Source organism: Stenotrophomonas maltophilia, from assembly GCF_006970445.1.
Taxonomy (GTDB): Bacteria; Pseudomonadota; Gammaproteobacteria; order Xanthomonadales; family Xanthomonadaceae; genus Stenotrophomonas; species Stenotrophomonas maltophilia_AU.
Window position 1 is genome coordinate 829,440 of record NZ_CP033877.1, and the last position, 57,671, is coordinate 887,110.

The window sequence follows — 57,671 nt, forward strand, 5'->3', positions numbered from 1 at the left end:
CGAACCGCCCCGGCTGTAGTACAGCACCAGAATCTCGCCCATCGTGCCCGCTTCTCCTCGTCGTGTGGCCACCAGTATGGCTATCCTGCGAGCATTCCGCATCGGGTACCCTTTCGCCGATGGAACCTTTGGATACGCTCAACCTGTGGATGGAGCGCGCGCGGGATCGCGCACGGGCCATCAGTTTCGGCCGCTTCCTGTGGCATCGCTTCCTCGACGACCGCCTGTTCCAGGCAGCGGCGGCGCTGGCGTACACCACGGTGTTCGCGCTGGTGCCGCTGGCCATCGTGGTATTCGGTGTGCTGTCGGCCTTCCCTGTCTTCGACCGCTGGAGCGATCAGCTCAGCGACTACGTGTTTTCCAACTTCGTGCCCTCTGCGGCGCGCGCGGCCGAGGGCTACCTGCGGCAGTTCTCGGCCAGTGCCGGCCAGCTGACGGCGGCCGGCTTCATCGCACTGGTGGCCTCACTGCTGATCACGCTCAACAGCGTGGAAGAGACCTTCAACCAGATCTGGCGGGTCGGCTCGACCCGGCCCAAGCTGACCCGCTTCCTGGTCTACTGGACCGTACTGACCCTGGGCGCCATGCTGGCCGCCGCATCGCTGGCGGTATCGGCGAGGGTGTTCGCGATGCCGTTGTTCGGTACCCAGGAGGGCCGTTGGCTGGCCGAGTTTGCGCTGCGCCTGGCGCCGATCCTGATCGAGTTCGTCTGCATCACGCTGATGTTCCGGGTGGTGCCGCACCACACCGTGAAATGGCGGCACGCCGTGCCCGGCGCGATCCTGGCGGCGGTCATCCTTGAACTGGTGAAGTGGGGCATCGGCGCCTACCTGGGCAGCTTCCAGTCCTACCAGAAGCTGTATGGCACGGTGGCTTTCGTGCCGATCCTGCTGCTGTGGATCTACCTGTGCTGGGTGGCCGTGCTGCTCGGCGCGTCGCTGGCCTCATCGATGGCGGCCTTCCGCTACCAGCCGGTTGAACTGCGCCTGCCGCAGGGTTACGAGTTCTACGGCCTGCTGCGCCTGCTCGGTCGCTTCCACCATGCCCGTGCCAAGGGTAAGGGCCTGGCCGACGATGAAATCCTGCGGCTGGAACCGCTGCTGACCGACTCCCTGCTGCAGGATCTGGCCTGCAACCTGCAGGAGATCGGCCTGCTGCGCCGCGATGAACGTGGCGAGTGGCTGCTGTCGCGAGACCTGGACCAGGTCAGCCTGGCCGATCTGTACGAATGCACCCAGCTGCGCATCCCGGTTGCCGAGCAGCACCTGCCGTACCGCGATGACAGCCTGGGCCGTGCCGCATTGGCGGCGCTGGACGATCTGCGACTGCCCCTGCGTGAACGCCTGAAGCGCAAGGTCAGTGATATCTATACCGAATCTGGAGACACGCCATGACCCGCAAGACCCCGTTGCCGCTGCTGCTTCCATTGACCCTGCTGCTGGCCCTGGCCGCCTGCAAACCGGCACAGGAACCGACTCCGGCCAGCAGCCAGCCGCCGGCGCAGGCACCGACGCCGAGTGCACCGGCACCGGTCGAGGAGACCCCGGCCGAGCGCACCACCGCCGAGTTCCCGACGCTGAAGATGAAGGCGGTGGATGGCAGCGACTACGACCTGGCCGCGCATCGTGGCAAGTGGGTGGTGGTGAACTTCTGGGCTACCTGGTGCGCACCGTGCCGCAAGGAGATGCCTGAGCTGTCGGCGCTGCATGCGATGCGCAGCAACATTGAGGTGGTCGGCCTGGCCTATGAGGACATCGAAGTGCCGGAGATGCAGTCGTTCCTGACCAAGCATCCGGTGACCTATCCGATCGTGATCGTGGACCCGTTCGATCCACCGGCGGACTTCGCCACACCGCGTGGCCTGCCGCTGACGCACCTGCTGGATCCGCAGGGCAAGCTGGCCCACACCTTCCTCGGCCCGGTGACCGCCGCCGACATCGAAAAGCAGATCGCGGCTGCCAAGTAGTGGGTTGGTCGGCAGGGCCTGCGGCCCTGCACCCGTGGAGGCCAGAGCAACGGCAACGGCAACAGCCGAAGCAAAGGCGGGTCTCCTGAGGGATGGCGGGCTGGGTCCGGTTGCGGGGGGCGCTGCAAGTACGTCCATGTAAGCTCGGTCGCCGCATCCATGCGGCTCACGCCCCCGCAACCGGACCCACCCCGCCTTCGACAGATTTCCGCGATCTGTCGGGACGGCATGGGGTCAGATCCGTTTTCCGAAGGAAAACGGATCTGACCCCAAATGAATCTCGATATCTGACAGATGTGTCGACCAAGGTCGACACCCACCAACAGCCGCAGGAATCTGCCAGAGGTGGGGCGGTGTGGGTGGGCAGGACCGTTGGCGCCATGGATGGCGCCATCGAGCCCCCATGGACGGGTCTACGGCGTGTCCTGCCCACCCACACCGCCCCGCCATCCCGCGGATAGCCCGCTGTTGCCGTTGCTGTTGCCGTTGCCGTTGCGTTGAGCAGGTGCAGGGTGCAACCCTGCCGACCCACCCTAATCCTCGACCGGGAACGCCTCGATCGGCTTCAGCACATCGTAGTGCTCGCGATGCAGCTTGCCCTTCAGCTTCGGCAGCTCCGGCAGTGGCGCATCCACCCGCGTGTCCGGCAACCGGTCCAGCAGGTTGCGCACCAGCGTCAGCCGGCCCAGCCGCTGGTCGTTGAAATCCACCAGCGTCCACGGTGCGGCCTCGCGATGCGTCGCGCGCAGCATCGCCTCGCGGGCCTCGGTGTAGGCGCTGTACTTGCTGCGCGATTTCAGGTCGACCGGGGAGAGCTTCCAGCCTTTCAGTGGATCGAGGTGGCGTTCGGCGAAGCGCTTTTCCTGCTGCTCCTGGTCCACGCACAACCAGTACTTGAACAGCAGGATGCCGTCATCCACCAGCAGCTGTTCGAACACCGGCGCCTGGCGCAGGAACTGCTGGTACTCGGTCTCGCTGCAATAGCCCATCACTCGTTCGACACCGGCGCGGTTGTACCAGCTGCGGTCCATCAGCACGATTTCGCCAGCGGCCGGAAGATGCGAGGCGTAGCGCTGGAAATACCACTGCGTGGCTTCACGGTCAGTTGGCTTGGGCAGTGCCACCACCCGGCACTGGCGCGGGTTGAGGTGCTGGCTGATGGCCTGGATCGCGCCGCCCTTGCCGGCGGTATCCCGACCCTCGAACAGCACCAGCAGGCGCTGCCCGCTGTGCTGTACCCAGCGCGCCATCGCGGTCAGTTCCAGCTGCAGCGGCAGCAGCAGTTCGTCGTAGTCCTTGCGCTTGAGCTTTGCCATCGTCACACCACGCGGGGAGGAAGCCCGAGCGTAACGCAGGGGTCGCTCAGGTGTTGTCGACACCCTGCCAGCCGTGTTCACCGGCAAGCCGCTGCAGCAGCGCCGACAGGTCGCGGGCGAAACCCGCCATGTCGAACAGGCCACTGCGGTCGCGCGCCTGCGCCAGCTCGGCGCGCAGCGCGGCCAGTGCCGCAGGGTCATTGCCCAGCGCACTGGCGATGGCGATGAACGCTGCATCGTCGGCGGCATTCATCCGCGCCAGCCCCAGATGGTGATTGAGGCTGCCGGCCACGCGCGCAGCAAAGGTGTCGCCGGGGCAGGTCAGCACCGGGCAGCCGGCCCACAGCGCATCGGAGGCGGTGGTGTGCGCGTTGTACGGATGCGTGTCGAGGAACAGGTCGGCCCGCTGATACCGGGCCAGGTACTGCGGATGCGGCAGCTTGGCCATGAACACCAGCCGCGCCGGGTCCAGGCCGGCGGCCTGCGCGGCAGTGCGCAGGCGGGCATCGGCCTGGCCGGGGCCGGACAGCAGCCACAGCACGCTGCCGGGCACGGCCTGCAGCACTGCGAAGGCGCGGCCCATGCTGCGCGGGTTGAGCTTGTAGCTGTTGTTGAAGCAGCAGAACACCACGCCGTGCTCGGGCAGGCCGCACTCGGCGCGGGACGGTGCCGGCTCCAGTACGCGGGTGTTGTCCGAGGGCTGGAAGGCACGTGGCAGGCGCAGGACGCGTTCGCTGAAGTGCGATTCCAGCGGTGCCGGCAGCACGAATCCGTCGGCGACCACCGCATCCAGCCAGCGCGCGCCTGATGTGCCGGGGTAGGCCAGCCAGTTCAGCTGCAGCGGGGCCGGGCGCATCGCCAGCACTTCGGGCGTGCCGCCGCCGCCCCAGCCGCGCAGGTCGAACAGCAGGTCGATGCCCTGTGCGCGGATGCGGGCCGCGATGTCGGCATGCCGCAGTGCGGCCACGTCATGCAGGCGGGTCGCGGCCTGCAGGCGTTCGCGGATGCGGCTGCCATCGGCGCGGTTCAGCGCAAACAGGTGCAGCTGCAGCGCAGGGTCATGACGCAGGTGTTCGAACAGGGCCACGGTCAGCAACCCGGTGGGATGGGCACCGAAGCCATTGGACAGGAAGCCGACGCGCAACGGGCCGTGTGCGCGAACCTTCACTGCAGGAAGGGGGCGCACTGCCGACGCCACGACTGCGGCACGCGCGCGCGCGCAGGCCAACTGCTCGGCAGCGCTGGCGTCTTCGCTGAGGAAGGCGAACGGCTCCACCGCGCCCTGGCCAGAAGCGAGCGCGGCACGTACCTGCGTGGCCAGCGCGTCCACGTCCTGCCAGTCGCACAGGCGGCGCTGCCAGGCCAGGCGCTGGGCGGCGATGTAGGGTTCGTCCGGCATCAGCGTATGTGCGCGGCGATAGGCCGCTGCTGCGCCTTCGGCATCATCGGCATCTTCCAGCGCGTGGCCCAGCCACAGCGCGATGCCCGGGTGCTGCGGGGCCAGTGCCGAGGCCTGGCCGAGCAGCTTCGCTGCGTCGGCATGCGCGCCGGCCATCCAGGCCACGCGACCCAGCCGTGCCAGCGCCTCGGGGTGGTTCGGGCGCAACTGCAGCGCACGTCGTGCGGCCTGCTCGCCGGCGGCGATGTCGCCTGCTTCCAGTTCCAGGTCGGCCAGCATCACCCAGGCGACGAAGTCGCCGGGCTGGCGTGCGATCGCCTGCTGCAGGTGCTGCCGCTGCTGCCAGGCCGACATTGTGCTCAGCCCGCCGACAGCTGGGCCAGGGCGTCGACCTGGTGTTCGTGGCTGAGCCGCTGCAGCAGCGGGTCGAGGTCACCGGCCAGGATGTTGGGCAGGTCGTACAGGGTCAGGCCTTCCACGCGGTGGTCGGTGATCCGGCCCTGCGGGAAGTTGTAGGTGCGGATGCGCTGGCTGCGGTCGCCGCTGCCGACCTGCAGGCGGCGCGATTCAGCCTGGGCGGCATCCTGGCGCTGGCGTTCGGCGTCCAGCAGCTGCGCCTTCAGCCGCTTCATCGCCTTGTCGCGGTTGGCGTGCTGGCTGCGCTCGGTCTGGCACTCCACCACCACGCCGGTCGGCACGTGGGTGATGCGGATCGCCGACTCGGTCTTGTTGACGTGCTGGCCTCCGGCACCGGACGAGCGGAACGTATCCACCCTCAGGTCGGCCGGGTTGATGACGATGTCATCGACTTCGTCGGCCTCGGGAATGATTGCCACGGTGGCCGCCGAGGTGTGGATGCGGCCCTGCGATTCGGTGGCGGGCACACGCTGCACGCGATGCGTGCCCGATTCGAACTTCAGGCGCGAGAACGCACCACGGCCGACCACGCGCGCCACCACTTCCTTGTAGCCGCCATGCTCACCTGGGTTGTCCGATTCGATCTCGACCTTCCAGCCCTGGCGCTCGGCATAGCGGGCGTACATGCGGAACAGATCGCCGGCGAAGATCGCGGCTTCGTCGCCACCGGTGCCGGCGCGTACTTCCAGGAACAGGTTGCCTTCGTCGCGCGGATCGCGCGGTACCAGCAGCAGGGCCAGTTCTTCTTCCAGTTCCTGCAGGCGCGCCTGCGCCGCGGCGATTTCCTCGTCGGCCAGTTCGCGCAGGTCGGGGTCGGCGCGCATGCCTTCGGCGGCGGCCAGGTCGGCCTTGGCACGGGCTTCATCGGCGAGTGCGGCAGCGACCGGTTCAAGTTGGGCGAATTCGCGCGAAAGGTCGCGGAAACGGGTGTTGTCGGCGACCACATCGGGTTCGGCGAGCAGGCGTTCCAGTTCTTCGCGGCGCTCGGCCAGCGCTTCCAGCTTACGGCGCAGGGTCGGCGTCATCGGGTCTCACGGGTGGGTGGCGGTAACCCGGCGTGGCCGGGAACAGGCGCTCGGCGGCGCGGGTCAGATCGGCATCGCCACTCAGCGCGGCAGCGCGCAGGGCGGCGGTCGGCGGATGCAGCAGGCGGTTGGTCAGGCCGTGGGCCAGCAGTTCCAGCACTTCGTCGGCGGGCTTGCCGTTGGCCAGCTGCTGTCGTGCGCGCTCCAGCAACTCGGCGCGGGTGGCCTCGCCGAACGCACGCAGCTGCCGCAACGGTGCCTGATGGGCACTGGCCTGCTGGGTCTCGACGAAGCGCGATACCTGCAGGTCGATGATCGCCTCGGCCTCGGCGGCGGCCTCGCGGCGGCCACGGCGGTTGTCCTCCACCGCGCGTTCAAGGTCATCGACGGTGTAGAGGAAGGCATCGTTGAGCGTGCCGACCTCGGCTTCGATGTCGCGCGGTACGGCCAGGTCAAACAGCAGCATCGGCTTGTGCCGGCGCGCGCGCAGGGCCTTGGCCACCATCTCGCGGTGGATCACCGGCTCGCGCGCGGCGGTGGCCGAGAACACCACGTCGGCCTCGCCGAGGTGGCGGTCCAGTTCGGTCAGCGGCAGTGCCACGCCACCATGACGGCTCGCCAGTTCCTGTGCGTGGGCGAGAGTGCGATTGGCGATCAGCAGCCGCCGCACCTTGCCTTCGCTCAGGTGGCGCGCAGCCAGCTCGATGGTCTCGCCGGCGCCGACCAGCAGCACGGTGGAGTCGTCCAGGCGCGCGAACGCGTTCTGCGCCAGGCGCACCGCCGCCGAGGCCACCGACACCGGGTTGGCGCCGACCTGGGTATCGGTACGCGCACGCTTGGCTACCGAGAAGGTCTGCTGGAAGAGGCGGTCCAGGCGCTGGCCGAGCAGGCCGTGGTCGCGTGCGGTCGACCAGGCGTCCTTCACCTGGCCGAGGATCTGCGGTTCGCCCAGCACCATCGAGTCCAGCCCGGTGGCGACCCGGAACAGGTGGCGCACGGCCTCGGCATCGGCATGCTGGTACAGATAGCCCTGCAGGTCGCCGGCCTGGCCGTGCAGCCACTGGTCCAGCGCCTGTGCCGACTCGGCCACGGCGTACAACTCGGTGCGGTTGCAGGTGGACAGCAGCACCGCCTCGGCGATCTGCGGGGTATCGCGCAGCGAACCGAGCGCGCGCGGCAACGCCTCACCGGCGAAGGCCGCGCGCTCGCGCAGCTCCACCGGTGCGGTCTGGTGATTCAGTCCGAGCACCCACAGGGTCATTGTTCAGTTGCTTGCGATAAGCTGCTGGCCATTGGACGACATTTTAAGGCCCCGATGCCGACGATGCCCGCATTGATTCGCATCCCCAGTGTTCTGCTGCTGTCCCTGGCCTGCGGCCAGGCCCTGGCGGCGGTGCCGGCCAAGGCTCCCGTACGGGGCCCGGCCACTGAGGAACTGGCGCTGGAACCGGTGATGGCCGGTGAGTTCGCCCTGCAGGCCGGCAAGCTGGCCGAGGCCGCACGCTGGTACCTGCAGGCCGCCCAGCAGACCGACGGCGATGCCGGCCTGGCCGAGCGCGCGACCCGTATTTCCATGCTCGCCAACGATGATGCCAGCGCGGCCAAGGGCCTGGCCCTGTGGCAGCAGCGCGCCCCACGCTCGCTGACCCTGCGCAGTGCGGCCGGTGCGCTGGCCATGCGCCAGGGCGATGTGAAGGCCGCCCGCACCGAGCTGCAGGCGCTGCTGGCCGACCCCGACGAGCGCGGCTGGAAGTTCGCCCTGGCCGCGCTGATCGGCGGTGGCCGCGACCCGGCGGTGCCGGCGCAGGTGCTCGGCGAGCTGGTCGATGCCAATGCGATTCCGCCGAAGATCGAGGCCTGGCAGGAGTTCGGTCGCCTGGCCCTGCGCATGGACAAGCCCGAGCTGGCGCGGCGCATGATCGATGAAGTGGTCAAGCGCTTCCCGGAAGAGCCGCGCGTGGCGCTGCTGCGTGCCAGCCAGCTGCAACAGGCGGGCGAGACCGACAAGGCATTGTCGTTGCTGCACGACGTCGAGCCGAATACCCGCCAGGACCCCGAGCTGCGCAATGCGGTGGCCATCGCCTACGACAGCCTGGGACAGCCGGCTGCGGCCGAGCGTGTATTGGCATTCGGCCCGCAGGACGTACAGACCTGGGGCATGCGCGCTTCGCTGCTGGCCAAGCAGGGCGACAAGGCAGCGCTGTCCAATCTCTACAACGAGCTGTCGCGGCAGGCGGCCAAGCCGGATCCGGCACAGCGCCTGCTGCTGGGCAAGATCGCCGAATACCTGAAGCGTTACCCCGAGGCGGTGCAGTGGTACCACAGCGTGCCCGGTGGCGATGAACTGAGCGAAGCGCGCCTGCGCGCGGCCAATGCCCAGGCGCTGGCCGGGCGCCTGCCGCTCGCGCTGGACGAAGTGCACGCGATCCAGTCCGATGCGGTGGTCGATGACGATGTACGCCGCGACGCGTACCTGCTGGAGGCCGAGCTGCGCCAGCGCGGCGACGACAGTGCCGGCGAACTGGATGCATTGGCCCGCGGCCTGGCCGCCTACCCGGACGACAACGGCCTGCTGTACGCCCGAGCGCTCACCTGGGAGCGCCGCGACGACATCCCGCGCGCCGAGGCCGATCTGCGCAAGATCCTGGTGACCGACCCGGAAAACGTGCCGGCGCTGAACGCGCTGGGCTACACCCTGGCCGACCGTACCGGTCGCCTGCAGGAGGCGCTGGAGCTGATCGACCGCGCCCGCGTGGCCGAGCCGGACAACGCCGCCATCGTCGACAGCTATGGCTGGGTGCTGTATCGCCTGGGCCGCAAGGAAGAAGCGCTGGTGCAGCTGCGCCGGGCCTGGACCCTGGCCAAGGACCCGGAGATCGCCGCCCACGTCGGCGAAGTGCTGTGGGTGCTGGGCAAGCATGATGAGGCCCGCCACTTCTTCGACGAAGCGGCCAAGCTCGACCCTGAAAACCGCGCGCTGCTGCGCGCCCGCGAGAAATTCAATCCATGAGTGGTTCCCTGATCCGGCCGCTGCTGTTGGCGGCCACGACCCTGGCGGTGAGCGCCTGTACCAGCGTCGGCACGCAGAAAACCCCGGCGCCAGCGGTGGTCGAGATTGTTTCGGCTGAAGCGGCGCAGGCCGAGGCAGCGCGCGTGGCCGCGCTGCAGGCACAGCCGGACTGGGCCTTCCAGGGCCGGGTCGCGGTCAGCAAGGGCAAGGACGGTGGCAGCGGTCGCATCGACTGGAAGCAGGACGGGCGCCGTTATGTGGTCGAGCTGAGCGCGCCGGTGACCCGGCAGAGCTGGAAGCTGACTGGCGATACCCATTCCGAAGCCGGCCGCCTGGAAGGGCTGGCCGGTGGCACCCGTGACGGTGAGGATGCCCAGCAGCTGCTGCTGGAGGCGACCGGCTGGGACATTCCGGTCAACCAGCTGCCGGAGTGGATCCGCGGCCTGGTGGCCGGCGATGCTGCCGGTCCGGAGAAGGTCGAGCGCGACGGTGAAGGCCGGCCGCGCCGCATGCAGCAGATGGGCTGGCAGGTGCAGTACCTGGACTGGTACCCGGCCGAGGCCGGGCGCCCGGCCGTGCCGCGCCGGATCGAGGCCAGCAATGGCGATGCCAAGGTGCGCCTGCTGGTGGACCAGTGGGGGCAGGGCACCCCATGAGTGGCGCCGCTGAGGACGCGGGCTGGTCCTGGTGGCCGGCCCCGGCCAAGCTGAACCTGTTCCTGCACATCACCGGCCGCCGTGCCGATGGCTACCACGAGCTGCAGACCGTGTTCCGCCTGCTGGACTGGGGCGACCGCATTGGTCTGCGCCTGCGTGAAGACGGCCAGGTGCGTCGGCAGGGCGAGGGCCTGGCCGGTGTGGCCGAGGCCGATGATCTGGCGGTGCGCGCCGCGCGCCTGCTTAAGGACGTGGCGAATGTCGAGCAAGGTGCGGACATCGTCGTCGAAAAGCATGTTTCTGCGGGTGGTGGCTTTGGCGGCGGTTCGTCCGATGCCGCCACCGTGCTGGTGGTGCTGAACCGGCTCTGGCGGGCGGGCCTGGACGAGGAGGCCCTGGCCGCGCTGGGCCTGCGCCTGGGTGCCGACGTGCCGGTGTTCGTACGTGGCCGCAATGCCTGGGCCGAAGGGGTGGGCGAGCGCCTGCAGCCGATCACGCTGGCCCCGGCCTGGTATGTGGTGGTTGAACCGGGCGTTCATGTTCCCACGCCGGTCCTCTTTGCAGACCCGGATTTGACGCGCGACAGCCCAGTGGCGAAAATAGAGGACTTCGCTTCCGGGACCCTGGTCGGGAACGCGTTCGAACCGGTGCTGCGCCGCCGTGAGCCTGCCGTCGAGGCAGCGCTCGCCGCGTTGAGCGACATCGGCGCGGCGCGGCTGACCGGGTCGGGAAGTGGTTGTTTCGTCGAGTTCGCGTCGCAGTCTGCTGCAGAGCAGGGACGGTCGAAATTGCCGAAGGAGTTGCGGGCAAGGGTGGCAGCGGGCGTTGCGCGTTCGCCACTGCTGGATGCACTCGAGCAACACTAGATTTATCAATGCAGGGGCGTCGCCAAGAGGCCCAAGGCACCAGGTTTTGATCCTGGCATTCGTAGGTTCGAATCCTACCGCCCCTGCCAATAGCGGTTGTGTCCGCGCCTTCCAGCGCATCACCTGCGCGGGACGTGGAAACAACCGCGGTGTTGTCAGCAGCAAGGGTCCATCGGGTCCTTGCCGACCCCGGATCCCCGCCACTCGTCCCCGCCCGAGACAATCATGATGCAAGAGTCCCCGAACCTGCTGGTCTTTTCCGGCAACGCCAACAAACGTCTGGCGCAGAACATCTGCAAGGAACTGGGGGTTCGCCCGGGCAAGGCGCTGGTCTCGCACTTCTCCGATGGTGAAGTGCAGGTGGAAATCGAAGAGAACGTCCGCAAGCAGGACGTGTTCGTGATCCAGCCGACCTGTGCGCCGAGCGCGGAAAACCTGATGGAACTGCTGGTGCTGATCGACGCGCTCAAGCGCGCATCGGTGGCCAGCGTGACCGCCGTGGTGCCGTACTTCGGCTACTCGCGCCAGGATCGCCGCATGCGTTCCTCGCGCGTGCCGATCACCGCCAAGCTGGCGGCGAAGATGTTCAGCACCGCTGGCGCTGATCGCGTGCTGACCGTCGACCTGCACGCCGACCAGATCCAGGGCTTCTTCGATATTCCGGTGGACAACGTGTATGCGTCCCCGCTGCTGCTGGCCGACATCTGGCGCGCCTACGGCACCGAGAACCTGATCGTCGTGTCGCCGGACGTGGGCGGCGTGGTCCGCGCCCGTGCGGTGGCCAAGCGCCTGGATGACGCTGACCTGGCGATCATCGACAAGCGCCGCCCGCGCGCCAACGTCTCCACCGTGATGAACATCATCGGTGACGTCGAAGGCAAGACCTGCGTCATGGTCGATGACATCGTCGATACCGCCGGCACCCTGTGCGCCGCTGCCGCTGCCCTGAAGGCGCGCGGTGCGCTCAAGGTCGCCGCCTACTGCACCCACGCGGTGCTGTCGGGCCCGGCGGTGGACAACATCACCAATTCCCAGCTCGACGAGCTGGTGGTGACCGACACCATTCCGCTGAAGGACGCCGCGCGGGTGTGCAGCAAGATCCGCCAGCTGAGCGTGGCGGAAATGCTGGCCGAAACGATGCGCCGCATCGCCTTCGGTGAGTCGGTCAGCTCGCTGTACGTCGACTGAGTTTTTCGTCCCTGCCGGCAACGGCGGGGACATGCCCCGGGTGCTTCTGGTCGCGGAAGCATCTTCAACCGCCAAGCCGCAAGGCGAGGCAACAACCTGAGTAGTCGAAAATGTCGAAGACCCATGAAATCAAGGTCACCAAGCGTGAACTGCAGCGTAAGGGTGCGAGCCGCCGCCTGCGTCACGCTGGTGTGATCCCGGCCATCGTGTACGGCGGCAACGCCGAGCCGGTCGCCATCAGCCTGGACCACAACGAAATCTGGCTGGCCCAGCAGAACGAGTGGTTCTATGCCTCGATCCTGGACCTGAACCTGGACGGCCAGGTGCAGAAGGTCCTGCTGCGTGACATGCAGCGCCACCCGTACAAGCAGCTGATCATGCACCTGGACTTCCAGCGCGTGAACGAGAACGAAGCCCTGACCGCTTCGGTCCCGCTGCACTTCATCAACGAAGACACCTCGCCGGCCGGCAAGGCTGCCGACGTCGTGGTCACCCACGAACTGAAGGAAGTGACCATCACCTGCCTGCCGAAGGACCTGCCGGAGTCGATCGAAGTCGACCTGGGCGAGCTGAAGGCCGGTGACGTGGTGTACCTGTCCAACATCAAGCTGCCGAAGGGCGTGGAAATCCCGGCCCTGGCGCTGGGCAAGGACCACGACGACGCCATCGTCACCGCCAAGGCCGGCAAGGCTGACGCGGCCGACGAAGAAGCGGCTGCCGAGTAATACCAAGCGGCGCCTGCCTCCGGGCAGGCGCCGTGCTGGAAGGAACCATGGCAGGATTGCGACTGATCGTCGGTCTGGGCAACCCCGGATCGGAACACGCCCGGACCCGGCACAATGCCGGGTTTCATTTCGTTGAGGCCCTGGCCGAAAAAGCCGGTGCGCGATGGAATGTGGACAGCAAGCTGTTCGGCGAGACCGCCAAGGTCGAGATTGCCGGACAGACGGTGTGGCTGCTCAAGCCCGCCACGTTCATGAACCTCAGCGGCAAGTCGGTCACCGCCGCACAGCGGTTCTGGAAGATCGAGCCGGAAGAAACCCTGCTGGCCCACGACGAGCTGGACCTCCCGCCCGGTGCGGTGCGGCTGAAGTTCGATGGTGGCCATGGCGGCCAGAACGGCCTGCGCGACACCATGCGCCTGCTCGGCCACGGCAAGTTCCACCGCCTGCGCGTGGGCATCGGCCATCCCGGCCACAAGGACCGCGTGGTGGGGTGGGTGCTCGGCCGCCCGTCGAAGGACGACGACGTGCTGATCGCGCGCGCCATCGACGATGCGATCGACGTGCTTCCGCTGGCAGTGCAGGGCGATTTCAACGAAGCGATGAAGCGGCTGCATACCCCGAAATAACCCGCTTCGGGTAGGTGCCAACCTTGGTTGGCACACAATGATCGACACCGAGATGGATTGGCCAAGCAACGCGCGCGCTGTTTCACCAATCACTTTCACCCCAGAGAGCTGTCACCCATGGGTATCAAATGCGGCATCGTCGGCCTGCCCAACGTCGGCAAGTCGACCCTGTTCAATGCGCTGACCAAGGCGGGTATCGCCGCGGCGAACTTCCCGTTCTGCACCATCGAGCCGAACGTCGGCATCGTGCCGGTGCCGGATCCGCGCCTGAACGAGCTGGCAGCGATCATCAATCCGCAGAAGGTCATCCCGACCGCGGTCGAGTTCGTCGACATCGCCGGCCTGGTCGCCGGTGCCGCCAGCGGTGAAGGCCTGGGCAACAAGTTCCTGGCGCACATCCGCGAAGTCGATGCGATTACCCACGTGGTGCGCTGCTTCGAGAATGCCGACGTCATCCACGTCAACAACAAGGTCGACCCGATCTCGGACATCGAAACCATCGATACCGAGCTGGCGCTGGCCGACCTGGACAGCGTCGAGAAGGCGCTGAACCGTGCCGAGCGCGCCGCCAAGGGCGGTGACAAGGACGCCGCGGCGCGCAAGCCGGTGCTGGCCAAGCTGCAGGCCGCGCTGTCGGATGGCAAGGCCGGTCGCTCGGCGGGCCTGGACGAGGAAGAGAAGGCGCTGGTACGCGATCTGTTCCTGCTGACTCTGAAGCCGGTGATGTACATCGCCAACGTGCTGGAAGACGGTTTCGAGAACAACCCGCACCTGGACGCCGTGCGCGCGCACGCCGCCGCCGAAGGCGCGCAGGTGGTGCCGGTGTCGGCCGCGATCGAAGAAGAGCTGTCGCAGCTGGACGACGAAGACCGCGATACCTTCCTGGCCGACCTGGGCCTGAGCGAGCCGGGCCTGAATCGCGTGATCAACGCGGCCTACAGCCTGCTCGGCCTGCAGACCTACTTCACCGCTGGCGTGAAGGAAGTCCGCGCGTGGACCGTGCGCAAGGGCGCTACCGCCCCGCAGGCCGCCGCGGTCATCCACACCGACTTCGAGAAGGGCTTCATCCGCGCCGAGACCATCGCGTATGACGACTTCATCAAGTACAAGGGCGAAGCCGGCGCCAAGGAAGCCGGTCGCCTGCGCCTGGAAGGCAAGGAATACCGCGTGCAGGAAGGCGACATCCTGCACTTCCGCTTCAACGTCTGATCCTGCGGCAGCGGATCGACCCTGGACGCCCCGCCTTGCGCGGGGCGTTCGCGTTTCCGCGGGTGGACAAAAAAACACCACGTTGCGAAACGCTTGCGGTGTGATGTTCGCGGGCACTTGTCCACAGCAAACTCCCATCGCTTTCCACGTCGGGTGTGGAAAACCACGCAGCCCCCGGTGGAGGCGGGCCCGTGCCGCGTGGACAAATCTTCACCACATTCCGAAACGCTTGCGCGGCAATACTCCCGCCTACTTGTCCACACCTAGTTCCCATCGCTTTCCACGCGCGGTGTGGAAAACCCGGCGCGATCGACACACCGCCGCAGCTCAGCGCTGCAAGAGCACCTTCGCGGCGCGCTGGCCCAGCTGCGGCGCCAGGATGATGCCCGGATGGGCCACGGCAACGTACAGGCCGTCAACGCCCGGCAGGAAACCGCATACCGGCTCGCCATCGCGCGTGGTCGGGCGATTGAACATCGCAGCCGAGCGAGCGACTACGGGTACCTCCTGCACGAACAGTGCGCGGATCGCGGCCTGGGTTGTGTGGACCAGCGCGGGCAGGCCGGCCTCACCGTTGGCAGGCGCATCGGCCGCAACCCGCAGGCCACCCTGCAGGCCAGGCCGCACTTCGAGGTCTGCGGCGCACAACAGGCGCTGCAGGATCGCTGCAGGGGCGTCGAAATCCATCAGTACGGCCGGAGCCTGCCGAAGCGGCAGGGTGATGCCCAATGGCGCGCACAGGACGGCAGCGTCCATCGCCGCTGCCAGCACGACCCCGTCAGCAATGACGTCTCCGCAGGTGGTGCGCACTCCGGTGATCCGCGATCCGCGCTGCATCAGTGAAAGAACCTGTTGACTGCAGCGCACCTGCGCACCGTGCTCGGCCGCGTCCTTCAGCAACTGCCGGACCAGCCATGCAGGCTCCACCGCGAAATCCCGTGGCGACCAGATGGCAGCCGAGGGCGCACGCAAGCCGGGTTGAACGGCTCCCACCTGCGCCTGACCCAGTAGTTCAACCGACTGATCCGCCGCTCGAAGTTCATCGTGCCAGCGCAGCGTTTCGTCCTCATCGGCTGCCCATAGCAATGCGCCGCGGGCAGCCATCGGCAGCGCACCCAGCTGGACCTGCAACTGATCGAACGCGGGCAGCGCATCCACCACCCGCCTGAAGCGCGCGGGATCCTCCGACGGCAGCATGCTGCTGCTGCCAACCCAGCCATACGAACCGTGAGTAACGCCACGGGCGACGCCCTCGTCGCGCTCCAGCACCGTTACACGGGCGCCACCTCTCGCCAGGTGCCAGGCAATCGATGCGCCGAGCATGCCGGCACCGACGACGATCAGATGGGGGGAGGTCCTGGGCACGGTGAGCAGGCGCATGGGAGATGCCCAGCGTGATCGATGGAGGGTCCAGTGTCATTGCCTGGCCGGGCCAAGCGTGGACAAAAAAGCGACACATGTCGAATCGCCTGTGACACAGGGCTCGCAGTCACTTGTCCACATGAAATCCCAACCACCCTCCACGGGCCGTGTGGAAAACCATCGATCCACGTGGACAAAAAACAGCCATGTCCTGAAACCCTTGCTGTGCGTGCTTCGTGGGCACTTGTCCACACCAAACCCCCATCGCTTTCCACGCGCGGTGTGGAAAACCGTGGCGTTCCAGTTCTGGTAGGCACCCACCTTGGTGGGCTCGGGGACGATCTTGCCCACCAAGGTGGGCCGCTACCAGATCCAGGTTTCCATCGCTTTCCACGATGGATGTGGGCAGCCACCTGCCTGTGTGGGAACCGGCAGGCACAGCAGGAGACATCGGGCGCAGGGGCGCCAGTGTGAGGAAATTCCCGTCAACGCGGAGCAGCTGCTGGAGCTGGGGACCGCGAAGCGGTCTAGTGCACCGCGTCGACAGTGACCTGATGCTGGCTCGCATAGCTTGCAGAAGGATGGGCAATGGAGGGGCCCGAGAGAGAGCATCCCGCAGCGGTCAGGCAGAAGATTGTCAGCAACACCTTGGTCAGAACAGGCTTCATCAGAAATTCCAGAGTGGAGTAATCGATAGAAAAATGGCCGGGTACGCCGCCGCTCACGGCGGGGGGGCGCCGCAGTACGGGCTCGTGGAGGCGCGGATCTGACCGAGAGGCTGCTGGGACACCAGACGCGATGGCGTCACCGGCTCGCTATCGGCTGCGCGGTAGCTATGGCCGAACAGGGTGCTTCCATCGCGGCTCGTCAGGTGTGCTTCGAGGGTGGCATCGCGCGGATAGGCAACGCCCAGCGCGTCGAGCCAATCCGTGAGGCGGCAGATACCGTTGGCGCGTGTCCAGATCAGGCGCACTTCGCTAGCAGCATCCTTGCCAAGAACAAGGTCGGCATTCGCGCCGATCCACTCATTCTGCATGGGCACGCCGTCTGCTGCATGGGCAAATGGCATGTTCAGGTTCATGCGTTCGACGTCCTCCCGGGAAAGAAGTGCGTCGCCGCTGGAGGCCGCTGCCTGCAGCAGGACGGGCGGATGTACCTGGGCCCTGCCGTCGCGCCACGACACAGCTACTGCCACGTTGACGTCCCCGGTTTCGGCGCCGACGGCATATCCCACCCCATGCAGCGTCCGTGCATCCGGGCTGAAGAACGCGGGATCCGCGCTTCGAACTCCTCCGGGAACAGGGAGAGGCCGGTAGCCATCCTTCACGCTCCATAGGAACGCGTGCTCCGCGTCAGGTTCGTCCGGCCTGAACTCCGTTCCGGCCACCAGGCTGCCGTCACTGTTGATTGCCGAAGCAGAGTGAGCTGCATCCGGTGAGGTGAGTGCAAACAGGCTGCCATCTGGCAACCAGCGATAGACGCGTCCTGGGTCCTGCCCTCGTGTCTCTACCAGCACCACTTGACCATCTGCACTGATGGCGCGTGCGAAGGAATCGGCCTGACCAGGAGGTGGGACAAGCCGCTGTACGGGACCAGTTCCGTCCCAGCGGAATGCCTGGCTGGTACAGCATCCATTACTGCCGACACCTGCGATGGCATGGCCGTCTTCGCTGGACGCGGTGATGCGGATGGGCGCGCTGCGGAGCATCGCCAGTTCTTCGAATGTGGCGATCGGCTTCGAAGCGGCCGCGAAGCCCGCAAGCGACAGGCCGAGAAGAAGAAATGGAGTCTGCGTCATGGCAGCGAAAATACTCTGAAGCGGTGGTCGGGTGACCGATCTGTTGTCTGATGCTGCGGCCACCATCGATGTACAGTCGGCTCAATGGCCTGCACGCACACGATCGTGTCGTACGATGGTGCCGTATCGCCATGCAGCCTGCCCGCAGGTTCCCTGCAAGAACATTCGACGGAGTTCCTCATGTTCAGCCACATCACCGTGGGTACCAATGATCTGGACAAGGCGTCCAGCTTCTACGATGCCCTGCTGATGCCGCTCGGCATGCGTCGCCGTCTGGTCTCGCCCGATGGCGGGCCTGCCGCCGCGTGCTGGGTGACGGCGAACGCGGCACTGCCGCGCTTCTACGTCTACTCGCCCTACGACCGGAAGCCTGCAGGCCACGGAAACGGCAGCATGGTGGCCTTCCTCGCGCCTTCCCAGGAGGCGGTGGATGCGTCCCATGCGGCAGGTCTTGCCGCAGGTGGAACCGACGATGGTGCACCCGGACCACGGCCGCACTATGGGCCAGGCTACTACGGTGCCTATCTGCGCGATCCCGACGGCAACAAATGCCATGTCGTCCATCGTGGCGATCTGGCATAGATCGTACGAGGCACGGGCGCAGGACCGCTGTCCGACGCCCTGCGACAATTCATCCTACCTGGTATCTTCCAGCGTCTGCACCTTGCGGATCATCCAGTCACGCGGAATCCGCTTCCAGCGATAGTGCTGCAGCTGAAGTGCATGGATTGGGGCAGCGGCTGCGATCTCCAGGCGTTCCGGTTCACGGTCACGCTCCCATTCCAGAGCAGCGCCCGGATGGGATGCGGCGTAGGCAATCGTGGCATCCCGCGGTGCCGGCAGCATGGCGATGGGTATGCTCTTTCCCTGGGCATCCAGTGCGATGGCGGTGGTCCACACACCCTCGCGCTCTGCCTTGTCCATGGGTGCTTGTACGAGCGTGGCGCGCTGGTCCGAACCCCATGTGATACGCATGCGCGCATTCGTTCTTGACTGCTGGCCGCGCGCTACGCGCTCCTCCGCATCCTTGGTGTAGCGCTCCAGGTCGACCGCGAGCCGGATCGCCGACAATCTGTCCAATTGCCCGGCGCGCGTATTGATGGGCAGCCGGAACGGGAAGCCGACGTCGTTTTCATCGGTACGCGATACCCCTGCGATCAACCAGCGCTGCACGACAGGCACCGGCTGTAGTCCGCTTATTGGCCGACCCTTGGCATCCAGCAGCTCGACGCGGCGCAACCAGGCCATCATCGGGAACCACTCACTGTCCGTTGCAGCGCGGCGTTCATGCTCCGGCAGCGGCATGCTCAACCGGATCAGCGGGCGTGCCGCATGGTGGTCGTCTTCGGCCGAGAACCGCAGGCCCGCCTCGAATTCTGCCAGGGCGGTCCGATCAAACATTCCGGCAGGGATCAGGTCCGCTGCCGTCTGCGAATAGGCATCAGGGTCGTTGCTGGGCAAAGAGAAGGGCGGACGTCCGATCTGCTCACGCAGCATCGCGTCGTAGTGTTGCCTGGACTCGCGCTCGTCGGCATCGAACATCGGGTCGGTGCTCATCCTCGCGACGTACAGGTCCATCTCCAGGGCCGGGGTGTCGCCCTGCTCATGCACCGAAAGCGCATAGCGTGCTTCAACGGGCATGCCATCAGCGCGCTGCAGGACCTGACGTCCCTTGCCGCTGACCCTCGGGCCGGAAACAGCAACATCCAGAAGTACCATGTGGTCTGTTAGCGCGAGCACCTCCTGGTCGACAGTGACGTCGCCGATGTCGGTGGACGCGTCGCGATGGACGATCTTCTGGCCGATCTGCAGACGGGCCGGCAGATCCGTTGGCGTGAGCCCGCCAACGCGGCGTTGCGACGCCAGCTGGGCCGCCAGTTGCGGGGTGTGCTTCACGGCGTGCTGCCAGGCCGATGGATCGACCGCGCGCACATCACGCACTGTGCCATCGGCAGTGAGCGTCATTTCAAAGCCCTTGTCGAGCAGCGCCATGATAGAACCTTCGTCAGCAGCGTTCGGGTCGAGCCGCAATGAGTTGGCCGAGAATCCCGTGCCGCGCTGCTCGCTCCAGATCACGCGCGTCCGCAGTCGGCGCTCGCCGCCGACCACGCCGTCCATCCGGATGGCGGTGAACGACCGATCTTCGAATGCATCGGTCCCAGTGTCGGGCACGCGGATGTTCGAGGCGGCGAAGTAGATCGCTTCCTGGCCGGCTGCGGATGCATGGGCGGAAGCCAGCAACATGATCCCCGGCAGTGTGAGGCGTGCGATGGCCATCGGAACGGTCCCGCGTCGATGGAGGAGGCGCGTCACGGTGCGTGTCGCCCGCTCATCGAAGGGCGTATGGGAGCCCCCGGCGTTTCGGGGGGGATGATGTTGGCTGCCACGTCGGCGCGGGCCTTTACGCGAAATGGGGCGATGCAACCGACAAGGGGGAGGCAGAGTGAAAGTGACAATGCGAACAGGGTCAGTGCTTTCATCGGGACATCCGGTCGCGCGGTGCCCCGCCTTCCAGAACAGCAACGAGAACGGTGGCGCGGGCAACTAGCCCGGCGATGAATCTGCTGTGCGGTCCTTGCATGTACTGCTCCTGGGGGCGGCGTGCGGGTGGATGGCCGGACGTTGACCGGCCATCTGCGGAATTGTATGGCGCAGGTATTACCCTGCGCCAATTCGAGCTGAAGGTTGCGCATCCGTGCCCTGTATTGCGCTGTGCCGCAGTGGTCATGAGGCGCCAGCAAGCGCCCGCCACCAGCTACCAGCTGTACGACACGCCCATCTGCGCACCGATATCGCGGAAGCCCATGCCACCGCTCTGCCGGCTCAGTTCACCCCAGCCGCGCCAGCCGCCGGACAGATCCACCTGCACGCCGGCCTTGGCTTCGTAGATGTCGCGCGGCAGCTGCCGCTGCAGCCGCTCGCCGTCCATTGCCAGGCCCGCGCCATTGCCGCCGGACCACCAGTTCACCGCCACGTACGGGTGCACCTGGCCCTGCGCCGCGCTCAACCCGCGGCTGTACAGGCGCAGTCCGAGGCGGGTGCTGGTCTCGCTGCCACCGCGGTCTTCGACCACCGTGCCGTTGGCCTCGACCACGCGGTCGCTGTCATAACGGCTGTGCACCACCTGCAGCTGCGGTTCCAGGTAGATGCCGCGCTGCGCGGTGTGCCGCAGGGGCAGCACATAGCCGGCCTCGGCCGACGCACTCCAGTTGCGGGCGTCATAGCGCTCCTTCTGCAATCCTTCGCCCTGCACGCTGTTGCGGAAGCGGCCGTACTGCAGCCAACCATCCACATAGGCACCGCCTTCCATGTGCGCATCCTGCAGCCAGGTGGCATAGGCGCCCACGCTGGTGCCGGTGACCACGCCACGCGCGGTGTAGCCGGTCACCTGCGAGCGGCTGTCATTGCGCGCGCGGCCATGGCCGAGCATCGCACCGGCCTGCAATTCGCCGGTGCCACCCACCTCGAAGCGGCGTCCGGCGCCGACCAGCACGCTGCTGATCTGGCCATCGACCTGCACCTGGCGGTTGCGGTCATGACTGTCGGGCTGCGCGCTGCGAAGGTGCATCCAGGCCACGGCGTCACTGCTGGCGCCGGCCAGGGCGGCGGGATCACCGGCGCGGTCGTGCAGGCTGTGCCGGAACATGCCCAGCGCCGCGCTGCGGTTGGCCAGGTAGGCCGCCGGTTCCGGGCGTTCCACCTGCGGCCGCGGCGGATCGATCGGCGGCTCCGGCGGCAACGGCGGATCGATCGGCGGTCCCGGCGGCGACGGCGGGTCGACCGGCGGTTCCGGCGGCTGCGGCGGATCGATCGGGGGATCCGGCGGCTGCGGCGGATCGACCGGCGGCACGTATTCCGAGCGCAGGTACCAGTTGCCATCATCCGGGGTCGACATACCGCCCTTGAACAGGAAGTAGTCGTAGGCACCGGCGACCGCGCGGCCCTGCAGGCTGAACTGTGCATCCGACTGGCCGGCCACGGTGATCAGGCGGATGCCTTCCTGCGTCAGCGCACCGGCGCCGCCGGCATTGCGCACGCTCACGTTGGCAGTGCCGCTGCTGTTGCCGTTGATCACCAGCTGGTCGCCCAGCGAAGTGTCGTCGCCCAGCGCGCGGTTGAAGATCCACTGGCCACCGTTGCCCACATAGTCGCCGCTGACGGTGACGGTCTTGAAGCCGCCCGCCGCCGGCGCATCGAAGGCGATGGTGCCGGCGTGTTCGAGCGCGCCGACGCTGGAACTGGCACGCACGTTCCACTGGCTGCTGCCATCCAGCGCCAGCTGTGCGACCTGGTAGCCCGAGTCGTTGCGCAGGGCACCGCTGAACGTGGTGCCGTTGCCCAGCAGCATGTGCACGTCAGCCGTTGCGCTGTCGACCACCACGTCACCGCGCAGCGTGCTGGCGTCCGCGCTGAAGTCGATGCGGCTGGTCGCCACGCTGCTGCCATCGGTGAATACCGTGTCGCTGACCCGCAGCAGGCGGCCACTGCCGTCGCCCGCAGTCACATCGCTGCCATTGACGGCCAACGCATGGTTGCTGCCCTGCAGCCAGAACGCGGCGCCGCTGGCGGTCTCGATGTGGCTGTCATTGAAGGTGGCACGGTTCCAGTACGGGCCGAACGCGGTCAGGTAGGAGCGGTAGCCGCCGCTGTTGCTGCCGGTCATGCGGATGTCCAGGCGATCGGCCTGGGTCAGCCGCGCCGTGTTCATGTGCACGATGCCGAACACGCTCTCGCCGTCGCTGCGGATCGCAACGGTGTCGAGCAGTGCGGTGGCGGTGGAGCCGCCGATGAACACGCCGCCGCCGCCGTTGCCGCGCACGTCGATCACGCTGCCGTTGGCTTCGATGCGGCTGGCGGTGCTGCCGGTGGAGCCGGTCACGCGCACGCCGTAGGTCGCATCACCATGCGTGGTGATCCGGCCACCCTGCACGGTGGCGACGCCGCCGGCGATCTCCACGCCGTAGCCATAGGTGTCGGTCCAGGTATCAATGGTGCCGTTGGTCAGCTGCAGGCGCGACTCGTCGCTGGCCAGCCAGAATCCGGAAAAGCCTTCGCGCACATCGAACGCTGCATCACGGGCGGTCAGCTGGCCCCAGTTGTTGATGTTCACGCCATAGCCGCCAACGGTGTAGAAGCTGCCGCCGTTGATCACCGCGCTGGAATAGGTCTTGCTGATGCTGCTGCCGAGCAGGCGCATGCTGCCGCCCACGGAGCGCGCTTCCACGTTCTCCAGCAGCACGCTGCCGCCGCTGCCGATATCGAACCAGCCGCCGTCCAGGTAGGTGTCGTACAACTCGGCGCGGCTGCCCGCGCCATCGACGGCGATGCCGGCGAGGATGCCGCCGGGAGCCAGGGTGATCCGGCTGTTGCGGATCGTCAGCAGGCCGGCGCTTTCGGCGCGCAGGCGTGCGCCACTGTCGGCGTTCATCTGCAGGGTATCCAGATGCACCTCACTGCCCTTGCCGGAGGCGCCGGCCAGGGTGCCGACGCCGCCGGTCATCGCAATGCGGCCTCCGGTGTAGCGGATCACCCCACCGTTGGATGCCTGCACGCTGGCATAGCCGCTGCCGTTGCGGGTGGTATCGATGTCGACATCGCGTGCGTCGATCACGCTGCCGGCACCATTGGCATACAGCGCATAGAAGCCCGTGCCGGTCGCCGGTGCGATCGACAGCGTCGCCCCGCGCAGCTGTACCTGGCCGCCATTGGCGGCAGACACGCCGCTGCCATTGCCGGTCACGTGGATGCGGCTGCCGTCGATCAGCGCATTGCTGCCGTTACCGGTGACCGTAAGTGCGAAGCTGCCCGCGTTGTGGTTGAGAACATCGTCGGCACCGAGCTGCAGGCTGTTGCCGTCGTTGACCAGCAGCGGGCCGGTGAGGTCTGCGGCATGCACCGGCAGGGCTGCCCACAGGGCAGTGGCCAGCAGGCTGGGAATGAGGGGCACACGCGTGGCGCGCGCGCGCCCGTACGCACGGCGGTGCCGTGTGGGGGAGGCGTTCATGCTGATGGACTTCCTGTGGCAGGGCGCAGAGAGGCTGCGCGGACTGACGCGGCAGGGCCGCGTCGCTGCGGAAGCCACTCGCAATGGCGGCTGCAGGCGCCATCGGACTTCCGTCCCCCACGGCGACGCAGCAACGGCCGGCAAGCGCGCCATGGCGGGATGCGTCCAGCCTAGAAATAGGCAGCATCCTATGGAATCAGGCGTTTCCTAAAGCCGTTGCAGGCCCTCTTGCAGGGCCGGCAGGATTCAGCCAGCAGTGGGCCTCAGGCGAACAACGAGGCCTGCAGGCAGTACTCGACCAGCGCCTGGTCACTGTCCACGCCGAGCTTGCGCATCGCGCTGATCTTCTGCGTGCTGACCGTCTTGGCGCTGCGTTGCAGCTGGCGCGCGATGTCGCCCACGCTCATGCCGCCGGTGAACAGCCGGATGACTTCCAGTTCACGCGGCGACAGGCGAGCGCGCACCGCATCGGCATCAGCGGGTTCGCTCGCGGCCACTGGCAGCAGTCCTGGAGGGCGGTAAACGCGGTCGGCCAGCACCACCCGCAGGGCCTGTACCAGGCTGCCCAAGCCATGGCTCTTGAGCACCACGCCCCGCGCGCCAGCGGCATACATTGCCGCGACCAGCGATGGATTGGACACCATCGTGAGCACCAGCAGGCGCGTCTCCGGGAAGCTGCGGCGCAGGAACGAGATCAGCTTGATACCGTCCCCGAAGCGGTCACCGCCGGGCATGCTGTAGTCGGTGATCACCGCCTGTGGCCGGGTCCGGGTCATCAGCTCGATCAGCGTGGCCGGGTCGGCGGCTTCACCCACGACGTCCAGGTCCAGCTCCCCGGCCAGTACGTCGCGGATGCCGGCAAGCACGATCGGGTGGTCGTCGGCGATGAGGATCCGTGTGGTCATGGCAGGGTCGGGTCGTCAGGAAGGGAGGGGGATGCAGTGTCGAGCAGCGGATGCAGCAGCTGTTCGAGGCGTCGCTGGAACCCAGCAAGAGCGGCCACCTGGGTGGCCAGGTCATCGCCGCCGGCAAGGCACTGTTCGATCTGCAGGCCGCTGTCCACCAGCGCGGGTGCACCGACGATCACCAGCGCGCCGCGGATGCGGTGCAGAACCTGCGCCACGCGGGTGGGATCGGCAGCGGCGATCGCCTGGCGCAGGCTGTCCAGGTCGACCTGCATGGTGTGTACGAACAGCGACTGCATCTTCGCCGGAACCTGCAGTGGGGGATCCTTGTCGTGCGACGCGGTGGATGAAGGGTGCTCCTGCATCGCAGGGGCCGGCGCATCGCCGTCGGTGATCCGAGTCAGCAGGCGCTGCAGGGCTTCCAGCGTGATCGGCTTGACCAGCACGCCCTGCATGCCCGATTCCTGGCAACGTTGGCGTTCGGCCGGGTCGGCATTGGCGGTGGCGCCGTGGATCGGCACGCTGACCCCACGTGCCCGCAAGGCACGAGCCAGGCCGTAGCCATCCAGCCCGGGCATGTTCAGGTCGGTCAGCACCAGCGCGAACGCTCCTTGTTGCCAGTAGCCCAGCGCTTCATTGCCATCGCTGGCCACCACGGCGCGGCAGCCGAGCTGTTCCAGCTGGTCGCGCAGGATCGCCTGGTTGATCGGGTTGTCCTCTGCCACCAGCACCTGCAGGCCGAAACGGCGCGTCGCCGGCAGGCGCCCTTCGGCGGTTGCCGCCAGCGGCTGGCCACTGGCCGCAGCCAACGCGAGCACGATCGCGTCGAACCGGTGCAGGCCAACCTGCCAGAAGCCATCAATGTGCCGGGGCCGCACGCCGCCTTCGCGGCAGGCGACCACGCGCGGTCCACCCGCCCATGCGGGCAGCGAGTCGTCCAGGACCAGCTCGAGCAGCACGTCGGACGATGGCAGGCCTGCTGCGCCGTCCTTCCGGTACACGCTGGCCTGTGCACCGCGCTGCTGCAGGCGTTCGCACAGCGATTGCACCAGCTCGCGCACGCTGCCCCGCACCTGGACCTGCAGGCCCGCAGGCAGCTGCGGCGCAGGGGATTGCTGCGGATCCGCCGGTGCCGGTGGCAGCGGCAGTTCGACGCTGAAGCTGCTGCCCAGGCCGCTCTCGCTGACCACGCGCAGCTGGCCTTCCATCAACGCCACAAGATGCGCGCAGATGGCCAGGCCCAGGCCGGTGCCGCGCATCGCATCGGTGCCCGGGTTGGCCTGGAAGAACGGCTCGAACAGGTGCGCCTGGTGTTCGCTGGCAATGCCGATACCCGTATCGGCGACCTGCCACTGCAGCCAGCAGTGCTGCTCCTGCCAGCGTGCCGAAACGCGCACCACCACGCGCCCGCTGTCGGTGAACTTCAGTGCGTTGCTGATCAGGTTGTTGAGCACCTGGCGGATCCGTGCGGCATCTCCACACACCATGTGCGGCACGTCGGCATCGATGCAGGCGTAGAACTGCAGCCCCTTGTTGGCGGCCGCTGCAGCATACGAGTCGAGCGCATCCTCGGTCAGTCGCACCGGGTCGAACGGGCTGGGCTCCAGGCTCAGTTGCCCGGCCTCGGCCTTGCTGACGTCGAGGATGTCGCTGATCAGCTGCATCAGGGTCGAGGACGACCGCTGGATCGTCGCCAGGTAGTCCTGCTGCCGCGCATCCAGCGGGGTCAGTCCCAGCAGCTCGAGGGTGCCGAGCACGCCGTACAGCGGCGTGCGGATTTCATGGCTCATGGTGGCCAGGAACTGGCTCTTGGCCCGGTTGGCCTGGTCGGCGGCACGGCGCGCCTGTTGCAGTACCTGTTCGGCTTCGTGCTGGCTGCTGAGGTCGATGAACAGGCACAGCACCGCCGGCTCACCGCGATAGCGCGCCGGCGTCGCCGTCACCAGCAGGTGGCGGTCCTCGGGCGTGGTGTAGGCCAGCCCATCGCCGAGCGTGGTTCCCCCGGCGGCCAGCACGCTGCGCCGCCAGGGGCCATGCCAACCTCCGCTGTGATGGTCTTCGCCCAGCCAGCGGCGGGCGAGGGCGTTGTCCAGCAGCACATTGCCATCGGTACGGCGCAGCAGGCACAGCCCGATCGGTGCGTTGTCCAGGATGGTGCGGCTGAAGGCTTCGCTTTCCAGCAGGCGCGCGTGATTGCTGCGCAGCGGCTCGATGACCGAACGCCGATACGCGCGCAGCACCAGCGTGCCACCCAACGCCAGCAGCAGGGCCACCACGGTCGCGCCGAGCAAGGGCCCCTGGGGATGCTGGAACACCTGCCGCCAGCTGACGTGGTAGACCGCCAGCCAGCCGCGCTCGCTGCGCATGCGGAACTGCAGGCCTTCCAGGCCAGCCCGCCAGGAGGTGCCCGCGCCGCTGGCGCCGTTGGCGTCTGCAGCATCGCCCAGCAGGCGCTGGCCGTTGGCATCGAACAGCGACAACCGCTGGAACACCGGAACACCCAGCACCTGCCGGTAGTCATCGACACGTGCCGGATCGAGCAGGCACGCCAGCGCGGCCTGGGAGTCCTTGCCGTCCTCACCCCACAGGCGTGCATCCTGCGGGGCGTGGGCGATGGCGAGCAGCCAGGTCTGCCGGTCGCGCCACGGCACGCTCACCCAGACGATGCCGCCGCGCTGCAGCGCGGGCTGCGTACCCAGGACCCGGTGGATGTCGGCGATCGCCGGGCGCAGGTGGTGCGGGCTGTTCTGGCTCGCTTCGGTACCCGCGATCTGTACCGGAGCCAGCAGCCCGCGCGTGCCCTGGCCATCGACCAGCAGGCATTGCGGTGGTGGGTAGCGCGAGGCCGACCAGAACGTGCCGTAGAAGCGCAGGAAACGGTCGCCCAGCTCGGTCGGTGGCGAAAGGCTGGCGCCCTCGCTTCCGATCACCGCGAAGTTGGCGAACAACGGCCCGCGTTGCAGCTCCACGCTGGCATCGGCAACCGGCTGCCCACGCGCGCCGACATCATGCAGCCGCCACTGGCGCAGGAAACGCTCCTGTTCGCGCAGCGTGCCATCCAGGCGGCGGAAGTGGTACTCGATCTTGCTGCGCTCTTCGTTCAACAGCTGCGAGCCGGCAGACAGCAGCAGGCCGGCCTGCAGGGTCGCCAGCACCACCACGCCGATCAGCAGGGCGTGGACACGCAGCGAGCGGCGAGCGAGTCGGCGTACAGGGGCGGCCTCGGCCGGCATGGCAGGTCTCAGAGCAGGGGGCGGGCAGCGGCGCCGGTGGCGGCAGCGCAAAGTCCGCCGTCACTGCACAGACAGGATCGTCAATGCCGCTTGATGATTTTGTGAAGCCGCCGTGGAATCCGTGTCAGCGCCGGGCGGCCCGCGGTCTTTCGTCCAGTTGCGGTGCTTCTTCGTCCAGCAAACGGGTGAACTCGTCCGACGGCAGCGCCTGCGAAATCAGGAACCCCTGCACCTGGCTGCACCCCAGATGCCGCAGTGCGGCCAGATCGGCATCGCTTTCCACGCCTTCGGCCACGATGGTCAGGCCCAGCTGGTTGGCCAGTGCGATCACCGTCGACAGGGTCAGGTGCAGGGCCGGGTCACGGGCGCAGCCGCTGACCAGCGCACGGTCGATCTTGACCTCGGTGAAGGGGGTATTGACCAGATTGTGGACCGAACTCAGGCCCTGCCCGAAATCATCCTGGGCCAGGCCGAAGCCCTTCATGCGCAGCCGGCAGGCACCGGCATAGAAGTCGCTGACGTGCCGCGTGGTGCTGTTTTCCATCAGTTCGAAGCACAACTCGCCGGGCGTACCGCCGTGGGCCAGGGTCAGCGCCAGCAGCTCATCGGGCAGGTCCGACTGCTCCAGAAGATGAGGCGGCAGGTTGATCGATACCGGTACCCGGAAGCCTTGCTTGCGCCAACGGGCCTGTGCGCTGATGCTGGCCTTGAGCATCATCCGCAGCAGGTCGCCTTCCAGCCCGTAGCGGCAGATCGCCGGCAGGAAGCTGCCTGCGGCCAGCGTACCCAGCTGCGGGTGGCGCCACCGCACCAGTGCTTCGGCCGCCACCACCCGCCCGGACTGCAGGGACTTCTTCGGTTGGAACCAGGCCGTCAGGCTGCCATCGGCCATGGCCTGGCGCAGCTGCGATGCATCCGGTTCGGGGGCTGCTGCCGCACGTGAGGTGGCTGGCTCGGTGGCCGGGCGCGCCTGCGCCAGGGCCTCGAACAGCGCATCCACGTCGGCGGCCGCCACCGGCTTGGGCAGCAGGCCGACCACATCCAGTCCCAGCGATTCGGCCATCAGCCTCGCCGAGGTCATCATCCGCCGCGACGCCGCGCTGACCACGGCGAGGCGGGGCGGGCGTGGCTGTGCCGCCAGCGCCTGGATGAACTGGATGCCGTCCTGCCCGGGCATCAGCAGGTCACTGACCACCAGGTCGTAGGGTTGGCAGGCACACAGTGCGATGGCGGCATCCACGTCTTCGCAGGCATCGACCTGGACGCCGGCGTGGCTGCCGAACAGATTGGCCAGGAAGCCGCGCTGGAAGGGCTGGTCTTCCAGGATCAGGACACGCAGGGTCATGCGGGGTCTCCTTGGCGCAAAGCGGTGAGCGCCTTGCGCAGGCGGGCGATGTCGATGGGTTTGCTCAGGTAGCCCTGCATGCCGCTGGCCAGGCAGCGCTCGCGCTCCTCGGCGGTGGCATTGGCGGTGGCGCCGATCACCGGCACCGGGTTGCCGTCATCGCGCAGCTGGCGGGCCAGCGCGTGGCCGTCCATGCGCGGCATGTTGATGTCGGTCACCACCAGATCGAAGGATTGCTCGCGGCACCGCTGCAGGGCTTCCACGCCGTCCTGTGCCAGCTCCACGTCGCAGCCGAGGGTGCGCAGCTGCTCGGCCAGGATCACCCGGTTGATCGGATTGTCTTCAACGGCCAGCACGCGCAGGCCCAGAGGCATCGGCGCTGCCACGCGGGTGGTCTCCGGCTGCGCCGCGCGTTGCTGCTGCACGTTGGCCAGTGCATTGCCGATCGCAGTCATGCCATGCAGGGTCACCACCAGGCTGCCATCGGCGGCGAGGATGGGCTGGTCTCCGCCCTCGATCGATGCCACCACGCGCGGGCCCGCCCAGGCCAGCGGCATTCCGGCTTCGCCATCCATCAGGATCGCGCCGTCATGGTCCAGCAGCGTCGGGTCGCCCAGCAAGGGCTGCGCATTGGCACCCCATCGACACAGCCAGCCACAGGCGCTGTCGACCAGCTCGCGGTCGCGGCCACGCACCAGGATCGGCGGCTCCGGCAGCAGCGCGGGACCATCCTCGGCAGCGGCCAGCACCGGCAAGGGCAGGCGGACGCTGAAGCTGCTGCCCAGGCCGGGCTCGCTCACCACCTGCAACTCGCCGCTCATCAGGCGCACCAGGCGATCGCTGATGGACAGGCCCAGTCCGGTGCCCTGCGCACTGGCCGCGCCGCGGACCTGGCGGAACGGTTCGAACAACCGTGCCTGTTCCTCCGCAGCGATGCCTACGCCGGTATCGGTCACCTGCCAGGCCAGCACGCTCGATTCACCTTCGCGCTGCACCTGGCGCACGCGCAGCACCACCCGGCCATGCTCGGTGAACTTGATCGCGTTGCTGAGCAGGTTGCCCAGCACCTGGCGGATGCGGTCGGCATCACCGAGCACGCGCGTGGGCAGGCGCGGATCGGTACAGACCAGGATCTGCAGGCCCTTGCAGGTGGCCGACGCAGCGAAGCTGCGCAGCACGCTCTCGGTCAGCTCGCGCGGCGAGAACGCCGCCGGCTCCAGGCTGAGCTGCCCTGATTCGATCTTGGAAACATCCAGCACATCGCTGATCAACTGCAGCAGGACCGACGAGGAACTCTCGATCGTGCGCAGGTACTGCGACTGCCGGGCATCCAGCGAGGTGTGGCCCAGAAGCTCCAGCGTGCCGAGCACACCGTACAGCGGGGTGCGGATTTCATGGCTCATGGTGGCCAGGAATGCACTCTTGGCCTGGTTGGCCGCATCGGCGGCCTGGCGTGCCGACGACAGTGCGGCCTGTGCCTGGCGGTGCCGGGAAATGTCATGGAAGACGCATAGCAGGACGTCGTCGCCCTGATAGCGGCAGGCTGCGTGCAGCACCTGCAGCTGGCGCCCGTCGCGGGTGGTGAATTCCAGTCCACGCCCGCGCTCGCCGGCATGTCCGCGCCATGGCGCCTGCCAGTCGCTGTGTTCGCCTTCTTCGCCAAGCCAGTCGCGAAGCAACTGGTTGGAGAGCAGCAGCGCGCGGTCGCTGCGGCGCAGGACGCAGATGCCGACCGGCGCCATGTCGATCACCGTCGAGCTGAAATCCAGATTCTCCAGCAGGCGGCGGTGTTGCTGCAGGGCCGGCTGGATCAGCTGGAGGTCCACGCGATGCCGCAGCAGGCGCAGTGCGATGGCAGCGAGCAGCAGCGACAACATGCAGGCCAGCAGGGACACCGCCAGGTCGCCCAGCAGAAGCTGCGGTGGCAGGTGGTAGACCAGCCGCCAGCCATCAGTGCCGACACTTTTCACCAGCGCCACCCCACGCGGCAGCCCGCCGCTCCACAACATGCCGAAGCTGTCGTCCTGGCGCTCCCGCAGGGTCTTCCAGCCCGCACCATCCAGCCGCGGGGCCTGGCTGGACAATGCGGGCTGCCCGGCACGGTCGAGCAGCGCATAACCGCCAATGCCCTGGCCGTCGATCATGTTCGCCGCTGCCGCGCCATCGAGCAGCAGCACCAGCCACTGTGTCGGATGGGGGCCTGCCTGTACCGGCTGCGCCAGTGCAACGCCCCTGTCGCCCGGACGCAGCCAGTACACCGGATCGGCCCCGTCGAGGCTGCCGCTGCGTGCCTGCAGCGCACGCAGCGATGGCAGGTGGGCCAGGTCCACGTCGACCTCGCCGCCGGCCAGCCAGTGCGCGCCGTGCGCATCGACCAGCAGCAGATGCGTCTGCAGTGCCTGCAGCGTGTGTTCGGCGCGCGCTGACAGCAGCAGCCGTTGGCCCGGCTGGCCCCCGGGACCATCCAGCGGCACCTGGCGCATGCCTTCGCTGTCCGCAGCAGGTGCATCCGGGTTGCCGGCCAGCACCGAATCGCCCAGATAGCGCAGCAGGGCTTCGCGCTGGTCGAAATAGATTTGGGCCCTGTAGGCCGCTGCATTCATCTCGCGGCGATGGGTCGAGATGTCCTCGGTGAATGCCGTGAGCAGGTAGAACCCGGCCGCGGCGGCCAGGCAGATGAAGACGCACACGGTCAGGCAGCGCAGCAACACCGAGGCGGTGGTCGATGGCACGGTCTGCTGTAGCGAAGGGCGGGGGAAGCGGAACATGCAACGATGCTAGGGAGCGGCGCGGATGGCGCGGAATCAGCTGTTTCCTAAAATCCCCCGCTGGCCGGTCGGGCCGGAGCCTGCGCGTGGGTACCGTTCAGGCGGCGGAAAAAAGAACCCCCGCCGAAGCGGGGGTCTCCTGTAGCGGCATTGGCCAGGCACTTACAGTGCGCTGCCACCGAACTTGTGGGTGTACTGCAGGTTGATCGTGCGGCCGACGCTGTCGAACCAGGACACGTCGTAGTACGGGTAGGCAGTGTAGGTGCGGTCCTTCGGCGGCATCTTGTTGAACACATTGACCACCGACAGCGACAGGCGCGAGTGGTCGTCGAAGCGGTACTGCAGCGAGGCGTTGTAGCGATAGGTCGCCTTCACGTACGGGCTGTCGCCGCTGTCCCAGTCGAACACCTGGTCGTAGCTGTCCGAGGTCGGCAGCTTGCCCAGGCGCGAGCCGTACACCGTTGCCGACCACGCGTCCTTCTCCCAGGTCACGCTCAGGCTGGTCTTGGTGCGCGGAATGTCGAAGCCACTGTTGACCGCGAACTGGTCTTCGGTGCGGTCGCCCGGATAGCGCTGGAAATCATGCTTCTTCACCCAGGTGTGGGTGCCGTTGAAGATGAAGTCGCCGATGCCCGTCTGCAGGCGGTAGCGCAGGCCGACGTCGATGCCGGAGGTGGATTCGCGGGCGACGTTGATCGGCTCCACGCGCACGCCATACAGGCGCCCATCGTTGCTGCGGGTGATGCGGGCGAGTGCATCCACGCAGGTCGGCGAGGTGATGTCGGCGCTGCCCAGGCGGCAGTTTGCTTCGTTGGCCAGGATCGTGCGCACGTCCATGTCCTGCACCTGGTTGCGCATGTCGATGTCGAACCAGTCCACCGACAGGTCCAGGCCGATGGCCGGCGACCAGACCAAGCCGGCACTCCACGACGTGCTGGTTTCCGGGTCGAGCTGGCGGTTGCCGGTGCGGCTGCGGATCAGGTTGCGTTCGTAGTCGGCGCAGTCGGTGGCACCGTCGGCGCGGCAGCTGTACAGGTCTTCGGCGGTGGTCTCGTCATTGCCCGGACCGGCGAACACATAGTGCAGGTCCGGCGCACGGAACGCGGTGCCATACGAACCGCGCACCAGCAGCGTGTCGATCGGGCGCCATTCCAGGCCGCCGCTCCAGGTCGCCTTGCCGATGGTGTGGCCGGAATAGCGGTACTGGTCGTAGCGGCCCGCCACGCTCAGGTTGACCGTCTCGTGCAGCGGCATGCGCAGCTCCGCAGCGGTCGCCCAGCGATTGCGCGAACCCTTGCCGTCCGAATCCTTCCAGCTGTAGTAGTAGTACTCGGTCGCCAGCGGATCGGGATTCAGCGAGTAGGCCTGCTGGCCCACTTCCACGGTCGCGGCAAACCCGGCGTCGCCACCGGGCAGGGCGAACAGGGCCGAATTGGTCAGGGTGAAGGCGGCGGTCTCCGTGCGCGACTTCGGGGTGTAGGTGGTACGCGCAGCGATCGAGTCGTACTCGGCGCGGGTCAGTGGCCGGTACAGGCGTGACGGATCGGCGTTGTAGATCGGGAAGCCGTCGTCATCCACGCCCAGCTGCGGGCCGAGGAACAGGTCGTTGGCCTTGGCGGCAATGATCTGTGCCCAGCTGATCCGCGACTGGTACTGCGAATGGCTCAATGCCGCTTCGTAATCCCAGTTGCCGGTCAGGTTGCCCTTGAAGCCGGTGGTCACGCTGAGGGTCTTCTGCGTGCTGCGCACCGTGGCATTGCGCAGGCCACCCATTTCCTCGGGCGAGAACTGGCGCTGCCAGAACTCGATCTCGCCGGTGGCTTCGTTGTTGAAGTAACCCGACTCATCGCCGTTGGCGTCCATGCGGCCCCACTTGGTGACGTCGCGCATCAGCGACATCGTGTGGTAGCCCAGCTGCACGTCGGCGAACCACTGCTGGCCATTGTCGAAGTCGTAGCTCAGCGACGCGTAGCCGTTGGCGCCGCGGCGCTTGCTGAGGATGGTGCCGTAGCCGATCGAGCTGTCGCTGCCACAGTAGTAGCCGTACTTCGGGCGGTAGGCGCGATAGGTGCTGCCCTGGTTCTGGCCGGACAGCGCTTCGCAGGTGGCGGCGCCCGGGTCCAGGTAGTCATCGTTGTAATCGGTGCGCAGATAGGCCCGGCGCGCGATGCGCGAACCCTCGGTGGGGCCATCCTGGGTCGAGTCCTGGATGTCGCGCTCATAGGCCCACAGCGGGGTCTGCGACTGCAGCTCGACGCTGTATACGGCGTTGAAGTTGCCACGGCTGAAACCGCTGGCCAGGCTCATGTCGAAGGACTCGCCACCGCCTTCGGTGGTGGTGCCCATGCGCATGTCGATGGTGGTGCCGTCGGCCTTCTTCTTCAGGATGAAGTTGACCACGCCGGCGATCGCGTCCGAACCGTAGATGGCCGAGGCGCTGCCGGTCAGCACTTCGATGCGCTCGATCATCCCCAGCGGGATGTTGGAGACATCGGTGAAGTTGCTGCGGCCCTTGAACGGCATCGGGAAGTCGGCGATGCGGCGGCCATTGACCAGCACCAGCGTGTGGTTCGGGCCCAGCCCTCGTAGGTCCACCTGCTGGGCGCCCGGCGAGAAGTCGGCGCCACTGGAAGACTGCTGGCTCTGCGTCTCACCGCCGTTCTGGGTCATCGCACGCAGTACGTCCGGCACGCTGGTGAAACCACTGGAGCGGATCTGCTCGGCATTGATCACCGTGATCGGAGCGGGGCCTTCCACCTGGGCGCGCGGAATGCGCGAGCCGGTGACCTGCACCGCGTCCAGCTGTTGAACCGAAGAGGAAGCCGGTGCCTGGGCCGCCGCGGAAGCAGCCACGCCCATCAACGCCAGCTGGATCGACCACGCCATCGCCTGTCTACGCATGAGGAATTCTCAAAAATGATGCCGGCCCGCAGAGGAGGGGCCCTGTCCCCCATTCAGATTTCCGGAATGGGCGCGCGCATTTAACGCCTTTTTTATGTCCTTGACTACTGGGTCCCTATCTGGCAAAGAGTGAAAACGCTTGCAAGTCGATTTTGTTCAGGGAGATCAAGATGCGACGCCTCGACCGGACTCTGCGTAGCCCCTTCGCCTGGCTGGCGCTGCTGGTGCTGGCCTGGCCATTGGCCACGCCCGCGCAGGACCTGCAGGGCCCGGGCTTTGCCTACTACGAAGTCGGCGATCTGGAGGCCCCGCGCCCCGGGCCGCGCGCGCCCGCGATGATGCTGATGGGCGGTGGCGAGTGGGTGCCGGACGCCTTCCAGTGGTGGCTGAAGCAGGCCGGCAATGGCCGTGTGCTGATCCTGCGTGCCTCCGGCAGTGACGAACTGCAGGACCGCCTGTACCGCGAGATCGGCGGCACCACCGCAGTACAGACCCTGGTCTTCGACAGCCGTCGCGGTGCCGACGATCCGGCGGTGCTGCGGGTGGTCGCCGCCGCTGATGCCATCTTCATTGCCGGCGGCGACCAGTCGCGCTACATCCGCTTCTGGAAGGGCACCGCACTCAACCGCGCGCTCAACGCCCATGTGCGCGCCGGCAAGCCGATCGCCGGTACCAGCGCAGGCCTGGCCATCCTCGGCGGCTATGCCTATGGCGCCATGGATGGCGGCAGCATCACCTCCGCCGGTGCGCTGGCCGACCCGATGGGCAGTGCGGTGACCATGGACAGCGGCTTCCTGCAGATGCCCTACCTGCAGCGCGTGGTCACCGACACCCATTTCGACAAGCGTGACCGGCTCGGTCGCCTGATCGTGTTCGTGGCACGCGCCGCGCAGGACAGCGGCGACCCCGACATCGTCGGTATCGGCGTCGATGAGGACACTGCCCTGTGCGTCGAGCCCGATGGCCAGGCCCAGGTCTACAGCGCCGATGGCGAAGGCAAGGTCTGGGTGGTCAGCCCCGGTCGTGATGCCGACCGCCTGGTGGAGGGCGAGCCGCTGCGCTTCCATGCCGTCCCGGTGACCGTGGTCGCCAGCGGCAGCCGCATGCGCTTGGACGACTTCCAGGCCGACGCCGATTACCAGGCGATGGCCGACATCAGCGACGGCGAGATCGAAGTCGTCCGTCAATGATCTTCCCGAAAGTGCCGGCCGCTGGCCGGCAACGCACCTTCCCTGATGCGCCCCTTGCTGGCCAGCGGCCGGCACTACCCTGCAATCCATTCCCTCGTCCTGCTGGAGACGTACCCGATGAAACTGCGCCTGGCGCTGTCCGCGCTGCTGTCCCTGCCGTTGCTTGCCCAGGCCGCCCCGGCTACGTCGCCACTGCTGGTCATCCATGGCGGCGCCGGCGTCGAGCGCAAGGACCTGTCGCCGGCCGAAGAGAAGGCTGCGCGCGATGCATTGCGCGCGGCGCTGCTGAAGGGGCATGCCGAACTGGCGGCCGGTCGCCCGGCGCTTGCCGCGGTCACTGCGGCAATCACCGTGCTGGAGGACGATCCGACCTTCAATGCCGGCAAGGGCGCGGTGTTCACCCATGACGGCCACAACGAGCTGGACGCCGCCGTGATGGACGGTGCCACCCAGGCTGCAGGTGCGGTGGCCGGCGTGCAGCGGGTGCGCAACCCGATCCAGCTGGCACAGACCGTGATGCAGAAGTCCAGGCACGTGATGATGGTCGGGCAGGGCGCCGAGGCATTTGCGGTGGAGCAGGGCATCACCCTGGTGGATCCGTCGTACTTCCGCACGGAGAAGCGCTGGCAGCAGCTGCAGCGTGCGTTGAAGGAAGAGGCCAATGGCCAGGCGCATGCAGACCTGGAGACCGCAAAGCACTTCGGTACCGTCGGTGCCGTCGCGCTGGATGCGCAGGGGCAGCTGGCCGCCGGTACTTCCACGGGCGGCATGACCAACAAGCGCTATGGCCGGGTGGGTGACTCGCCGATCATCGGCGCCGGCACCTGGGCCGATGCGCGCTGTGCGGTATCGGGCACCGGTTGGGGCGAGTACTACATCCGCACCGCGGCCGCGCACGAGATCTGTGCACGCATGCGCTACCAGGGGCAGACCCCGGAGCAGGCCGGCAAGGGCGTCATCAACGAGACGATTCCGCAGATGGGCGGCGACGGCGGTGCGATCGTGCTCGCCGCAGACGGCAAAATGGCCACGCCGTTCAACACCCAGGGCATGTATCGGGGCTGGATTGGCGCCGACGGAGTCCCCCATGTCGCAATTTTCGCCAGCGAGACCCTGCCGGTCCCCGGTCAATAACCTTGCGTATCAATGGGTTTGCGACAACGTGTGAAAAAGATGGAAAAAAGCGTTGACAGGCCCCCGTCCCATCAGCAGAATAAGCGGCTCACCACCACGCACCGCAACGCTTCGGCGGCAACGGAATGGGGTGGTAAGGAGGGATACCCAAGCGGCCAACGGGGGCAGACTGTAAATCTGCTGGCTTACGCCTTCGGTGGTTCGAATCCACCTCCCTCCACCAGTTTCACGTTGTGACATTCCCGGCGCGGGAGTAGTTCAATGGTAGAACCTCAGCCTTCCAAGCTGATGGTGCGGGTTCGATTCCCGTCTCCCGCTCCATTGAATGAACTTTGAATCTTATCGAGTTCATGTCATAATGCAAAACTCGGCTCACGTAGCTCAGTCGGTAGAGCACTTCCTTGGTAAGGAAGAGGTCGAAGGTTCGATTCCTTTCGTGAGCACCATCTTAAGCATCACCTCTCAGACGAATTCGAGATAAGCAGCCATGGCCAAGGGTAAGTTCGAGCGCACCAAGCCGCACGTCAATGTCGGCACCATCGGTCACGTCGACCACGGCAAGACCACGCTGACCGCCGCACTGACCAAGATCGGTGCCGAGCGCTTCGGTGGCGAGTTCAAGGACTACTCCTCGATCGACGCCGCGCCGGAAGAAAAGGCTCGTGGTATCACGATTTCGACCGCGCACGTCGAATACGAATCCCCGGTCCGTCACTACGCCCACGTCGATTGCCCGGGTCATGCTGACTACGTCAAGAACATGATCACCGGTGCCGCCCAGATGGACGGCGCGATCCTGGTGTGCTCGGCCGCTGACGGCCCGATGCCGCAGACCCGCGAGCACATCCTGCTGTCGCGTCAGGTCGGCGTGCCGTACATCGTCGTGTTCCTGAACAAGGCCGACATGGTTGACGACGCCGAGCTGCTCGAGCTGGTCGAGATGGAAGTGCGTGAACTGCTGAGCAAGTACGACTTCCCGGGCGACGACACCCCGATCATCGCCGGTTCGGCCCGTCTGGCGCTGGAAGGCGACCAGAGCGACATCGGCGTGCCGGCCATCCTGAAGCTGGTCGACGCCCTGGACAGCTGGATTCCGGAGCCGGAGCGCGCGATCGACAAGCCGTTCCTGATGCCGGTGGAAGACGTGTTCTCGATCTCGGGCCGCGGCACCGTGGTGACCGGTCGTATCGAGCGCGGCGTGATCAAGGTTGGCGACGAAATCGAAATCGTCGGCATCCGTCCGGTGCAGAAGACCACCGTGACCGGCGTTGAAATGTTCCGCAAGCTGCTGGACCAGGGTCAGGCAGGCGACAACGCTGGCCTGCTGCTGCGCGGCACCAAGCGTGACGACGTCGAGCGTGGCCAGGTCCTGGCCAAGCCGGGTTCGATCAAGCCGCACACCAAGTTCGAAGGCGAAGTGTACGTCCTGTCGAAGGACGAAGGCGGCCGCCACACCCCGTTCTTCAACGGCTACCGTCCGCAGTTCTACTTCCGCACCACCGACATCACCGGCGCAGCTGCTCTGCCGGAAGGCGTCGAAATGGTGATGCCGGGTGACAACGTCAAGATGGTCGTCACCCTGATCAACCCGGTGGCAATGGACGAAGGCCTGCGCTTCGCCATCCGCGAAGGTGGCCGTACCGTCGGCGCCGGCGTGGTCTCGAAGATCATCGAGTAAGCCTGCAGTGCCGGTGGTTGCATAGCGCCGCCGGTTACGCGAATGGCGGGCCGGGAACCTCGGTCCGCCTTCGCCGTCTAAGGGAAGGCAAGTTTTCAACGTACGCCAGTAGCTCAATTGGCAGAGCAGCGGTCTCCAAAACCGCAGGTTGGGGGTTCGAGTCCCTCCTGGCGTGCCATCTGCCCACCTTATCCAGCGGCCTGGGCCGCTAAAGCAGACACAGCCGGATGAATAGCAAGATCGAACACTCCAAGGACAACTCCGCCCACGGTGGAGATATCGTCAAGTATGTCGCCGCATCGCTGCTGGTGCTGGCCGGTCTGTTCGTCTGGTTCTGGTTCTCCGCCGACTCCGGTCGCGCCGCCCAGCTGGGCGCGTGGGCGGGTCAGTTGCGTGCGTTGGCGGTCGTGGTCGGTCTGGTTGGCGGTATCGGCGTGTTCATGCTGACCGGCAAGGGGCGCGACACCCGCGAATTCCTCTCCGAGTCGCGCTTCGAACTGCGCAAGGTGGTCTGGCCGACGCGCCAGGAAGCCATCCGCATGACGTGGGTCGTGATCGTCGTGGTGCTCATCCTCAGCCTGCTGCTGGGTGGCTTCGACTTCCTGATCCAGAAACTGACTCAGTGGTTCCTGAGCCGCTAAGGAGAATTGCATGAAGCGTTGGTACGTCGTTCACGCCTATTCGGGCTTCGAGAAGTCGGTGGCGCAGGCTCTGCGCGATCGCATCGTCCGTGACGGCATGGAAGAGCGCTTCGGCGACGTCCTGGTCCCGACCGAAGAAGTGGTCGAGATGCGCGCTGGTCAGAAGCGCCGCTCCGAGCGCAAGTTCTTCCCGGGTTACGTGCTGGTCCAGATCGAGACCCACGAAGAAGCCGGTATTCCGCGCATCGACAACGAAAGCTGGCACCTGGTCAAGGAAACCCCGCGCGTGATGGGCTTCATCGGCGGTACTGCCGATCGTCCGTTGCCGATCGCCGATTCCGAGGCCGAAGCCATCCTGAACCGCGTTCAGGAAGGTGTCGAGAAGCCGCGTCCGAAGGTGCTGTTCGAGCCGGGTCAGATGGTCCGCGTCACCGACGGCCCGTTCAACGATTTCAATGGCGTCGTCGAAGAAGTCAACTACGAGAAGAGCCGTCTGCGCGTCTCGGTACTGATCTTCGGTCGTGCCACTCCGGTCGAGCTCGAGTTCGGCCAGGTCGAAAAGGCCGTCTGACCCGTCTGTAGAGTCGAGCGATGCTCGGCTCCGGACCAGAAACCGGGCCTGGCCCGGTTTCGTTCGTTTACCTGCCGCTTCAGGCATGTGAAGAAAAAACCTGTTATAGTGCGCGGCTCCCCGCTGGGAAAGCCAGCAGGACGAGGCCGCCGCAAGGTGGCCTTCAGCATGATTTCAAAACGCGATGCCGGGACGCGTGATTCCCGGTCCGATGGGGAGCCTGTTGTCGAAAGGCGCTAGCACCCGGAGAGCACTCACATGGCAAAGAAAGTTGTCGGTTACATCAAGCTGCAGGTGAAGGCCGGTCAGGCCAACCCCTCGCCGCCGGTCGGTCCTGCGCTGGGTCAGCGCGGTCTGAACATCATGGAATTCTGCAAGGCGTTCAACGCTGCCACGCAGAAGCTCGAGCCGGGTCTGCCGGTTCCGGTGATCATCACGGCCTACTCGGACCGTACGTTCACCTTCATCACCAAGAGCACCCCGGCTACCACCCTGCTGAAGAAGGCCGCTGGCATCTCGTCGGGCTCCAAGCGCCCGAACACCGAGAAGGTCGGCAAGGTCACCCGTAAGCAGCTGGAAGAGATCGCCAAGGCGAAGGAACCGGATCTGACTGCCGCCGACCTGGACGCCGCCGTGCGTACCATCGCTGGCTCTGCCCGTTCCATGGGCCTCGTGGTGGAGGGTTAATAAGATGGCACAGACCAAGCGTGAGAAGGCCATCAAGGCCGCCGTCGTTCCGGGCAAGGCGTACGCCTTCGAGGACGCGATCAACATCCTGAAGAGCGCCACCAAGGCCAAGTTCGTCGAGTCGATCGACGTTGCCGTGCGCCTGGGCGTCGATGCGAAGAAGTCCGACCAGCAGGTCCGTGGCTCCACCGTGCTGCCGGCCGGTACCGGCAAGTCGGTCCGCGTCGCCGTGTTCGCTCCGGCCGGTGCCAAGGCTGATGAAGCCCTGGCCGCTGGCGCCGAAGCCGTCGGTATGGATGACCTGGCCGAGAAGATGCAGGCCGGCGATCTGAACTACGACGTCGTCATCGCGACCCCGGACGCCATGCGCGTCGTCGGTAAGCTGGGCACCGTGCTGGGCCCGCGCGGCCTGATGCCGAACCCGAAGGTCGGCACCGTTTCCCCGAACCCGGGTGAAGCCGTGAAGAACGCCAAGTCGGGTCAGGTCCGTTACCGCACCGACAAGGCTGGCATCATCCACTGCACCATCGGCAAGGCCGACTTCGCCGAAGACGCGCTGAAGTCGAACCTGACCGCGCTGCTGCTGGACCTGATCAAGGCCAAGCCGGCCACCTCGAAGGGCACCTACCTGCAGAAGGTTTCGGTCAGCTCGACGATGGGCCCGGGCGTCACCGTCGACCAGTCGTCGCTGACCCTGAAGTAATTGTTTCAAGCGGTCACGGTGCCTCGGGTGCCGTGGCCGTGACATTTGAAGGCATCGCTGGCAGTGCATCGCCCGCGGTAGCCGTCAAAGACCGCAGGCGCGGTCGTGGCAATACCGGCGACGGGCACGGAAGCTCGATCTGGCAAGGAGTCGCCGCCGGAGCAGTCAGGAGCGCTTAATCGATTCCCCGGAATCACCCTGCGTAGATGGTGCCCTTCTGGAGTTTTTCTGGTTCACGCACGTCTGGGTTTCCCAGGTTGGCCCACTCCAGGTCTAGAACGGCCCACCCCCGGAACATCATCCCGATGTTCCCGGCGTCCAGGACGGATGCCGCACAGGACCGCACACGGCAGGAGCCGTAAGCGGAGTTCAATAGGAGGAGTGCAATGGCTCTCAATCTGTCCCAGAAGCAAGAAGTAGTCGCCGAGCTGGCAGACGTCGCCGCCAAGGCCCACTCCTTGATCGCAGCCGAATACGCTGGCACCACGGTCGCCCAGATGACCGCGATGCGCAAGCAGGCTCGTGAAACCGGTGTTTTCTTGAAGGTTGTCAAGAACACCCTGGCTTCGCGCGCCGTCGAAGGCACCGAGTTCGCAGTCGCACAGGACCAGATGGTTGGTCCGCTGCTGTACGCGTTCTCGCTCGAGGAGCCCGGCGCTGCCGGTCGCCTGATCAAGGAAGCCGCCAAGGGCAACGACAAGCTGAAGGCTAAGGTCGTCGCCATCGGTGGTGAAGTGTTCCCGGCGAGCCACGTCGACGTGCTGGCATCGCTGCCGACCCGCGACCAGGCCCTGGCCATGCTGGCCCGCGTCCTGACCGAGCCGGTCACGATGTTTGCCCGCGCCATCAAGGCCGTTGGCGAGAAGCAGGGTGGTGGCGATGTCGCCGCTGACGCTGCCGAGCCGGCCGCCGAGACCGCCTGAGTTTCGACTTACCGTGGTTCCTGACGGAACCTCAACCCAGAAAATCATCCAAAGGTATTAATCATGTCCCTTACCAACGAACAGATCGTCGACGCCATCGCCGAGAAGTCCCTGATGGAAGTGATGGAGCTGGTCAAGGCCATCGAAGAGAAGTTCGGCGTCTCCGCCGCTGCTCCGGTTGCCGTGGCTGCTGCCGCTGGCCCGGCTGCTGCTGTTGAAGAGCAGACCGAATTCGTCGTCACCCTGAAGACTGCCGGCGAGAAGAAGGTCGAAGTCATCAAGGCCGTCCGCGCCATCACCGGCCTGGGCCTGAAGGAAGCGAAGGACCTGGCCGAAGCCGGCGGCGTCCTGAAGGACAACGCTTCGAAGGACGAAGCCGAGAAGATGAAGAAGGACCTGGAAGCTGCTGGCGCGACTGTCGAAGTCAAGTAAGCAGTTACCTTGCATCGTCACCGATTCACGGCGATGCAGCCAAGGCTGGGGGCGTAAGCCCCCGGCCTTTGGTCGTTGTTGCAGTACCGGTAGGGTCGACTGTTAGTCGACTGTTTCAAAAGCAGGAAAAAGCCCAACACGGGCTGCAGTCAAACCCCGGCAGGCCAGCGCAGAGCGCGGCAGCGGGGGAGTGGTAGCAGACGAGTTGGCAGTTGGAAGTAGCGGGAGAAGGCGTGCTGGTGCCGGCAATACCAGCGACTTCCAACTGACAATTTCAAGTTCCCTTCGGATCGTGGGCGCACGATCCGCACAACAAGGTGGAAGACCTCATGACGTCCTATTCGTTCACCGAAAAAAAGCGTATCCGCAAGGATTTCGGCAAGCAGCGCTCGATTCTCGAAGTGCCGTTCCTGCTCGCCATCCAGGTGGATTCCTATCGTGAATTCCTGCAGGAAAACGTCGATCCGGCCAAGCGCACGGACCACGGCCTGCACGCTGCGCTGAAGTCGGTCTTCCCGATCGCCAGCTACAGCGGCAACGCTGCCCTGGAATACGTCGGCTACAAGCTGGGCGAACCGGTCTTCGACGAGCGTGAGTGCCGCCAGCGCGGCATGAGCTACGGCGCCCCGCTGCGCGTGACCGTGCGCCTGGTGATCTACGACCGCGAGTCGTCGACCAAGGCCATCAAGTACGTGAAGGAGCAGGAGGTCTATCTGGGCGAAATCCCGCTGATGACCGAGAACGGCACCTTCATCGTCAACGGCACCGAGCGCGTCATCGTCTCCCAGCTGCACCGCTCGCCGGGCGTGTTCTTCGACCACGACCGTGGCAAGACCCACAGCTCGGGCAAGCTGCTGTACAGCGCCCGCATCATTCCTTACCGCGGCTCCTGGCTGGACTTCGAGTTCGACCCGAAGGATGCGCTGTTCACCCGTATCGACCGTCGCCGCAAGCTGCCGGTGTCGATCCTGCTGCGCGCGCTCGGCTACAGCAACGAAGAGATGCTGGCCGAGTTCTTCGAGATCAACACCTTCCACATCAACCCGGATGAAGGCGTCCAGCTGGAGCTGGTGCCGGAGCGCCTGCGCGGCGAAACCCTGGGCTTCGACCTCGCCGATGGCGACAAGGTCATCGTGGAAGCCGGCAAGCGCATCACCGCACGTCACATCAAGCAGCTGGAAGCCTCGGGCATTGCCGCCCTGGCCGTGCCGGACGATTACATCGTCGGCCGCATCCTGTCGCACGACGTGGTCGATGCCTCGACCGGCGAACTGCTGGCCCAGGCCAACGACGAGATCAGCGACGAGCAGCTGCAGAACTTCCGCAAGGCCGGCGTCGATGCGGTGGGCACCCTGTGGGTGAACGACCTGGATCGTGGCCCGTACCTGTCCAACACCCTGCGCATCGATCCGACCAAGACCCAGCTGGAAGCCCTGGTCGAAATCTACCGCATGATGCGTCCGGGCGAGCCGCCGACCAAGGATGCTGCGCAGAACCTGTTCCACAACCTGTTCTTCACCTTCGAGCGCTACGACCTGTCCGCGGTCGGTCGCATGAAGTTCAACCGTCGCGTGGGCCGCAAGGAAACCACCGGCGAAGCCGTGCTGTACGACAGCAAGTACTTTGGTGAGCGCAACGACGAAGAGTCCAAGCGCCTGGTCGCTGCCCACGGCGACAGCTCCGACATCCTGGACGTGATCAAGGTCCTGACCGAGATCCGCAACGGTCGCGGCGTGGTCGATGACATCGATCACCTGGGCAACCGTCGCGTGCGTTCGGTCGGCGAAATGGCCGAGAACGTGTTCCGCGTCGGCCTGGTCCGCGTCGAGCGCGCGGTCAAGGAGCGCCTGTCGATGGCCGAGTCGGAAGGCCTGACCCCGCAGGAGCTGATCAACGCCAAGCCGGTCGCCGCTGCCATCAAGGAGTTCTTCGGCTCCTCGCAGCTGTCGCAGTTCATGGACCAGAACAACCCGCTGTCGGAAGTGACCCACAAGCGTCGCGTCTCGGCCCTGGGCCCGGGCGGTCTGACCCGTGAGCGCGCCGGCTTCGAAGTGCGCGACGTGCACCCGACCCATTACGGCCGCGTCTGCACCATCGAAACCCCGGAAGGCCCGAACATCGGCCTGATCAACTCGCTGGCGGTGTACGCCCGCACCAACAAGTACGGTTTCCTCGAGACCCCGTACCGCAAGGTCGTGGACGGCAAGGTCTTCGACGAAGTCGAGTTCCTGTCGGCCATCGAAGAGAACGAGTACGTCATTGCACAGGCCAACGCCCTGACCAATGCCGACAGCGTGCTGACCGAGCAGTTCGTTCCGTGCCGCTTCCAGGGCGAATCGCTGCTGAAGCCGCCGGCGGAAGTCCACTTCATGGACGTCTCGCCGATGCAGACCGTGTCGATCGCGGCCGCGCTGGTTCCATTCCTGGAGCACGATGACGCGAACCGCGCACTGATGGGCGCGAACATGCAGCGTCAGGCCGTGCCGACCCTGCGCTCGCAGAAGCCGCTGGTCGGTACCGGCATCGAGCGCGCCGTGGCGCGTGACTCGGGTGTGACCGTGAACGCCCGTCGTGGTGGTGAGATCGTGCAGATCGACGCCGCTCGCATCGTGGTCAAGGTGGTCGAGGAAGAGATCGTCGGTGCCACCGACGCCGGCGTCGACATCTACAACCTGGTCAAGTACACCCGTTCGAACCAGAACACCTGCATCAACCAGCGTCCGCTGGTCCAGGTGGGTGACGTCATCGCCCGCGGCGACGTGCTGGCCGACGGTCCGTCCACCGACATCGGCGAACTGGCCCTGGGCCAGAACATGCTGATCGCGTTCATGCCGTGGAACGGCTACAACTTCGAAGACTCCATCCTGCTCTCCGAGCGCGTGGTGGAAGAGGATCGCTACACCACGATCCACATCGAAGAGCTGACCTGCGTCGCGCGTGACACCAAGCTGGGGCCGGAGGAAATCTCCGCCGACATCCCGAACGTCTCCGAGCAGGCGCTGAACCGTCTGGACGAGAGCGGCGTGGTGTACATCGGTGCGGAAGTCCGCGCCGGCGACATCATGGTCGGCAAGGTCACCCCGAAGGGCGAAAGCCAGCTGACCCCGGAAGAGAAGCTGCTGCGCGCGATCTTCGGCGAGAAGGCTTCGGACGTTAAGGACAGCTCGCTGCGCGTTCCGCCGGGCATGGACGGCACCGTCATCGACGTGCAGGTCTTCACCCGCGACGGCATCGAGAAGGACAAGCGCGCCCGCCAGATCGAAGAATCTGAAATCAAGCGCGTCAAGAAGGACTTCGACGACCAGTTCCGCATCCTGGAAGCCGCCATCTACATGCGTCTGCGTTCGCAGATCGTGGGCAAGGTGGTCAACGGTGGCGCTGGCCTGAAGAAGGGCGACGTCATCAGCGACGCCTTCCTGGACGGCCTGAAGAAGGCTGACTGGTTCGCCCTGCGCATGAAGGACGAAGACGCTTCGGAAGCCATCGAGCGCGCGCAGAAGCAGATCCAGGCGCACGAGAAGGAATTCGAGCGTCGCTTCGCCGACAAGCGCGGCAAGATCACCGCCGGCGACGACCTCGCCCCGGGCGTGCTGAAGATGGTCAAGGTGTTCCTGGCCGTGAAGCGCCGCATCCAGCCGGGTGACAAGATGGCAGGCCGCCACGGCAACAAGGGTGTGGTCTCCAACGTGGTGCCGGTCGAGGACATGCCGTACATGGCCTCGGGCGAAACCGTGGACATCGTGCTGAACCCGCTGGGCGTGCCGTCGCGTATGAACATCGGCCAGATCCTGGAAGTGCATCTGGGCTGGGCCGCCAAGGGCCTGGGCCGCAAGATCCAGGCGATGATGGAAGCCCAGGCGGCGGTCGCCGACCTGCGCAAGTTCCTGGACGACATCTACAACCACGACGACACCAACGTGGCCAACCGTGTCGACCTGTCGCAGTTCAGCGACGAGGAACTGCTGCGTCTGGCCCGCAACCTGACCGACGGCGTGCCGATGGCTACCCCGGTGTTCGACGGTGCCACCGAAGCGGAAATCAAGCGCATGCTGGAACTGGCCGACCTGCCGAGCAGTGGCCAGACCCAGCTGTACGACGGCCGCACCGGTGAAGCGTTCGATCGCCACACCACCGTCGGTTACATGCACTACCTGAAGCTGAACCACCTGGTCGACGACAAGATGCACGCCCGTTCGACCGGTCCGTACTCGCTCGTCACCCAGCAGCCGCTGGGCGGCAAGGCGCAGTTCGGCGGCCAGCGCTTCGGTGAAATGGAAGTCTGGGCGCTGGAAGCCTACGGCGCGGCCTACACCCTGCAGGAAATGCTGACGGTGAAGTCCGATGACGTGCAGGGCCGCAACCAGATGTACAAGAACATCGTCGACGGTGAGCACGAGATGGTCGCGGGCATGCCGGAATCCTTCAACGTGCTCGTGAAGGAAATCCGCTCGCTGGCCATCAACATGGAACTGGAAGACAACTGATCCATGCCGGCGCGGCGGCCTCCACCGCCGCGCCGCTGGCAGTCAACTGAAAGCCCATCGACACAGCATTCCTCCTTCTGGAGAACACCATGAAAGACCTGCTCAACCTCTTCAACCAGCAGCGCCAGACGCTGGACTTCGACGCGATCAAGATCGCGCTGGCCTCGCCGGACCTGATCCGTTCGTGGTCCTTCGGCGAAGTGAAGAAGCCGGAAACCATCAACTACCGTACCTTCAAGCCGGAACGCGACGGCCTGTTCTGCGCCGCCATCTTCGGCCCGGTGAAGGACTACGAGTGCCTGTGCGGCAAGTACAAGCGCATGAAGCACCGCGGCGTGGTCTGCGAAAAGTGCGGCACCGAAGTGACCCTGGCCAAGGTGCGCCGTGAGCGCATGGGCCACATCGACCTGGCTTCGCCGGTCGCGCACATCTGGTTCCTCAAGTCGCTGCCGTCGCGCATCGGCCTGATGCTGGACATGACCCTGCGCGACATCGAGCGCGTGCTGTACTTCGAAGCGTACGTGGTGACCGAGCCGGGCCTGACCGCCCTGGAGCGCCGCCAGCTGCTGACCGAAGAGCAGTACCTGCAGGCGCGCCAGGAGCACGGTGACGACTTCGACGCCGCCATGGGCGCCGAGGCCGTCTACGAACTGCTGCGCACGATCGACCTGCAGTCGGAAATGACCCGCCTGCGCGAGGAAATCGCTGCTACCGGTTCGGAAACCAAGCTCAAGCGCCTCACCAAGCGCATCAAGCTGATCGAAGCCTTCCTGGAATCGGGCAACCGTCCGGAATGGATGGTCATGACCGTGCTGCCGGTGCTGCCGCCGGACCTGCGTCCGCTGGTCCCGCTGGATGGTGGCCGCTTCGCGACCTCCGACCTGAACGACCTGTACCGCCGCGTCATCAACCGCAACAACCGCCTGCGCCGCCTGCTCGAACTGAGCGCGCCGGACATCATCGTGCGCAATGAAAAGCGCATGCTGCAGGAATCGGTCGATGCGCTGCTGGACAACGGCCGTCGTGGTCGTGCCATCACCGGCACCAACAAGCGCCCGCTGAAGTCGCTGGCCGACATGATCAAGGGCAAGCAGGGTCGCTTCCGCCAGAACCTGCTTGGCAAGCGCGTCGACTACTCGGGCCGTTCGGTCATCGTGGTCGGTCCATACCTGCGCCTGCACCAGTGCGGTCTGCCGAAGAAGATGGCGCTTGAGCTGTTCAAGCCGTTCGTCTTCGCCAAGCTGCAGCGTCGTGGCCTGGCCACCACCATCAAGGCCGCCAAGAAGCTGGTCGAGCGCGAAGAAGCCGAAGTCTGGGACATCCTGGAAGAGGTCATCCGCGAACACCCGGTCATGCTGAACCGTGCGCCGACCCTGCACCGTCTGGGCATCCAGGCGTTCGAGCCGGTGCTGATCGAAGGCAAGGCCATCCAGCTGCATCCGCTGGTCTGCACCGCGTTCAACGCCGACTTCGACGGTGACCAGATGGCTGTCCACGTGCCGCTCTCGCTGGAAGCCCAGCTGGAAGCGCGTGCGCTGATGATGTCGACCAACAACATCCTGTCGCCGGCCAACGGCGAGCCGATCATCGTGCCGTCGCAGGACGTCGTGCTGGGTCTGTACTACATGACCCGCTCGCTGGAAAACAAGAAGGGCGAGGGCATGGCCTTCGCCAACATCGCCGAAGTGAAGCGTGCCTACGACAACCGCGTGGTGGAACTGCACGCGCGCGTCAAGGTCCGCATCACCGAAGTGGTGACCGACGAAGACGGCAACAAGCAGCCGAAGACCTCGATCGTGGACACCACGATCGGTCGCGCCCTGCTGGCTGAAATCCTGCCCGAAGGCCTGCCGTTCGCGCTGGCCAACACCGAGCTGACCAAGAAGAACATCAGCCGCCTGATCAACTCCAGCTACCGCCAGCTGGGTCTGAAGGACACGGTCGTGTTCGCCGACAAGCTGATGTACACCGGCTTCGCCTACGCGACCCGTGCCGGCGTCTCGATCGGCATCGACGACATGCTGATCCCGGACGAGAAGAAGGGCATCCTCACCGAGGCCGAAGCCGAAGTGCTGGAAATCCAGGAGCAGTACCAGTCGGGTCTGGTCACCGCCGGCGAGCGCTACAACAAGGTGGTCGACATCTGGTCGCGCACCAACGAGCGCATCGCCAAGGCGATGATGGACACCATCGGTACCGAGAAGGTGGTCAATGCCAAGGGTGAGACCATCGACCAGAAGTCGATGAACTCGCTGTACATCATGGCCGACTCCGGTGCGCGTGGTTCGCAGGCGCAGATCCGTCAGCTGGCCGGCATGCGTGGCCTGATGGCCCGCCCGGACGGCTCGATCATCGAGACGCCCATCAAGGCGAACTTCCGCGAAGGCCTGAACGTGCAGGAGTACTTCAACTCCACTCACGGTGCCCGTAAGGGTCTGGCCGATACCGCGCTGAAGACCGCGAACTCGGGTTACCTGACCCGTCGTCTGGTCGACGTCGCGCAGGACGTGGTGATCACCGAGGTGGATTGCGGTACCACCGAAGGCCTGATCATGACCCCGATCGTGGAAGGCGGCGACGTGGTCGAGCCGCTGAAGGATCGCGTGCTGGGTCGCGTGGTTGCCGAGGACGTGTTCCTGCCGGGCAACGACGAAGATCCGATCGTCACCCGTAACACCCTGCTGGACGAAGCCTGGGTCGCCAAGCTGGAAGACGCCGGCGTGCAGAGCATCAAGGTGCGTTCGACGATCTCGTGCGAATCGGCCTTCGGTGTCTGCGGTCGCTGCTACGGCCGCGATCTGGCCCGTGGCCACCTGGTCAACATCGGTGAAGCGGTCGGCGTCATCGCCGCCCAGTCCATCGGTGAGCCGGGTACCCAGCTGACCATGCGTACGTTCCACATCGGTGGTGCGGCGTCGCGAGCTGCTGCGGTCGACAACATCACCGTCAAGACCACCGGCTCGGTCAAGTTCAGCAACCTCAAGTCCGTCGAGCACGCCAACGGCTCGCTGGTGGCAGTGTCGCGCTCGGGCGAAATCTCGGTGCTCGATGCCCACGGTCGTGAGCGTGAGCGTTACAAGCTGCCGTACGGCGCGACCATCACGTCCAAGGACGGTGATGCGATCAAGGCTGGCCAGACTGTGGCCAACTGGGATCCGCATAACCACCCGATCGTGTCGGAAGTGGCCGGCTTCATCCGCTTCATCGACTTCGTCGACGGCATCACCGTCATCGAGAAGACCGACGAGCTGACCGGCCTGGCGTCGCGCGAAATCACCGATCCGAAGCGTCGTGGTACCCAGGCCAAGGACCTGCGCCCGATCGTGCGCATCGTCGACGCCAAGGGCAACGACCTGTCGATCCCGGGCACCGATCTGCCGGCGCAGTACCTGCTGCCGCCGCGCTCGATCGTCAACCTGCAGGACGGCGCTGCCGTCGGCGTGGGTGACGTGGTCGCCAAGATCCCGCAGGAAGCGTCGAAGACCCGCGACATCACCGGTGGTCTGCCGCGCGTGGCCGATCTGTTCGAAGCGCGCAAGCCGAAGGATCCGGCGGTGCTGGCCGAGCGTTCGGGCATCATCAGCTTCGGCAAGGACACCAAGGGCAAGCAGCGCCTGATCATCAAGGACACCGATGGTTCGGAGCACGAAGAGCTGATCCCGAAGTACCGCCAGGTCATCGTGTTCGAAGGCGAGCACGTCACCAAGGGTGAAACCATCGTGGACGGCGAGCCGAGCCCGCAGGACATCCTGCGTCTGCTGGGTGTCGAACCGCTGGCCGCCTACCTGGTGAAGGAAATCCAGGACGTGTACCGCCTGCAGGGCGTGAAGATCAACGACAAGCACATCGAGGTGATCACCCGCCAGATGCTGCGCAAGGTCGAGATCACCGACCAGGGCAGCAGCAAGTTCCTGAACGGCGAGCAGGTGGAGCGTCAGCGCGTAATCGAGGAGAATGCGCGCCTGTCGACCCGCAACGAGCTGATCGCCCGTTTCGATCCGGTGCTGCTGGGTATCACCAAGGCATCGCTGGCGACCGAGTCGTTCATCTCGGCGGCATCCTTCCAGGAAACCACCCGCGTGCTGACCGAAGCTGCCGTCCGCGGCACCAAGGACAACCTGCGTGGCCTGAAGGAAAACGTCATCGTCGGCCGCCTGATTCCGGCCGGTACCGGCCTGTCGTACCACAGCAACCGCCGCCGCGGCGCTACCGGTCTCACCGAGTCCGAGATGCAGACCCTGGCCGGCACCCCGGCTGTTGTCGAAGCGCCGGCTGTTGAAGCCGAGACTGAACAGGCTTCGGAAGACTGATACACCGGTCCGGCCGCGAGGCCGGACCACCCCCATCGATCCATTGATGGGATTGGGATAGGGCAGGGGGATCGTTCGCGATCCTCCCCGCCAACCTGAACGGGGTACATGGAGGCCCCCCAGTAACGTCCCGGGATCAGGGACGGGCTTGACAGGAGGCGTTTGACTGCTTTCCTGGCGGGTTGCTACAATCGTCTGTCTCAGCAGGCCAAAATTTCGGCCTGCTTTAACATTTCCGCATCTCTGGTCGGATTTTCCGGCCACCAATCAGAAGAACCTACTGATGGCGACGATCAACCAGCTGGTCCGCAAGCCGCGGCAAGCGACCACCTACAAGAGTGCCTCGCCGGCGCTCGACAAGTGCCCGCAGCGCCGTGGCGTCTGCACCCGTGTCTACACCACCACTCCGAAGAAGCCGAACTCGGCTCTGCGCAAGGTTGCCAAGGTCCGCCTGACCAACCAGGAAGAAGTGATTTCCTACATCGGTGGTGAAGGCCACAACCTGCAGGAGCACTCCGTGGTCCTGATCCGGGGCGGTCGCGTCAAGGACCTGCCGGGTGTGCGTTACCACACCGTTCGTGGCTCGCTCGACGCCGCCGGCGTTGCCAAGCGTCGCCAGGCCCGTTCCAAGTACGGCGCCAAGCGTCCGAAGGCATAAGGAGAGAGCACTATGTCGCGTAAGGGTAATACTCCGCAGCGTTCCGTCCTGCCCGATCCGAAGCACGGAAGCGAAACCATCGCCCGCTTCATCAACATGGTCATGCAGAGCGGCAAGAAGTCCGTCGCCGAAAAGATCGTGTACGGCGCCATGGACGTGATCACCGAGAAGAACAGCAGCGCCAACGCCATTGAACTGGTGCAGAAGGCTCTGGACAACGTCGCTCCGGCGGTCGAAGTCAAGTCGCGCCGCGTCGGTGGTGCCACCTACCAGGTGCCGGTCGAAGTGCGTTCGTCGCGCAAGATGGCCCTGGCCATGCGCTGGCTGATCGACTCCGCGCGCAAGCGTGGTGAGAACACCATGCCGAAGAAGCTGGCTGCTGAACTGATCGACGCCTCGGAAAACCGTGGCGGCGCCATCAAAAAGCGCGAAGAAACCCACCGCATGGCCGAAGCCAACAAGGCATTCGCCCACTACCGCTGGTGAGTTTGACGGCCTTGTAAAACAGGCAGGGCAGCACCACTTCGGTGCGTGCTGCCTCGCGGTCCCGGAAGGACTGCGCCAATCCGAAGGCCGCCGAAAGGCGGCGTTCGGCCATCCGAAATCCAAGAAATCTGAGAGGCTCCCGTGGCCCGTTCCACTCCCATCGAGCGTTACCGTAACTTCGGCATCATGGCTCACATTGATGCCGGCAAGACCACCACGTCCGAGCGCATCCTGTTCTACACCGGCAAGAGCCACAAGATCGGTGAAGTGCACGACGGCGCCGCCACCATGGACTGGATGGAGCAGGAGCAGGAGCGTGGCATCACGATCCAGTCCGCTGCCACCACCGCGTTCTGGAAGGGCATGGACAAGTCCCTGCCGGAGCATCGCTTCAACATCATCGACACCCCCGGGCACGTCGACTTCACCATCGAAGTGGAGCGCTCGCTGCGCGTGCTCGACGGTGCGGTGTTCGTGCTGTGTGCCGTTGGTGGCGTGCAGCCGCAGTCGGAAACCGTGTGGCGCCAGGCCAACCGGTACAAGGTGCCGCGCATTGCGTTCGTCAACAAGATGGACCGCACCGGCGCCAACTTCTACAAGGTCCGTGACCAGCTGAAGGCCAAGCTCGGCGCCGTCGCCGTACCGATGCAGCTGCCGATCGGCGCTGAAGAAGGCTTCAAGGGCGTCGTCGACCTGCTGAAGATGAAGGCCATCCACTGGGATGAAGCCTCGCAGGGCATGAAGTTCGAGTACGGCGACATCCCGGCCGACCTGCAGGAAAAGGCTGAAGAAGCCCGTACCTTCATGATCGAAGCCGCGGCTGAAGCCAGCGAAGAGCTGATGGAAAAGTACCTGGGCGGCGAAGAGCTGGCCGAGGCTGAAATCATCAACGCGCTGCGTACCCGCACCCTGGCCACCGAGATCGTGCCGATGTACTGCGGCTCGGCGTTCAAGAACAAGGGCGTGCAGGCTATGCTGGACGGCGTGATCCAGCTGCTGCCGTCGCCGGTCGACGTTCCGGACGTGACCGGTACCGACGTGGACGATGAAAACATCGCCATGACCCGCAAGTCCGACGACAAGGCTCCGTTCTCGTCGCTGGCCTTCAAGATCATCACCGACCCGTTCGTCGGCGCGCTGACCTTCTTCCGTGTCTACTCGGGCACCCTGAACGGTGGCGACACCGTGCTGAACTCGGTGAAGGGCAAGAAGGAGCGCATCGGCCGCATCCTGCAGATGCACTCGAACAACCGCGAGGAAATCAAGGAAGTTCTGGCGGGTGACATCGCTGCTGCCGTGGGCCTGAAGGACACCACCACCGGTGACACCCTGTGTGCGGTCGACAAGCCGATCATCCTGGAGCGCATGACGTTCCCGGAGCCGGTGATCTCGATGGCCGTCGAGCCGAAGACCAAGTCGGACCAGGAAAAGATGGGTCTGGCGCTGGGTCGCCTGGCGCAGGAAGATCCGTCGTTCCGCGTCAAGACCGACGAAGAATCCGGCCAGACCATCATCTCGGGCATGGGCGAGCTGCACCTGGACATCATCGTTGACCGCCTGAAGCGCGAGTTCAACGTTGAAGCCAACGTCGGCGCACCGCAGGTGGCCTACCGCGAAACCATCACCCTGGCTGACGTCAAGTCGGACTACAAGCACGCCAAGCAGTCCGGTGGTAAGGGTCAGTACGGTCACGTCGTGATCGAGCTGTCGCCGCTGACCGCTGAAGACCGTGCCGACGCCAAGCTTGCTCCGGCGATCAAGGACGACTTCCTGTTCGTCAACGACATCACCGGTGGTGTGATTCCGAAGGAATTCATCCCGTCGATCGAAAAGGGCCTGCGCGAAACCATCACCAGCGGTCCGCTGGCTGGCTTCCCGGTCGTGGACGTCAAGGTGAAGCTGGTGTTCGGTTCGTACCACGACGTCGACTCCTCGGAAATGGCGTTCAAGCTGGCTTCGTCGATGGCCTTCAAGCAGGGCTTCGCCAAGGCGAAGCCGGTGCTGCTGGAGCCGATCATGAAGGTCGAGATCGTGACCCCGGAGGACTACCAGGGTGACGTGATGGGCGACGTGAGCCGTCGTCGCGGCGTGCTGCAGGGTTCCGACACCACCGGTGACGGTTCGGCCAGCATCATCAACGCGATGATCCCGCTGGGTGAAATGTTCGGCTACGCCACGGCTCTGCGTTCGCAGACCCAGGGTCGCGCCACCTTCACCATGGAATTCGACCATTACGAGCCGGCGCCGAACAACATCGCCGAAGCCGTCATGAAGAAGGGCTGAGCTCCGCTCAGCCTCTCCTGAAAACTACTTACATAATCAAGGTATAGAACAATGGCAAAGGGTAAGTTCGAGCGCACCAAGCCGCACGTCAACGTCGGCACCATCGGTCACGTCGATCATGGCAAGACCACGCTGACCGCTGCACTGACCAAGATCGGTGCCGAGCGCTTCGGTGGCGAGTTCAAGGATTACTCCTCGATCGACGCCGCGCCGGAAGAAAAGGCTCGTGGTATCACGATCTCGACCGCGCACGTCGAATACGAATCCCCGGTCCGTCACTACGCCCACGTCGATTGCCCGGGCCATGCTGACTACGTCAAGAACATGATCACCGGTGCCGCCCAGATGGACGGCGCGATCCTGGTGTGCTCGGCCGCTGACGGCCCGATGCCGCAGACCCGCGAGCACATCCTGCTGTCGCGTCAGGTCGGCGTGCCGTACATCGTCGTGTTCCTGAACAAGGCCGACATGGTTGACGACGCCGAGCTGCTCGAGCTGGTCGAGATGGAAGTGCGTGAACTGCTGAGCAAGTACGACTTCCCGGGCGACGACACCCCGATCATCGCCGGTTCGGCCCGTCTGGCGCTGGAAGGCGACCAGAGCGACATCGGCGTGCCGGCCATCCTGAAGCTGGTCGACGCCCTGGACAGCTGGATTCCGGAGCCGGAGCGCGCGATCGACAAGCCGTTCCTGATGCCGGTGGAAGACGTGTTCTCGATCTCGGGCCGCGGCACCGTGGTGACCGGTCGTATCGAGCGCGGCGTGATCAAGGTTGGCGACGAAATCGAAATCGTCGGCATCCGTCCGGTGCAGAAGACCACCGTGACCGGCGTTGAAATGTTCCGCAAGCTGCTGGACCAGGGTCAGGCAGGCGACAACGCTGGCCTGCTGCTGCGCGGCACCAAGCGTGACGACGTCGAGCGTGGCCAGGTCCTGGCCAAGCCGGGTTCGATCAAGCCGCACACCAAGTTCGAAGGCGAAGTGTACGTCCTGTCGAAGGACGAAGGCGGCCGCCACACCCCGTTCTTCAACGGCTACCGTCCGCAGTTCTACTTCCGCACCACCGACATCACCGGCGCAGCTGCTCTGCCGGAAGGCGTCGAAATGGTGATGCCGGGTGACAACGTCAAGATGGTCGTCACCCTGATCAACCCGGTGGCAATGGACGAAGGCCTGCGCTTCGCCATCCGCGAAGGTGGCCGTACCGTCGGCGCCGGCGTGGTCTCGAAGATCATCGAGTAATCTGGTAGTATCTGCGCCCCGATGTTGCCTGGGTAGGGCATCGGGGCGTATCAAATGGGAAAGCAGGCACAGGATGTGCCTTGTGTTCCCCGGACCAGGAAGGGTCAATGCCATTCAGGCGGCGTCAACAGGCGACTGTTGACAGCTGCCTTGCGTGCCATTATGCTTCTACGTCTGGGCAGGCCGGGTGACTGGTCTGCCTACGTTTTTGAGGTCTAGGGATTGACCTTGGCGGCCTGCAGGAGTGCGGGCCGTCTGTATTCAGGAATTTCATGGGGCAAAGCAACCCAGAGGCTTTGTCTGTCGCTCTTTTAACGAAGGAACCTACCGCCATGGCGGACCAAAAGATCCGGATCCGGCTGAAAGCGTTCGATCATCGTCTGATCGACCGTTCGGCCAGCGAGATCGTTGAAACGGCAAAGCGGACCGGCGCGCAAGTGCGTGGCCCGATCCCGCTGCCGACCAAGATCGAGCGTTACACCGTTCTCGTTTCCCCGCACGTCGACAAGGACGCGCGTGACCAGTACGAGACCCGCACGCACAAGCGCGTGCTCGATATCGTTGACCCGAATGACAAGACCGTGGACGCGCTGATGAAGCTCGAACTGGCTGCCGGCGTCGACGTTCAGATCAAGCTGACCTGAGGACTACGACCATGACGAAGAAGTATTCGTTGGGCTTCGTGGGCCGCAAGGCTGGCATGAGCCGCGTGTTCACTGAAGATGGCCGCTCCATCCCGGTGACCCTGATCGAAGCAACCCCGAACCGCATCGCGCAGATCAAGACCGTCGAAACCGACGGCTACAGCGCCGTGCAGGTGACCGTCGGCGCGCGTCGCGCTGCCCTGGTCAACAAGCCGGAAGCCGGCCACTTCGCCAAGGCGAAGGTGGAAGCGGGTCGTGGCCTGTGGGAATTCCGCGTTGAAGACGCGCAGCTCGGCGATTTCGCCGTTGGCGGCGAAGTCAAGGCGGACATCTTCGAAGTCGGCCAGATCGTCGACGTCCAGGGTGTCACCAAGGGTAAGGGCTTCCAGGGCACCATCAAGCGCCACAACTTCCGTATGGGCGATGCAACCCACGGTAACTCGCTGTCGCATCGCGCGCCGGGTTCGCTGGGTCAGCGCCAGACCCCGGGTCGCGTTTTCCCGGGCAAGAAGATGTCGGGCCACATGGGCGCGGTGCAGCAGAGCACCCAGAACCTGGAAGTGGTCAAGGTCGACGTCGAGCGCGGTCTGATCGCCGTTCGCGGCGCCGTTCCGGGCGCGGCGGGTGGCGACGTGATCGTCCGTCCGGCGAGCAAGGCATAAGGAGAGATGACGATGGAACTCGTTATCACGGGTAGCAACAACAAGGTCTCGGTCTCCGACGCCGTGTTCGGTCGCGATTTCAGCGAAGATCTGGTCCACCAGGTCGTCGTTGCTTACCGCAACGCCGGTCGCGCCGGCACCAAGGCACAGAAGACTCGCTCTGAAGTGGCTGGTACCACCAAGAAGTCGAAGAAGCAGAAGGGCGGCGGCGCGCGTCATGGCGC

Annotated in this window: 42 protein-coding genes and 5 tRNA genes (2 of these 47 cut by a window edge); 33 read left to right on the top strand and 14 right to left on the bottom strand. The window is 65.8% G+C overall.

Annotated features, from left to right (window positions below):
- A protein-coding gene (gene wrbA, locus EGM71_RS03710; protein ID WP_012510135.1) for an NAD(P)H:quinone oxidoreductase crosses the window boundary here: on the bottom strand, positions 1-42 show its start. It extends 552 nt beyond the left edge of the window; 42 of the gene's 594 nt are visible here — the first part of the coding sequence; its start codon is at positions 40-42; the stop codon falls past the left edge of the window.
- Between the two features lie 77 nt (positions 43-119).
- Here wrbA and EGM71_RS03715 point away from each other — a divergent pair, with 77 nt between their 5' ends.
- Together EGM71_RS03715 and EGM71_RS03720 are read left to right on the top strand one after the other, a co-directional pair.
- Positions 120-1,394, top strand: coding sequence for a YihY family inner membrane protein (locus EGM71_RS03715; protein ID WP_188487904.1), 1,275 nt, complete (start codon positions 120-122; stop codon positions 1,392-1,394).
- Positions 1,391-1,966 (top strand): TlpA family protein disulfide reductase, encoded by a 576-nt coding sequence (locus EGM71_RS03720; RefSeq protein WP_188487906.1) that lies wholly within the window; start codon positions 1,391-1,393, stop codon positions 1,964-1,966. Before EGM71_RS03715 ends, EGM71_RS03720 begins: the two co-directional genes overlap by 4 nt.
- Before the next feature lie 533 nt (positions 1,967-2,499).
- Here EGM71_RS03720 and ppk2 read toward each other — a convergent pair.
- Genes ppk2 through hemA form a run of 4 tightly spaced genes read right to left on the bottom strand, consistent with a single transcriptional unit; the run spans position 2,500 to position 7,384 of the window.
- Positions 2,500-3,282, bottom strand: coding sequence for a polyphosphate kinase 2 (ppk2, locus tag EGM71_RS03725; protein WP_188487908.1), 783 nt, complete (start codon positions 3,280-3,282; stop codon positions 2,500-2,502).
- 46 nt (positions 3,283-3,328) lie between these two features.
- Positions 3,329-5,035 (bottom strand): tetratricopeptide repeat protein, encoded by a 1,707-nt coding sequence (locus EGM71_RS03730; RefSeq protein ID WP_188487910.1) that lies wholly within the window; start codon positions 5,033-5,035, stop codon positions 3,329-3,331.
- Between the two features lie 5 nt (positions 5,036-5,040).
- Complete coding sequence (gene prfA, locus EGM71_RS03735; protein ID WP_188487912.1) at positions 5,041-6,123, bottom strand: peptide chain release factor 1; 1,083 nt, start codon at positions 6,121-6,123, stop codon at positions 5,041-5,043.
- Positions 6,101-7,384 (bottom strand): glutamyl-tRNA reductase, encoded by a 1,284-nt coding sequence (hemA, locus tag EGM71_RS03740; protein WP_188487914.1) that lies wholly within the window; start codon positions 7,382-7,384, stop codon positions 6,101-6,103. Before hemA ends, prfA begins: the two co-directional genes overlap by 23 nt.
- A gap of 63 nt (positions 7,385-7,447) precedes the next feature.
- Here hemA and EGM71_RS03745 point away from each other — a divergent pair, with 63 nt between their 5' ends.
- The 8 genes from EGM71_RS03745 (at position 7,448) to ychF (ending at position 14,403) form a co-directional block, all read left to right on the top strand.
- A complete protein-coding gene (locus tag EGM71_RS03745; protein ID WP_188487916.1) occupies positions 7,448-9,133 on the top strand; it encodes a tetratricopeptide repeat protein in 1,686 nt (561 codons plus the stop codon).
- Positions 9,130-9,789 (top strand): lipoprotein insertase outer membrane protein LolB, encoded by a 660-nt coding sequence (lolB, locus tag EGM71_RS03750; protein ID WP_188487918.1) that lies wholly within the window; start codon positions 9,130-9,132, stop codon positions 9,787-9,789. The genes EGM71_RS03745 and lolB overlap by 4 nt, the downstream gene beginning before the upstream one ends.
- Entirely contained in the window at positions 9,786-10,655 is an 870-nt protein-coding gene (gene ispE / locus EGM71_RS03755) for a 4-(cytidine 5'-diphospho)-2-C-methyl-D-erythritol kinase (protein ID WP_188487920.1), read from the top strand. The genes lolB and ispE overlap by 4 nt, the downstream gene beginning before the upstream one ends.
- A 12-nt stretch (positions 10,656-10,667) precedes the next feature.
- Positions 10,668-10,744, top strand: a tRNA-Gln gene (locus EGM71_RS03760).
- Positions 10,745-10,883: 139 nt separating this feature from the next.
- The gene (locus EGM71_RS03765; RefSeq protein WP_005415400.1) at positions 10,884-11,843 is read left to right on the top strand and encodes a ribose-phosphate diphosphokinase; all 960 of its coding nucleotides are present in this window, start codon (positions 10,884-10,886) and stop codon (positions 11,841-11,843) included.
- A gap of 110 nt (positions 11,844-11,953) precedes the next feature.
- The gene (locus tag EGM71_RS03770; RefSeq protein ID WP_057501642.1) at positions 11,954-12,568 is read left to right on the top strand and encodes a 50S ribosomal protein L25/general stress protein Ctc; all 615 of its coding nucleotides are present in this window, start codon (positions 11,954-11,956) and stop codon (positions 12,566-12,568) included.
- A 47-nt stretch (positions 12,569-12,615) separates the two neighbouring features.
- The gene (gene pth / locus EGM71_RS03775) at positions 12,616-13,194 is read left to right on the top strand and encodes an aminoacyl-tRNA hydrolase (RefSeq protein WP_079220740.1); all 579 of its coding nucleotides are present in this window, start codon (positions 12,616-12,618) and stop codon (positions 13,192-13,194) included.
- A 117-nt stretch (positions 13,195-13,311) separates the two neighbouring features.
- Positions 13,312-14,403, top strand: coding sequence for a redox-regulated ATPase YchF (ychF, locus tag EGM71_RS03780; RefSeq protein ID WP_057501645.1), 1,092 nt, complete (start codon positions 13,312-13,314; stop codon positions 14,401-14,403).
- 327 nt (positions 14,404-14,730) lie between these two features.
- Here ychF and EGM71_RS03785 read toward each other — a convergent pair whose 3' ends face one another.
- Together EGM71_RS03785 and EGM71_RS03790 are read right to left on the bottom strand one after the other, a co-directional pair.
- The gene (locus EGM71_RS03785) at positions 14,731-15,783 is read right to left on the bottom strand and encodes an NAD(P)/FAD-dependent oxidoreductase (RefSeq protein ID WP_188487922.1); all 1,053 of its coding nucleotides are present in this window, start codon (positions 15,781-15,783) and stop codon (positions 14,731-14,733) included.
- Positions 15,784-16,486: 703 nt separating this feature from the next.
- On the bottom strand, positions 16,487-17,563 hold the full coding sequence (locus EGM71_RS03790) for a hypothetical protein (protein ID WP_188487924.1): 1,077 nt from the start codon (positions 17,561-17,563) through the stop codon (positions 16,487-16,489).
- A 180-nt stretch (positions 17,564-17,743) separates the two neighbouring features.
- On the opposite strand from EGM71_RS03790, the gene EGM71_RS03795 reads away from it, so the two are divergent.
- On the top strand, positions 17,744-18,145 hold the full coding sequence (locus tag EGM71_RS03795) for a VOC family protein (protein WP_188487926.1): 402 nt from the start codon (positions 17,744-17,746) through the stop codon (positions 18,143-18,145).
- Positions 18,146-18,199: 54 nt separating this feature from the next.
- Here the strand turns inward: EGM71_RS03795 and EGM71_RS03800 are convergent, their stop codons facing one another.
- The 7 genes from EGM71_RS03800 to EGM71_RS03830 all read right to left on the bottom strand — a co-directional run bounded on the left by EGM71_RS03800 (position 18,200) and on the right by EGM71_RS03830 (position 34,719).
- Entirely contained in the window at positions 18,200-19,840 is a 1,641-nt protein-coding gene (locus EGM71_RS03800) for a hypothetical protein (protein ID WP_188487928.1), read from the bottom strand.
- Between the two features lie 478 nt (positions 19,841-20,318).
- Positions 20,319-23,567, bottom strand: a complete 3,249-nt coding sequence (locus EGM71_RS03805) for an autotransporter outer membrane beta-barrel domain-containing protein (RefSeq protein WP_188487930.1) — start codon at positions 23,565-23,567, stop codon at positions 20,319-20,321.
- A gap of 263 nt (positions 23,568-23,830) precedes the next feature.
- Positions 23,831-24,472, bottom strand: coding sequence for a response regulator transcription factor (locus tag EGM71_RS03810; protein WP_188487932.1), 642 nt, complete (start codon positions 24,470-24,472; stop codon positions 23,831-23,833).
- Positions 24,469-27,705, bottom strand: coding sequence for a hybrid sensor histidine kinase/response regulator (locus EGM71_RS03815; RefSeq protein WP_188487934.1), 3,237 nt, complete (start codon positions 27,703-27,705; stop codon positions 24,469-24,471). Before EGM71_RS03815 ends, EGM71_RS03810 begins: the two co-directional genes overlap by 4 nt.
- A 124-nt stretch (positions 27,706-27,829) precedes the next feature.
- On the bottom strand, positions 27,830-29,050 hold the full coding sequence (locus tag EGM71_RS03820; RefSeq protein WP_188487936.1) for an EAL domain-containing response regulator: 1,221 nt from the start codon (positions 29,048-29,050) through the stop codon (positions 27,830-27,832).
- The gene (locus EGM71_RS03825; protein ID WP_188487938.1) at positions 29,047-31,818 is read right to left on the bottom strand and encodes a response regulator; all 2,772 of its coding nucleotides are present in this window, start codon (positions 31,816-31,818) and stop codon (positions 29,047-29,049) included. Before EGM71_RS03825 ends, EGM71_RS03820 begins: the two co-directional genes overlap by 4 nt.
- Before the next feature lie 162 nt (positions 31,819-31,980).
- Positions 31,981-34,719, bottom strand: a complete 2,739-nt coding sequence (locus tag EGM71_RS03830; RefSeq protein ID WP_188487940.1) for a TonB-dependent receptor plug domain-containing protein — start codon at positions 34,717-34,719, stop codon at positions 31,981-31,983.
- A 170-nt stretch (positions 34,720-34,889) separates the two neighbouring features.
- Here EGM71_RS03830 and EGM71_RS03835 point away from each other — a divergent pair, with 170 nt between their 5' ends.
- The 22 genes from EGM71_RS03835 to rplD all read left to right on the top strand — a co-directional run.
- The gene (locus tag EGM71_RS03835) at positions 34,890-35,909 is read left to right on the top strand and encodes a cyanophycinase (RefSeq protein ID WP_188487942.1); all 1,020 of its coding nucleotides are present in this window, start codon (positions 34,890-34,892) and stop codon (positions 35,907-35,909) included.
- A gap of 117 nt (positions 35,910-36,026) precedes the next feature.
- Positions 36,027-37,043, top strand: a complete 1,017-nt coding sequence (locus tag EGM71_RS03840; protein WP_188487944.1) for an isoaspartyl peptidase/L-asparaginase family protein — start codon at positions 36,027-36,029, stop codon at positions 37,041-37,043.
- 137 nt (positions 37,044-37,180) lie between these two features.
- Positions 37,181-37,266, top strand: a tRNA-Tyr gene (locus EGM71_RS03845).
- Between the two features lie 24 nt (positions 37,267-37,290).
- Positions 37,291-37,364: transfer RNA gene (locus EGM71_RS03850), tRNA-Gly, on the top strand.
- A 49-nt stretch (positions 37,365-37,413) separates the two neighbouring features.
- Positions 37,414-37,489 (top strand) — tRNA-Thr (locus EGM71_RS03855).
- 41 nt (positions 37,490-37,530) lie between these two features.
- Positions 37,531-38,721: an elongation factor Tu gene (gene tuf, locus EGM71_RS03860; protein WP_004154360.1), complete on the top strand. Its 1,191-nt coding sequence runs from the start codon at positions 37,531-37,533 to the stop codon at positions 38,719-38,721.
- A gap of 102 nt (positions 38,722-38,823) precedes the next feature.
- Positions 38,824-38,899, top strand: a tRNA-Trp gene (locus tag EGM71_RS03865).
- Between the two features lie 49 nt (positions 38,900-38,948).
- A complete protein-coding gene (gene secE, locus EGM71_RS03870) occupies positions 38,949-39,362 on the top strand; it encodes a preprotein translocase subunit SecE (RefSeq protein ID WP_004154361.1) in 414 nt (137 codons plus the stop codon).
- 10 nt (positions 39,363-39,372) lie between these two features.
- Positions 39,373-39,933, top strand: coding sequence for a transcription termination/antitermination protein NusG (nusG, locus tag EGM71_RS03875; protein ID WP_004154362.1), 561 nt, complete (start codon positions 39,373-39,375; stop codon positions 39,931-39,933).
- A 258-nt stretch (positions 39,934-40,191) separates the two neighbouring features.
- The gene (rplK, locus tag EGM71_RS03880) at positions 40,192-40,620 is read left to right on the top strand and encodes a 50S ribosomal protein L11 (RefSeq protein ID WP_004145248.1); all 429 of its coding nucleotides are present in this window, start codon (positions 40,192-40,194) and stop codon (positions 40,618-40,620) included.
- A 4-nt stretch (positions 40,621-40,624) separates the two neighbouring features.
- The gene (gene rplA, locus EGM71_RS03885; RefSeq protein ID WP_004154350.1) at positions 40,625-41,323 is read left to right on the top strand and encodes a 50S ribosomal protein L1; all 699 of its coding nucleotides are present in this window, start codon (positions 40,625-40,627) and stop codon (positions 41,321-41,323) included.
- A gap of 386 nt (positions 41,324-41,709) precedes the next feature.
- Positions 41,710-42,246 carry a 50S ribosomal protein L10 gene (gene rplJ / locus EGM71_RS03890; protein ID WP_005408203.1) on the top strand — a complete coding sequence of 179 codons (537 nt, stop codon included), beginning with the start codon at positions 41,710-41,712 and terminating at the stop codon, positions 42,244-42,246.
- Between the two features lie 63 nt (positions 42,247-42,309).
- Positions 42,310-42,678, top strand: coding sequence for a 50S ribosomal protein L7/L12 (gene rplL / locus EGM71_RS03895; RefSeq protein WP_014036098.1), 369 nt, complete (start codon positions 42,310-42,312; stop codon positions 42,676-42,678).
- 329 nt (positions 42,679-43,007) lie between these two features.
- Positions 43,008-47,162: a DNA-directed RNA polymerase subunit beta gene (rpoB, locus tag EGM71_RS03900; RefSeq protein ID WP_188487947.1), complete on the top strand. Its 4,155-nt coding sequence runs from the start codon at positions 43,008-43,010 to the stop codon at positions 47,160-47,162.
- 89 nt (positions 47,163-47,251) lie between these two features.
- The gene (rpoC, locus tag EGM71_RS03905; RefSeq protein ID WP_188487949.1) at positions 47,252-51,472 is read left to right on the top strand and encodes a DNA-directed RNA polymerase subunit beta'; all 4,221 of its coding nucleotides are present in this window, start codon (positions 47,252-47,254) and stop codon (positions 51,470-51,472) included.
- Positions 51,473-51,755: 283 nt separating this feature from the next.
- Positions 51,756-52,130, top strand: a complete 375-nt coding sequence (gene rpsL / locus EGM71_RS03910; RefSeq protein WP_004145320.1) for a 30S ribosomal protein S12 — start codon at positions 51,756-51,758, stop codon at positions 52,128-52,130.
- 12 nt (positions 52,131-52,142) lie between these two features.
- Positions 52,143-52,616 (top strand): 30S ribosomal protein S7, encoded by a 474-nt coding sequence (rpsG, locus tag EGM71_RS03915; protein WP_004145321.1) that lies wholly within the window; start codon positions 52,143-52,145, stop codon positions 52,614-52,616.
- Positions 52,617-52,757: 141 nt separating this feature from the next.
- Positions 52,758-54,899: an elongation factor G gene (fusA, locus tag EGM71_RS03920; RefSeq protein WP_188487951.1), complete on the top strand. Its 2,142-nt coding sequence runs from the start codon at positions 52,758-52,760 to the stop codon at positions 54,897-54,899.
- Between the two features lie 51 nt (positions 54,900-54,950).
- Positions 54,951-56,141 carry an elongation factor Tu gene (gene tuf, locus EGM71_RS03925; RefSeq protein WP_004154360.1) on the top strand — a complete coding sequence of 397 codons (1,191 nt, stop codon included), beginning with the start codon at positions 54,951-54,953 and terminating at the stop codon, positions 56,139-56,141.
- 332 nt (positions 56,142-56,473) lie between these two features.
- A complete protein-coding gene (rpsJ, locus tag EGM71_RS03930; protein ID WP_005408208.1) occupies positions 56,474-56,785 on the top strand; it encodes a 30S ribosomal protein S10 in 312 nt (103 codons plus the stop codon).
- Between the two features lie 11 nt (positions 56,786-56,796).
- Positions 56,797-57,447: a 50S ribosomal protein L3 gene (gene rplC, locus EGM71_RS03935; RefSeq protein ID WP_004145336.1), complete on the top strand. Its 651-nt coding sequence runs from the start codon at positions 56,797-56,799 to the stop codon at positions 57,445-57,447.
- A 12-nt stretch (positions 57,448-57,459) separates the two neighbouring features.
- Positions 57,460-57,671, top strand: the start of a protein-coding gene (rplD, locus tag EGM71_RS03940; RefSeq protein WP_004145337.1) for a 50S ribosomal protein L4. 394 nt of this gene lie beyond the right edge of the window; 212 of the gene's 606 nt are visible here — the first part of the coding sequence; it begins with the start codon at positions 57,460-57,462; its stop codon lies off the right edge, out of view.

Excerpts from the sequence above, each read along its gene's own strand:
- EGM71_RS03715 (WP_188487904.1), top strand. The coding sequence starts at position 120 with ATGGAACCTTTGGATACGCTCAACCTGTGGATGGAGCGCGCGCGGGAT.
- EGM71_RS03720 (WP_188487906.1), top strand. The coding sequence starts at position 1,391 with ATGACCCGCAAGACCCCGTTGCCGCTGCTGCTTCCATTGACCCTGCTG.
- ppk2 (WP_188487908.1), bottom strand. The coding sequence starts at position 3,282 with ATGGCAAAGCTCAAGCGCAAGGACTACGACGAACTGCTGCTGCCGCTG.
- EGM71_RS03730 (WP_188487910.1), bottom strand. The coding sequence starts at position 5,035 with ATGTCGGCCTGGCAGCAGCGGCAGCACCTGCAGCAGGCGATCGCACGC.
- prfA (WP_188487912.1), bottom strand. The coding sequence starts at position 6,123 with ATGACGCCGACCCTGCGCCGTAAGCTGGAAGCGCTGGCCGAGCGCCGC.
- hemA (WP_188487914.1), bottom strand. The coding sequence starts at position 7,384 with ATGACCCTGTGGGTGCTCGGACTGAATCACCAGACCGCACCGGTGGAG.
- EGM71_RS03745 (WP_188487916.1), top strand. The coding sequence starts at position 7,448 with ATGCCCGCATTGATTCGCATCCCCAGTGTTCTGCTGCTGTCCCTGGCC.
- lolB (WP_188487918.1), top strand. The coding sequence starts at position 9,130 with ATGAGTGGTTCCCTGATCCGGCCGCTGCTGTTGGCGGCCACGACCCTG.
- ispE (WP_188487920.1), top strand. The coding sequence starts at position 9,786 with ATGAGTGGCGCCGCTGAGGACGCGGGCTGGTCCTGGTGGCCGGCCCCG.
- EGM71_RS03765 (WP_005415400.1), top strand. The coding sequence starts at position 10,884 with ATGCAAGAGTCCCCGAACCTGCTGGTCTTTTCCGGCAACGCCAACAAA.
- EGM71_RS03770 (WP_057501642.1), top strand. The coding sequence starts at position 11,954 with ATGTCGAAGACCCATGAAATCAAGGTCACCAAGCGTGAACTGCAGCGT.
- pth (WP_079220740.1), top strand. The coding sequence starts at position 12,616 with ATGGCAGGATTGCGACTGATCGTCGGTCTGGGCAACCCCGGATCGGAA.
- ychF (WP_057501645.1), top strand. The coding sequence starts at position 13,312 with ATGGGTATCAAATGCGGCATCGTCGGCCTGCCCAACGTCGGCAAGTCG.
- EGM71_RS03785 (WP_188487922.1), bottom strand. The coding sequence starts at position 15,783 with ATGCGCCTGCTCACCGTGCCCAGGACCTCCCCCCATCTGATCGTCGTC.
- EGM71_RS03790 (WP_188487924.1), bottom strand. The coding sequence starts at position 17,563 with ATGACGCAGACTCCATTTCTTCTTCTCGGCCTGTCGCTTGCGGGCTTC.
- EGM71_RS03795 (WP_188487926.1), top strand. The coding sequence starts at position 17,744 with ATGTTCAGCCACATCACCGTGGGTACCAATGATCTGGACAAGGCGTCC.
- EGM71_RS03800 (WP_188487928.1), bottom strand. The coding sequence starts at position 19,840 with ATGGCCATCGCACGCCTCACACTGCCGGGGATCATGTTGCTGGCTTCC.
- EGM71_RS03805 (WP_188487930.1), bottom strand. The coding sequence starts at position 23,567 with ATGAACGCCTCCCCCACACGGCACCGCCGTGCGTACGGGCGCGCGCGC.
- EGM71_RS03810 (WP_188487932.1), bottom strand. The coding sequence starts at position 24,472 with ATGACCACACGGATCCTCATCGCCGACGACCACCCGATCGTGCTTGCC.
- EGM71_RS03815 (WP_188487934.1), bottom strand. The coding sequence starts at position 27,705 with ATGCCGGCCGAGGCCGCCCCTGTACGCCGACTCGCTCGCCGCTCGCTG.
- EGM71_RS03820 (WP_188487936.1), bottom strand. The coding sequence starts at position 29,050 with ATGACCCTGCGTGTCCTGATCCTGGAAGACCAGCCCTTCCAGCGCGGC.
- EGM71_RS03825 (WP_188487938.1), bottom strand. The coding sequence starts at position 31,818 with ATGTTCCGCTTCCCCCGCCCTTCGCTACAGCAGACCGTGCCATCGACC.
- EGM71_RS03830 (WP_188487940.1), bottom strand. The coding sequence starts at position 34,719 with ATGCGTAGACAGGCGATGGCGTGGTCGATCCAGCTGGCGTTGATGGGC.
- EGM71_RS03835 (WP_188487942.1), top strand. The coding sequence starts at position 34,890 with ATGCGACGCCTCGACCGGACTCTGCGTAGCCCCTTCGCCTGGCTGGCG.
- EGM71_RS03840 (WP_188487944.1), top strand. The coding sequence starts at position 36,027 with ATGAAACTGCGCCTGGCGCTGTCCGCGCTGCTGTCCCTGCCGTTGCTT.
- tuf (WP_004154360.1), top strand. The coding sequence starts at position 37,531 with ATGGCCAAGGGTAAGTTCGAGCGCACCAAGCCGCACGTCAATGTCGGC.
- secE (WP_004154361.1), top strand. The coding sequence starts at position 38,949 with ATGAATAGCAAGATCGAACACTCCAAGGACAACTCCGCCCACGGTGGA.
- nusG (WP_004154362.1), top strand. The coding sequence starts at position 39,373 with ATGAAGCGTTGGTACGTCGTTCACGCCTATTCGGGCTTCGAGAAGTCG.
- rplK (WP_004145248.1), top strand. The coding sequence starts at position 40,192 with ATGGCAAAGAAAGTTGTCGGTTACATCAAGCTGCAGGTGAAGGCCGGT.
- rplA (WP_004154350.1), top strand. The coding sequence starts at position 40,625 with ATGGCACAGACCAAGCGTGAGAAGGCCATCAAGGCCGCCGTCGTTCCG.
- rplJ (WP_005408203.1), top strand. The coding sequence starts at position 41,710 with ATGGCTCTCAATCTGTCCCAGAAGCAAGAAGTAGTCGCCGAGCTGGCA.
- rplL (WP_014036098.1), top strand. The coding sequence starts at position 42,310 with ATGTCCCTTACCAACGAACAGATCGTCGACGCCATCGCCGAGAAGTCC.
- rpoB (WP_188487947.1), top strand. The coding sequence starts at position 43,008 with ATGACGTCCTATTCGTTCACCGAAAAAAAGCGTATCCGCAAGGATTTC.
- rpoC (WP_188487949.1), top strand. The coding sequence starts at position 47,252 with ATGAAAGACCTGCTCAACCTCTTCAACCAGCAGCGCCAGACGCTGGAC.
- rpsL (WP_004145320.1), top strand. The coding sequence starts at position 51,756 with ATGGCGACGATCAACCAGCTGGTCCGCAAGCCGCGGCAAGCGACCACC.
- rpsG (WP_004145321.1), top strand. The coding sequence starts at position 52,143 with ATGTCGCGTAAGGGTAATACTCCGCAGCGTTCCGTCCTGCCCGATCCG.
- tuf (WP_004154360.1), top strand. The coding sequence starts at position 54,951 with ATGGCAAAGGGTAAGTTCGAGCGCACCAAGCCGCACGTCAACGTCGGC.
- rpsJ (WP_005408208.1), top strand. The coding sequence starts at position 56,474 with ATGGCGGACCAAAAGATCCGGATCCGGCTGAAAGCGTTCGATCATCGT.
- rplC (WP_004145336.1), top strand. The coding sequence starts at position 56,797 with ATGACGAAGAAGTATTCGTTGGGCTTCGTGGGCCGCAAGGCTGGCATG.